Source organism: Mesorhizobium sp. RCAM 05099 (assembly GCF_059683685.1).
Window position 1 is genome coordinate 1010832 of the sequence record NZ_CM185035.1, and the last position, 54432, is coordinate 1065263.

Consider the following 54432-nt stretch of genomic DNA (forward strand, 5'->3'; position numbering starts at 1 on the left):
TACCAGAAGGTAAGGTTGAGGCACTGACGCCCTTGTCCGCGGCGAGCGGCGTGGAGAATGTGCTGCGCATCCTCGAGGGCCGCTGGAAGCTGGTGATCCTGTTTCATCTGTTCGGCGGCAAGGTGCTACGCTTCTCCGATCTTGAACGGTCGATCCCGGCGATCTCGCAGAAGATGCTGATCCAGCAGTTGAGGCAGATGGAGGGCGACGGCATCGTGCGCCGCATCGTGCACCATCAGGTGCCACCGAAGGTCGAATATTGCCTGACCGACTGGGGGCAGGCGCTATGCCCGGCCCTCGACGCCCTGCTGAAATGGGCGGCACTTCGCGAACCTGCCGAAACCTGACGCGGATCGTCGCCTTGCGGCACGCCGCAAGGGCCGAAATGAATCCAGGGAATGCGATAGAAATTCCCAGACGACAGACCGGAAACCAGAAGGAGTGACGTGATGAAGACGTCGGATCCGGCCTGGAACGCTCCGGCATATTGAGGCTGCCCATGTGCCTCCCTTGCCGGACCGTGAAGGCGAAGGAGGTGCCCAATGGCACACACATTTTCGTTTCGATGGATCAGGATAGCCGCGGTCGGCGCCGCGCTGGCGCTGCCGACGCTGCCCGCGCAGGCGCAATTCGTCTGCGGCGGCCACGGTGATCTTGTCGCGGGACTGGCGCAGACCTTTCAACAAAGGCAGATCGGCTACGGTGTGGTCGGGCCAACTGCGATTGTCGAAGTCTATGTCTCGGCAAGTGGGACATGGTCGATGCTGGTAACCGACGTGCAGGGCCGGAGCTGCATCTTCGCGACCGGTGACGGATGGGAAAATACCGTCACCGCAACCACACAAGGAATCTGAACCGCCCGATCAGCGTGTTGCAGCCACCTCGGCATGGCCGCGCAGCAGCGCCATCAGGCGCTTGGCATCCTTGGCGGCCGCCTCTTCGTCGCCGTCGAGGATCGAGCGGATCAACGCGACGTGGTGTTCGGCGGATTCGGCAAGGCCGGTGTCGGCTTTGTAGCGGAACCAGAAGCGGCGGCTGTGGGTCTGCAGAGGGGCGGCCAGCCGGGCGGCGAACGGGTTGTCGGCGGCGAGCGCCAGCGCCTCGTCGAGCGCCTTGTCGGCCTGGATGAAGGCAAGGACGTTGCCCGAGATCACCGCCTTCTGCATGGCAAGGGCGGCTTCATGAAACAGATCGGCGGCTTCGCGGGTGACGAAGCGGGCGGCCGAACGGGCCAGGACCACCTCGACGCCGCGGCGCGCGTCGAGCACGCGCAGCCAGTCGCCGGGATGGAGCGGCGCAATCGCGATGCCGGCGCGCGGCCGCACGTCAAGCAGACCTTCCCAGGCTAGCCGCTGGATCGCCTCGCGCACCGGCGTGCGGCCAAGCGCCAGCCTCTCGATCAGGGTGCCCTCGGTGACAAAGCTCGCCGGGGCCAGCTCCAGCGTGACGATCATGTGCTCCAGCACACGGTAGGCTTTGGCCGCTGCCGGCTCGGATGCGATGCTTGCTTCCATGGATATCAAACGCGCTCTATTGATATATTTTAGATATATCACAGGAGAATCCGCATTGACAGGCGGTTTCTTAACAGATATACGGCTGATATATCAGATGGAGCAATGACCATGTGGGCCGGAGTTTTCCCCGCCGTTACGACGAAATTCACCGCGGACGACCGCCTCGACCATGCCGAGATGGAGCGCTGCTTTGGCCTGCAGATGGAGGCCGGCTGCGACGGCATCATCGTCTGCGGATCGCTTGGCGAGGGGCCAATGCTTTCCCATGACGAGAAGATCGAGGTTCTGAAGACCGCGCAGAAGGTCGCCGGCAAGAAGCCGGTGCTGCTGACGGTCAACGAGGCCGGCACGCGTGAAGCCGCCAGCATCGCCCGGCGCGCCGCCAAAGAGGGCGCCAACGGCCTGATGGTGGTGCCGAGCCCGATCTACCACACCAATGCGGAAGAGACGGTGGCAGCGCTGCGCGCCGTCGCCGAGGCCGGCGACCTGCCGGTCATGATCTACTCCAACCGGCTCGCCTACCGCGTCGACGTCACCGTCGACCAGATGGAGGAGTTGGCATCGGACAAGCGCTTCGTCGCCATCAAGGAATCGTCCGACGACATCCGCCGCTCGACCGAGATCATCAATCGCCTCGGCACTCGCTACGATCTGTTCACCGGCGTCGACAATCTCGCCTTCGAGGCTTTGTCAGTCGGCGCCATCGGCTGGGTGGCCGGGCTGGTCACCGCCTTCCCGCGCGAGCCCGTCGCCATCTACCAGCTGATGCAGCAGGGCCGCCGCGAGGAGGCTCTCGCCATCTACCGCTGGTTCCGGCCCCTGCTCGATCTCGACGTCTCGACCTATCTGGTGCAGAACATCAAGCTTGCCGAAGTGTTCGCCATTCAAACCAACGATCGCGTGCGCATGCCGCGCCTGCCGCTGTCGGGCGAGCGCCGCAAGGCAGTCGAAAAGATCATCAAGGACGCGCTCGCGGTGCGGCCGACGCTGCCGAAGTTTTGAGAGTCCTGGCGTTCGCATAGGGTTCATTCATATGCTCCCTCACCACAAGATGGGTGGCCGCACGTGAGCGGCGAAAGCGGCACCCAACTCGACGTCGCCATCATCGGTGGCGGCATCATCGGCATCTGCGCCGCGGCCTTCCTCGCCGAGGCGGGGCGCAAGGTCACCATCTTCGATCGGACGGGCATCTGCGAGGAGACGAGTTCCGGCAACGCCGCTGCCTTTGCCTTCTCCGACGTGCTGCCGCTGGCGCACAAGGGCATGATCCGGCAGCTGCCGAAATGGCTGGCCGATCCGCTCGGACCACTCAGCATCCCGCCAGCCTATCTGCCCAGGCTTCTGCCCTGGCTGATCCGCTTCTGGCGCGCCGGTGCGCCGGAAAAATACGAGGCGGGCCTCGCCGCTCAGGCTGGCATGATGAAGCTCGCCGAGGCGGAATGGATGGGCCTGCTCGATCGCTCCGGCACGCGGCCGATGCTGCGCGAGGACGGCTCGCTCGAACTCTACGAAAGCGAAGCCGAATTCCGCGCCTCGCTGCCGGGCTGGGCGGCGCGCGCGCGCTTCGGCATCGACTTTCGCCATGTCGAGGGCGACGACATTGCGACCTTGCAGCCGGGACTTTCGCCGCGCTTCGTCAAGGGCACCTTCGTGCCGGGGTGGAAGACGGTCGCCGATCCGAAACTGCTCGGCAAGGCGGTGTGGGCCTATGCGCAGGCCAAGGGCGCCCGCTTTGAAATGGCTCGCATCTACCGCGTCGCGGCGAACGAGGACGGCGCCGCGCTGATACTGGCGGATGGCACGACCCGGCAAGCCAAGCACCTTGTCGTCGCCGCCGGCGCATGGTCGCATCTGCTGGCGAGGCAGCTCGGTAATCGCATTCCGCTCGAGACCGAACGCGGCTACAACACGACGCTGCCGAAGGGCGCCTTCGACGTGAAGCGGCAGCTGATCTTCTCCGGACATGGCTTCGTCATCACACCGCTTGAAACGGGCCTGCGTGTCGGCGGCGCCGTCGAACTGGGCGGCATAGAGCGGCCGCCCAACTATGCTCGCTCGAAGGCGCTGCTGCAGAAGGCGGAGAAGTTCCTGCCGGGGCTCGATCCCTCAGGCGGGCGCGAATGGATGGGGTTCCGTCCCTCGCTGCCGGATTCGGTACCCGTCATAGGTCGTGCGCCAGGAGGCCGATCGGTGGTCTATGCCTTCGGCCACGGCCATCTCGGCCTGACCCAGGCGGCGGCAACCGGGAGGTTGATCCGCGAACTCGTCCTGGGGCAGACTCCGGCGATCGATCTGACCCCCTTCAGTCCGCTACGGTTTTGATTTTTTCGAGGAGCGTCATGGCCAAGAAATCCTTCTTCTGCATAGACGGCCACACCTGCGGCAATCCGGTGCGGCTGGTAGCCGGCGGTGGCCCGCTGCTGCAGGGGTCGACGATGATGGAGAGGCGGGCGCATTTCCTGGCTAAATATGATTGGATCCGCACCGGGCTGATGTTCGAGCCGCGTGGCCATGACGTGATGTCCGGCTCGATCCTCTATCCGCCGACGCGCGACGATTGCGACATCGCCATCCTGTTCATCGAAACCTCGGGCTGCCTGCCGATGTGCGGCCACGGCACCATCGGCACGGTGACGATGGCCATCGAGCACGGCCTGATCAAGCCGAAGACACCGGGCGTGCTCAGGCTCGACACGCCGGCCGGTCTGGTGATCGCCGAATACAAGCAGGTCGGCGACTATGTCGAGGAGGTGCGCATCACCAACGTGCCGTCCTTCCTCTACGCCGAAGGGCTGACGGTCGAATGCCCCCAACTTGGTGAGATCACGGTCGACGTCGCCTATGGCGGCAATTTCTACGCCATTGTCGAGCCGCAGAAGAATTATCGCGACATGGCCGACTATTCGGCGGGCGACTTCATCGCCTGGAGCCCGGTGGTGAGGCAGCGGCTCAACGAAAAGTATTCCTTCGTGCATCCCGAAAACCCCGGCATCAACCGGCTGTCGCATATGCTGTGGACCGGGAAGCCCACGGTGGAGGGAGCCGACGCACGCAATGCCGTCTTTTACGGCGACAAGGCGATCGACCGCTCGCCTTGCGGCACCGGCACCTCGGCGCGCATGGCGCAGCTTCACGCCAAGGGCAAACTCAAGGCCGGCGACAGCTTCGTCCATGAATCGATCATCGGTTCGCTGTTCAAGGGCAAGGTCGAAAAGGACGCCACCGTTGCCGGCAAACCGGCCATCATTCCCTCGATCGGCGGCTGGGCGCGGGTGACCGGACTGAACACCATCTTCATCGACGACCGCGATCCGTTCGCGCATGGTTTTGTGGTCAAGTAAAGGGAATCCTGACCCAACGGAAAGCAGTGCAGCGAAAAAACAGATCGTGTCAGGAACGCAACGATTCCTCTCATCACCTAATTTTGACGGCGATTTCTTCGAAACGGAGCGCATGATGCGGTCGAATCGTCAAAGACATTGCGTTGGGCCAATGCTAGGGTCCGCGATAGTCCAGGGGCCGGATGGGAAAAAAGGGCAATCGGATGGGCGTGCCGCCAAAACACGCATGACGGTTGAAAAATCACGTTGCAATCCGGGCTCGAAACTTTACGACTAGGGGAAATACGAAAAGGAATGCGTCTGCATGGGCGACATTCCAGGGGAGCCATGTACACATGCAGTACTTTGTCCAGCAGCTTATCAATGGGCTGACGCTGGGATCGATCTATGGGCTGATCGCAATCGGCTACACGATGGTCTACGGCATCATCGGCATGATCAATTTCGCCCATGGCGATATCTTCATGGTCGGCGCCTTCACCGCCCTCATCGTTTTCCTCATCCTCGGCGCGTTGTTCTATTCGGTGCCGATCGTCGTCGCGCTGCTGATCATGATGGTCGTCGCGATGCTGCTCACCAGCCTCTACAACTGGACGATCGAAAAGGTGGCCTACCGGCCGCTGCGCGGGTCGTTCCGGCTGGCGCCGCTGATCACCGCCATCGGAATGTCGATCGCGCTGTCCAACTTCGTCCAGGTGACGCAGGGCCCGCGCAACAAGCCGGTCCCGCCGATGGTGTCCAAGGTCTACGAGATCGCTGGCGTCAGCGTGTCGCTGAAGCAGATCATCATCGTCGTGGTCACCGCTATCCTCCTGGCGATCTTCTGGTACCTGGTCAACAAGACCGCGCTCGGTCGAGCGCAGCGCGCTTGTGAACAGGACCGCAAGATGGCGGCGTTGCTCGGCATCGACGTCGACCGCACCATCTCGATCACCTTCATCATGGGCGCCGCGCTGGCCGCCGTCGCCGGTACGCTGTTCCTGATGTACTACGGCGTGGTGGTATTTTCCGACGGCTTCACGCCGGGTGTCAAAGCGTTCACCGCGGCCGTGCTCGGCGGCATCGGTTCGCTGCCGGGCGCCGTGCTCGGCGGACTGCTGATCGGCTTCATCGAGAGCATGTGGTCGGCCTATTTCTCGATCGACTACAAGGACGTCGCCGCCTTCTCCATCCTGGCGATCGTGCTGATCTTCCTGCCTTCCGGCATTCTGGGCCGGCCAGAAGTCGAAAAGGTCTGAGATCATGGCGGTTACCGTTACTCCGGAGCGCGACGTCGTCGCCACGCCCATTCAACGCGCCCTTCGCGAGGCGTTCTATGCCGGCGCCATTTCGCTTGGCCTGTTCGTGCTGTTCATCGGCCTGAAGACCGATCAGAACATTTCGAACGAACTGATCCTGGTGCAGCGCTGGGGTCTGCTTGCCGCGGTGGTCATCCTCACCGCCGTCGGCCGCTTCCTCTATGTCGGCTTCGCGCAGCCCGCGATGGAGCGGGCAAAGGCGGAAAAGGCTCAGGCTCCGGCCGCCGCCGCGACGGCGCCGGGCTTCCTGCGCCGGAACTTCAACAAGATCGGTGTCGCCGTGCTTTTGGTGTATCCGATCGTGATCGTTCTGCTGGTCGGCTTTCAAGGCTCGTTGAAATGGGTCGATAATTTCGGCATCCAGATCCTGATCTATGTGATGCTGGCCTGGGGCCTGAACATCGTCATCGGCCTCGCCGGCCTGCTCGATCTCGGCTACGTCGCGTTCTACGCGGTCGGCGCCTACGCCTATGCGCTGCTCGGCACGCATTTCGGGCTGTCGTTCTGGATCCTGCTGCCGGCCGCCGGCATGATGGCAGCGTTCTGGGGCGTGATGCTCGGCTTTCCGGTGCTGCGCCTGCGCGGTGACTATCTTGCGATAGTCACGCTGGCCTTCGGCGAGATCATCCGCCTGGTGCTGATCAACTGGCGCGAAGTGACCAACGGCTCCGCCGGCATTTCCGGCATCCCCAAGGTCACCTTTTTCGGCCTGATGTCGTTCAACGTCTCCGACCCGAACTACATCGCCAAGGTGCTCGGCATCGCCCAGTCGGGCGCCTACTACAAGATCTTCCTTTATTACCTAATCCTGGGGCTCTGCTTCCTCACCGCGTTCGTCACCATCAGGCTGCGCCGCCTTCCGGTCGGGCGCGCACGGGAGGCCCTGCGCGAGGACGAGATCGCCTGCCGCTCGCTCGGCATCAACACCACCACCACCAAGCTGACCGCCTTTGCCACCGGCGCCATGTTCGGCGGCTTTGCCGGCTCGTTCTTTGCCGCACGGCAAGGTTTCGTCAGCCCGGAATCCTTCGTCTTCCTAGAATCGGCGATCATCCTTGCCATCGTCGTGCTGGGCGGCATGGGCTCGCTGGGCGGCATCGCCGTGGCGGCGCTGGTGATGATCGGCGGCACCGAAATCCTGCGCGAGCTGGACTTCCTCAAGGCGATATTCGGCCCTGATTTCACCCCGGAGCTTTATCGCATGCTGTTGTTCGGCATAGCCATGGTCGTGGTCATGCTGTGGAAGCCGCGTGGCTTCGTCGGCAGCCGCGAGCCGACAGCCTTCCTCAAGGAGCGAAGGGCCGTATCGGGCTCCTTCACCAAGGAGGGACACGGCTGATGAATACGAACCCGATTCAGAAGGCCAACCCGGGCATGAACGATGCCATCCTGCAGGTCGAGCATCTGTCGATGAAGTTCGGCGGCCTGGTCGCCATTGGCGACCTGTCCTTCCAGGCCCGACGCGGCGAGATCACCGCCTTGATCGGGCCGAACGGCGCCGGCAAGACCACTGTGTTCAACTGCATCACCGGCTTCTACAAACCGTCGGAAGGCATGATCACGCTCAACCGGGCCGATGGTTCGACCTTCATGCTCGAGCGTTTGCCAAACCATGAGATTCCGGCGCGCGCCAAGGTGGCGCGCACCTTCCAGAACATCCGCCTGTTCTCGGGCATGACGCTGCTCGAGAACCTGCTGGTCGCCCAGCACAACAAGCTGATGAAGGCGTCGGGCTATACGCTGCTCGGCCTGTTCGGCTTCCCGAGCTACCGCAAGGCATCCGCCGAATCGATCGATCTGGCCAGGCATTGGCTGGAGAAGGCCAATCTCGTCGATCGTGCCGACGATCCGGCCGGCGACCTGCCCTATGGCGCGCAGCGGCGCCTGGAGATTGCGCGTGCCATGTGCACTGGGCCAGAACTCCTCTGCCTCGACGAGCCGGCCGCCGGTCTCAACCCGAAGGAATCGGCAGCACTCAACGAGCTGCTGATGGACATCAAGAACAACACCGGCACCTCGATCTTGCTGATCGAGCACGACATGTCGGTTGTCATGCAAATCTCCGACCATGTCGTGGTGCTCGAATATGGCCGCAAGATCTCCGACGGCAGTCCGCAATCGGTGCGGACCGATCCGCGCGTCATCGCCGCCTATCTCGGCGTCGACGACGAGGAGGTCGAGACGGTGCTGACCGAGGTCGGCGACGAAGATGTCATCGAACAGCTGGATACCGGCCCCGACTCCGCGCACGGCCCCGGCACCTCGGCTTCATATCTCGCCGGACCGGTGAGCGACACGATCGGCCACAGCGAGGGCGAACGCGTCACGGTGTCGAAGGGCGCTTCCAAGGCGGCGCAGATCGACGCGCGCGCGGCGAGCGTTGCCAGCAGACCCGCTGCTGCAAAGTCCGCTTCGCCGGCAAAACCGGCTGCGGCAAAGCCGGCGGCGAAGAAAGCGGCCGCCAAGGCGCCCGCGAAGGCCGAAGGCATTTCGAACCGCCTCGCCGCCCCTCGGGCGGGCAAGGCCGACAATCTGACCCGCATCAAGGGCATCGGCACGGTCAACGAAAAGAAGCTCAACGACCACGGCATTTTCCACTTCGACCAGATCGGCGCCTGGAAGAAGGCCGATGTCGAGGCCGCTGAAGCCTATCTCGCCTTTGACGGACGCATTGCACGTGAGGAATGGGTCAAGCAGGCCAAGCTTCTCAGCCAGGGCAAGGGCACGGAATTCTCGCGCCGCGTCGATGCGGGCAAGGTGGCGACCAGCCATGCTTCCGGAAAGACCGCCATTGCAGCTTCCGAGAAGACCGCAAGCGCGGCTTCGGGAAAGACTGCCAGTGCAGCTTCCGGGAAGACCGCTGGCGCGGCTTCCGGAAAGGCCGCGGCCAAGCCGACCGGGAAATCCTCGACAGCCAAGCCGCGCGGAGGGCGTAAGTAATGGCCGGCGCAACATTGCTCGATATCAAGGGCGTCCAGACCTATTACGGCAACATACGGGCGCTGAACGGCGTCGACGTCACCGTCAACGAAGGTGAGATCGTCGCGCTGATCGGCGCCAACGGCGCCGGCAAGTCGACGCTGATGATGACCATCTTTGGTGCCCCACGCGCTCGCGCGGGCACCATCACCTTCGCCGGCACCGACATCACCCAGATGCCGACGCACGAGATCGCGCGCATGCGCATCGCCCAGTCACCCGAGGGCCGGCGCATCTTCCCGCGCATGACGGTGATGGAAAACCTGCAGATGGGCGCCAGCCTCGACAACCTCAAGCATTATGACGAGGACGTCGAGAAGGTGTTCACGTTGTTTCCACGGCTCAAGGAGCGCATCGCCCAGCGCGGCGGCACGCTGTCCGGTGGCGAGCAGCAGATGCTGTCGATCGGACGCGCGCTGATGGCGCGGCCGAAGCTGCTTTTGCTCGACGAGCCGTCGCTGGGTCTGGCGCCACTGATCGTCAAGCAGATCTTCGATGCCATCCGCGAACTGAACCGCACGCAGGGTCTGACTGTGTTCCTGGTCGAGCAGAACGCCTTCGGCGCGCTCAAGCTCGCCACGCGCGCCTATGTCATGGTCAACGGCAACGTGACGATGAGCGGCACCGGCAAGGAACTGCTCGCCAATCCGGAAGTGCGCGCCGCCTATCTCGAAGGCGGACATCACTGAGCCTAGGAGACATCAATCATGCAGGGCATTCTCTACGAGGAACCCTCGATCTGGCAGTTCTTCTTCGTCACCTGTCTGCTTGGCGGCTGGGCGGCGTGGATGACGGGCAAGGCCAGCGCCCAGACATGGCGCAGCTTCCTGCAACTGTTCGCCTATATGCTGGGCCTCGGCATCGGCATACGTTTCATCCATCACGCGCTGTTCGGCGGCACGATGTTCTCACTGCATTACTACATCGTCGACACCATCGTGCTGCTGATACTTGGGTTCATCGGCTATCAATACACGCGCACGAACCAGATGGTTACGCAGTATAATTGGCTCTATGAAAGAGCATCGCTTTTGAGCTGGAAGCCGAAAGGCTAACGTTCATGATTAACGCCGTTTCGGGGATGAATCGGCGTGACAAGTGCCTGAAAATCGGCAAACTGTGCTTTCTGCGATAAGGGTGGGCATCGCATGAAAGTATCATCCACGCCCACTCCGTAAATGGGAGCGTTTATATGAAAAAGTCACTCTTGTCCGCCGTCGCACTGACCGCGCTTGTCGCGTTCAGCGGCAGCGCGTGGGCTGACATTCTGATCGGCGTTGCCGGTCCGATCACCGGCCCGAACGCAGCCTTCGGCGCGCAGCTGCAGAAGGGCGCCGAGCAGGCTGCCGCCGACATCAACGCGGCGGGCGGCATCAACGGCCAGCAGATCAAGCTCGAAGTCGGTGACGACGTCTCGGATCCGAAGCAGGGCATATCTGTCGCCAACAAGTTCGTCGCCGACGGCGTCAAGTATGTCATCGGCCACTTCAACTCGGGCGTCACCATTCCGGCGTCGGAAGTCTATGCCGAGAACGGCATTCTCGTCATCACGCCTTCGGCGACCAACCCGCAACTGACCGAGCGCGGCCTGTGGAACACGTTCCGCACCTGCGGACGCGACGACCAGCAGGGCAAGGTCGCCGGCGACTATCTCGCCAAGAACTTCAAGGATGGCAAGATCGCCGTCGTCCACGACAAGACGCCTTACGGCCAGGGCCTCGCCGACGAAACCAAGAAGGCGCTCAACGCCGACGGCGTGACCGAAGCCATGTATGAAGGCATCAATGTCGGCGACAAGGACTTCTCGGCCCTCATCGCCAAGATGAAGGAAGCCGGCGTCACCGTCGTCTACTATGGTGGCCTGCATACGGAAGCCGGCCTGATCATGCGCCAGCTGGCTGACCAGGGCCTCAAGGCTCAGTTCATGTCGGGCGACGGCATCGTGTCGAACGAGCTGGCCTCGATCGCCGGTGACGCTGTCAACGGCACGCTGATGACGTTCGCTCCCGATCCGCGCAAGAACCCGAACGCCAAGGAACTCGTCGAGAAGTTCCGTGCCGCCGGTTTCGAGCCTGAAGCCTATACGCTCTACTCCTACGCCGCCATGCAGATCGTCGCCGCCGCCGCCGCTAAGGTCGGCTCGGCCGACGACGCGCAGAAGGTTGCAGCAGAGATCAAGGCGAGTGGCCCCTGGAAGACCGCGATCGGCGACATCGGCTATGACGCGAAGGGCGACATCACCCGCCCCGACTACGTCCTCTACACCTGGAAGAAGGGTGACGACGGCAAGTACACCTACTTCGAACAATAAGCCGACAAACGCCTGAAATCGGAAAATGCCCGGCGCAACGCGTCGGGCATTTTCTTTTTTGGCGTGTTTCTCCGGGACGCCGCCGGCAGGCCGAGGGCGGCCGTTAGCCGGAAAATGATCTTGGCTTGAACGGCAATGCCGGCGCTTTCTTGCGCGTTTGCGTGAATGCGGCCGGCTTTGCTGCAAAGATTCGATTTAAATCGGTTTAAATACGCGTGGATTTTGTTTGCACTGCAGCATTTTCGCGCTAATCATGGCGCCGATTTCTCTTCCCTTCCGCTGCCGGAGCCCAGTCCTTGGCCATTACGAAGATCCTTGTCGCCAACCGGTCCGAAATCGCCATTCGCGTCTTTCGCGCGGCCAACGAGCTTGGCCTCAAAACCGTGGCGATCTGGGCCGAGGAGGACAAGTATTCGCTGCACCGCTTCAAGGCCGACGAAAGCTACCAGGTCGGGCGTGGGCCACATCTGACCAGGGATATGGGACCGATCGAAAGCTATCTGTCGATCGAGGAAGTCATCCGCGTCGCCAGGCTTTCGGGCGCCGATGCCATCCATCCAGGCTACGGGCTTCTGTCGGAAAGCCCGGAATTCGCCGAGGCCTGTGCCGAGGCCGGTATCACCTTCATCGGACCGAAGCCGGACACGATGCGCCGGCTCGGCAACAAGGTTGCCGCACGCAATCTCGCCATCGAGGTCGGCGTGCCGGTGATCCCCGCCACCGACCCGTTGCCGGACGACATGGACACGGTCAAGAAACTGGCCAAGGAGATCGGCTATCCGGTGATGCTGAAGGCATCGTGGGGCGGCGGCGGGCGCGGCATGCGCGCCATCCGCTCCGAAGCCGATCTTGCCCGCGAGGTCATGGAGGGCAAGCGCGAGGCGAAAGCCGCCTTCGGCAAGGATGAAGTCTATCTCGAAAAGCTGATCGAGCGCGCCCGCCATGTCGAGGTGCAGGTGCTTGGCGACACGCATGGCAATGCCGTGCACCTGTTCGAGCGCGACTGCTCGATCCAGCGCCGCAACCAGAAGGTCGTCGAGCGCGCGCCGGCGCCCTATCTCGAAATGTCGCAGCGCGAGGAGCTTTGCGGCCATGCGCTGAAGATCGCCCGCGAGACCAGCTATATCGGCGCCGGAACGGTCGAGTTCCTGCAGGATGCCGACAGCGGAAAATTCTATTTCATCGAGGTCAATCCGCGTATCCAGGTCGAGCATACCGTCACCGAGCAGGTGACCGGCATCGATATCGTCAAGGCGCAGATCCACATCCTCGATGGCTTCGCCATCGGTACGCCGGAATCTGGCGTGCCGGCGCAGAGGGACATCCGGCTGAATGGCCATGCCCTGCAGTGCCGCATCACCACCGAAGACCCCGAGCACAATTTCATCCCGGACTATGGCCGCATCACCGCCTATCGCGGCGCGACGGGCTTCGGCATCCGCCTCGATGGCGGCACCGCCTATTCGGGCGCGGTCATCACCCGCTTTTACGATCCGCTGCTGGAGAAGGTGACGGCCTGGGCGCCGACGCCGGCCGAAACCATCGCCCGCATGAACCGGGCGCTGCGCGAGTTCCGCATCCGCGGCGTCGCCACCAACCTGACCTTCCTCGAAGCGATCATCAACCACCCGAGCTTCGCCGACAATTCCTATACGACCAAGTTCATCGACACCACGCCGGAGCTGTTCCAGCAGGTCAAGCGCCAGGACCGCGCCACCAAGCTCATCAACTACCTGGCCGACGTGTCGGTCAACGGTCATCCGGAGACGCGTGGCCGGCCGCAACCGAAGGCCGATGCCGCGGCTCCGATCGTGCCCTACCTCAACGGAAATGTGCCAAGCGGCAGCAAGCAGAAGCTGGATGTGCTGGGACCGGAGAAATTCGCCGGCTGGATGCGCGAGCAAAGGCAAGTGCTCGTCACCGACACGACGATGCGCGACGGTCATCAGTCGCTGCTGGCGACGCGCGTGCGCACGCATGACATCGCCGGCATCGCCGGCACCTATGCGCGCGCCCTGCCGCAGCTGCTGTCGCTCGAATGCTGGGGCGGTGCGACGTTCGACGTAGCCATGCGCTTCCTCACCGAAGACCCGTGGGAGCGGCTGTCGCTGGTGCGCGAGGCAGCACCCAACCTGTTGCTGCAGATGCTGCTGCGCGGCGCCAATGGCGTCGGCTATACCAACTATCCCGACAATGTCGTGCAGCATTTCGTCCGCCAGGCCGCTGCCGGCGGCATCGACCTGTTCCGTGTCTTCGACTGCCTGAACTGGGTCGAGAACATGCGCGTCGCCATGGACGCGGTCGGCGCCGAGGGCAAGCTGATCGAAGCGGCGATCTGCTACACCGGGGATATTCTCGATCCGGCGCGGGCCAAGTACGACCTGAAATATTATGTCGGGCTGGCCAAGGAGTTGCAGGCTGCCGGCGCGCACATCATCGCGGTCAAGGACATGGCCGGCCTGTTGAAGCCGGCCGCGGCGCGGGTGCTGTTCAAGGCGCTGCGCGAGGCGACCGACCTGCCGATCCATTTCCACACCCACGACACGTCGGGCCTGTCGGCGGCGACGGTGCTGGCGGCGGTGGAAAGCGGCGTCGACGCCATCGACGCGGCGATGGATGCCTTCTCCGGCAACACATCGCAGCCTTGCCTCGGTTCGATCGTCGAGGCGCTGAAGGGCACCGAACGGGATCCGGGCCTCGACCCGCAATGGATCCGCAAAATCTCCTTCTACTGGGAAGCGGTGCGCAACCAGTACGCCGCCTTCGAAAGCGATCTCAAGGGGCCAGCCTCGGAAGTCTATCTGCACGAAATGCCAGGCGGGCAGTTCACCAACCTCAAGGAGCAGGCGCGCTCGCTTGGGCTGGAGACGCGCTGGCATGAGGTGGCGCAGACCTATCACGACGTCAATCTGATGTTCGGCGACATCGTCAAGGTGACGCCGTCGTCCAAGGTTGTCGGCGACATGGCGCTGATGATGGTCAGCCAGGACCTGACCGTTGCCGATGTCGAGAATCCGGCCGGGGACATCGCCTTCCCGGACTCGGTCGTCTCGATGCTGCGCGGCGATCTCGGCCAGTCGCCCGGCGGTTGGCCGGAAGCGCTGCAGAAGAAGGCGCTGAAGGGCGACAAGCCGATCACGGCGCGGCCGGGTTCGCTCCTGAAGGCAGCCGATCTCGAGGCCAGCCGCAAGGAGATCGAGGACAAGCTCGAACGCAAGCTCAGCGAATTCGAATTCGCCTCGTGGCTGATGTACCCGAAGGTGTTTTCTGACTTCGCCGGCGCGCAGGAAACCTATGGCCCGGTCAGCGTGCTGCCGACGCCGACCTATTTCTACGGCATGAAGCCGGAAGACGAGATCTTCGTAGACATCGAGAAGGGCAAGACGCTGGTGGTGCGGTGCCCGGCGATCGGCGATGTCGACGACAAGGGCATGGTCACCGTGTTCTTCGAGCTCAATGGCCAGCCGCGCCGCGTCAAGGTGCCGGACCGCGCGCATGGCGCCTCCGCCGCCAAGGCCCGCCGCAAGGCCGAGCCCGGCAACGAGGCGCATGTCGGCGCGCCGATGCCGGGCGTCGTCTCTACGCTTTCGGTTGCCGCCGGCCAGGTGGTGAAGGCCGGCGACGTGCTGCTTTCCATCGAAGCGATGAAGATGGAGACGGCCCTGCATGCCGAGCGCGACGGCACGGTCGCCGAGGTGCTGGTCAAGGCCGGCGACCAGATCGATGCCAAGGATCTGCTGATCGCTTTCGGGTGAAAGAAACGGCTGTCGAGCCAGGGTTGTCCGCACCTGGCGGCAACCTTTCATGCCGCGTCGATAACGGCTTGACCCGCCGCCCCCGGTCGGGCATCGAACCGCTGAAATCAGCCGCCGCATGCTTTCCGAGTCGCGGCGCAGAAACGATGTGGAGAAAAACATGGCCGACGATATCACCGAGACCAGCCAGACTGTTGCCGCCGGCCAGCTGCGTGCCTTCATCGAGCGCATAGAGCGGCTCGAGGAAGAGAAGAAGACCATTTCCGACGACATCAAGGAAGTGTTCGCCGAGGCCAAGGGCACCGGTTTCGACACCAAGGCGATGCGCACGATTATCCGGCTGCGCAAGAAGGATCAGGCCGAGCGCCAGGAGGAGGAAACCATCCTCGATCTGTACAAGGCCGCGCTCGGCATGGTGTAAGAGACTGTCTGGAAATTCTACTCCGGCGGCCATCTGATGGCGTTTTCCGCGCTTCCGGTGCTCACGGACCCGAAAGTCCGCTGCGCTCCGGTTCTCGAAACCACCACCATATGACTCGCCAGAGCGAATTTCGAAACAGTCTCTGAGAGGCCGGCAACAGCCAGCCTGGGCGTGATGCTGGAACGGGCATCGAACCATGAGCGAATTCGACTTCGGCGCCCGCCGCGCTTCTGAATTCCGCCATCGCGGCTTCTGGGTGCTGTTCGACGAACGGCATCCCGAGGAAAGGGCTCTGATGGCGAGGCGCGGACCCTGGTTCTGGCAGCGCGGGATGCCCGACTTCGCCTTGGTCCTTTCCATGTATGTCGCGCCGGCGCAGAACCATGTCGGCGTTTTCTTCGGCCGCAACGAGAAGTTCGGTGCCACGCAAACCTGGTCGCGGTTGAAGCCGTTCCAGCCGGCGATCGAAGACAGGCTGAAGCTCAGGCCGGAACAAAGCTGCGAGGGCCTCGGCATCAATTCGATGTGGCGGGTGAACTGTTTTGCCGAGGACAACTGGCCGGCGATGACCGACTGGCTGGTGACGGAATGTTCGCGAATCGAGCGCGCCGTCACCGAAGTCCTGGGACAGGGGTAGATATCAGGTGCTGGCGGGTTTCTTCCGTTCACGCTGGCTTGGCCAGGTGCCGCTCGACCGGCTGTTCTGGCGCGACGTGGTGCTCGTCGGCACGGCGATCAACATTGCATCGTCGGTGGCGGCGCTCATCCTGCTCGCACTGAAGCAGCCGCTCGAGGCCGTTCTGGCGGTGCATTTCGCGCCGGTACCCTACACCATCTTCCTGATGTTGGCCGTCTGGCGGACAGCCGAGAAAACTGGCGGCGCCAAGGCGTCAATGATGATGCTCTGTGCCGCGCTGTGGCTGATCCTGACGATCGTAATCTGACCAGGGCTCTCAATTGTTCGGCCAATGAAAAAGGCGGCCGAAGCCGCCTTTCCAAAAACCTGCCAATCGGGCCTGCCAATCGGGCCTGCCGCTCAGGCGGCCGGCTCGAATTTCAAAGCCACGCCGTTGATGCAATAGCGCAGGCCGGTCGGCGGCGGGCCGTCCTCGAAGACATGGCCGAGATGGCTGCCGCAGCGGGCGCAGTGGCATTCGGTACGCACCATGCCGTAGCTGCGGTCGACGGTGTTTTCGACCGAGCCGGGCACCGGATCGTTGAAGCTCGGCCAGCCGGTGCCGCTTTCGAACTTCAGCTTGGATTCGAACAGCGGCTGGTCACAGCCGACGCAGGAAAAGGTGCCGGCGCGCTTCTCGTAGAGCAAGGCGCAGCTTCCCGGCCGCTCGGTGCCGTGGCCGCGCATGACCGCATATTGCTCCGGCGTCAGCCGGGCGCGCCATTCGGCGTCGGTGCGGGTTACGGGGTAGGTGTGGGTGTCCATCTGATCTCCTCAGCCTTGCCGGCTCGTTGTTGATTGCAACCTCATATTCGCACCAAGATAGGCATTTGTTACGCGTCTGCCCAGCGGCGGGCTTTTGCAAGGGTCAATGCTTTCTCGACAGCTGCTTCGTCGCGCCTTCGAGCCCTGCCAGCGTCAGCGGGAACATGCGGCCGCCGAAGATGTCGCGGATGATAGTGATAGAATGGGTAAAGCCCCAGTTCTTCTGGTTTTCCGGGTTGAGCCACACCGCGTTCGGCCATTGCTGCAGCAGGCGGCCGAGCCAGACGGCTCCGGCCTCCGGATTCCAGTGCTCGACCGAGCCGCCGGGGTGGGCAATCTCGTAAGGGCTCATCGAGGCGTCGCCGACGACGATCACCTTGTAGTCCGGGCCGTATTTGTGGAGGAGGTCGAAGGTCGGAATTACCTCGGCATGGCGGCGGCGATTGTCCTTCCACACGCTCTCGTAGAGGCAGTTGTGGAAGTAGAAATATTCGAGCTGGCGGAATTCGGCGCGGGCGGCCGAAAACAGCTCCTCGACGCTCTTGATATGGTCATCCATCGAGCCGCCGACATCGAAGAACATCAGAAGCTTCACCGCGTTGCGCCGTTCGGGCCGCGTGCGGACGTCGAGGTAGCCGTGCTCGGCGGTGGCGTGGATGGTGCCGGGCAGGTCGAATTCTTCCTCGGCGCCCTCGCGTACCCAGCGGCGCAGGCGTTTCAGCGCGATCTTGATGTTGCGGGTGCCAAGCTCGACGGCATCATCGAAATTCCTGAACTCGCGCTTGTCCCAGACCTTCACCGCGCGGCGATTGCGGCTTTCATGCTGGCCGATGCGCACGCCTTCAGGATTGTAGCCATAGGCGCCGAAGGGCGAGGTGCCGCCGGTGCCGATCCATTTCGAGCCGCCCTGATGGCGGCCTTTCTGTTCCTCGAGCCGCTGCCTCAGCGTCTCCATCAGCTTTTCGAAGCCGCCGAGCGCCTCGACCAGCTTTTTCTCCTCGTCGGTCAGGTGCTTTTCGGCGAGGCGGCGCAGCCACTCTTCCGGGAGGTTCGCGACGTCGATGGCATCGGGTCCGCCCAGCGCCTCAACGCCCTTGAAGACATGCGCGAACACCTGGTCGAAGCGATCGATATGGCGCTCGTCCTTCACCAGTGCCGTGCGGGCGAGGTAATAAAAACCCTCGACGTCGTAGTCGACCAGCCCGGCTTCCAGTCCCTCCAACAGCGACAGATATTCCCGCAGCGAAACGGGAACGCGCGCGGCCTTCAACTCGAGGAAGAACGGGATGAACATGGCCTATCTACAACAGATCATACTCGATGAAGCCGGTCCGCCGCGCGACATAATCGTAGAGCTTGCGCGCCGTCGCGTTGGTCTCGTGCGTCATCCAGTAGACGTTCTTCACGCCGGTTTTTGCCGCTTCCTGTTTCACGGCCTCGATCAGCGCCGCACCGATGCCCTTGCCGCGCACGTCGGGGTCGGCGAACAGGTCCTGCAGATAGCAGTTGTTCTGCTCCGCCCAGCAGGAGCGGTGGTAGAGATAGTGGGTGAGGCCGACCGCCTTGCCGTCGAGGATGGCGATGAAGCCCTTCGGCTCGAACTCGCCCGCCGTGAACAGCCGCTTCCAGGTGACGGCGTACACCTCGTCCGGCAGCTTGGTTTCGTAGAAGGTGAGGTAGTCGGTCCACAAGCGGCGCCAGTCGGCATGGTCGGACTGCGCAAGCGGGCGGACGATGATCTCGGTCATTTCATTTCCTCCGGGGGTTCTGGCCGAAGCTGCCCCCCTGTTCGACTGCCGGCAACGGTCCACAGCAGGGAAAAGCGCTACCCCTGCCTTCGCGCCATGAAGGCCAGCCGCTCGAACAGATGCACGTCCTGTTCGTTCTTCAGAAGCGCGCCATGCAGCTTCGGCAACGCGTTCTTCGGATCGGCGCGCAGGTCCTCCGGCGCGATGTCGTCGGCGACCAGCAGCCTTATCCAGTCGAGCGCTTCGGAGGTCGACGGCTTCTTCTTCAGGCCGGGCACGTCGCGAATCTCGTAGAACTGGGTAAGGGCCGCGCGCACTAGGCTCTGCTTGATGCCGGGATAGTGCACGTCGACGATCCTGTGCAGCGTGTCGACGTCGGGAAAGCGGATGTAGTGGAAGAAGCAGCGGCGCAGGAAGGCGTCCGGCAGCTCCTTCTCGTTGTTGGAGGTGATGATGACGATCGGCCGGACGGCCGCGCGGATGGTCTCGCCGGTCTCGTAGACGAAGAACTCCATCCGATCGAGTTCCTGCAACAGGTCGTTGGGGAACTCGATGTCGGCCTTGTCGATCTCGTCAATCAGAAGCACGACCTTCTTGCCGGCGGCGAACGCCTCCCACAATTTACCGCGCTTGATGTAGTTCCTGATGTCGTTGAACCTGATATCGCCGAGCTGGCTGTCGCGCAGCCGCGAGACGGCGTCATACTCGTAAAGACCCTGCTGCGCCCTGGTGGTCGACTTGACGTGCCATTCGATGAGGTCGAGGCCAAGGGCCGCCGCCACTTGCCTGGCAAGTTCCGTCTTGCCGGTGCCGGGCTCGCCCTTGACCAGCAAGGGCCGCTCCAGCGCGATCGCCGCGTTGACCGCAACCATCAGATCCTTGTCGGCGACATAGGCCGCCGTGCCTTCGAAACGCATTTTCGCTCCCTGGTTCACTCCTGGCGACCGTAAGGAGACGGCCCGGTCCGCGCAAGGGTGGGGTTGGCTGCGGCGACTGCGGGAACCAGCACGGAAAGAATGCCATCTCTCTGGCGCTCGGGCTGCCATCGGCCTATATTGGGGATGACGGTCTGTGCTTCCCGGCAGGAGAACATTTTCCCCGGGGCCTTAACGATCCTTAGGGAGCTGTCCCTGGGAAGACCCGTGGGTTTTCTCACACGGCGCCCACCTACTTTGTAGGCACCCGGGATCGCTCTCTCCACCGGTTGTGTGGATCGTCACTTATTCCAATGCATCCACGCATTTCGGTGGATGACGCGGTGGAAAACGTCGCTCCCGAGACTCCATCCAGATCTGACCTTTTCTATCCTGGCCGCATGACCTCTCCCAAAGAATTGAAAAAGCAGCTGCGTCGCGAGGCACTCGGGCGCCGTGACGCGCTCGATGCGTTGTGGAGGGTGGAGATCGCGCTTGAAATGGCCGAAACGGCGCGCGATCACCTCGATGTCGAGCCGGGCCAGATCGTCTCCGGCTTCTGGCCGATGCGATCGGAAGTGGACGTCCGGCCGCTGATGTTTGCCTTGCGCGAGAAGGGGGCGAGGCTTTGCCTGCCTGCCATCCTCGACAAGACTACCATCGTCTTTCGCGAACTGGTGCGCGGTGCGCCGATGGTCGAGATGGGCTTCGGCACGGTCGGCCCGCACGAAGAAGCCGAGGTGCTCGACCCCTCGGTGATGCTGGTGCCGCTCGCCGCCTTCGACGCGCGCGGCCATCGCATCGGCTATGGCGCCGGCTACTATGACCGCGCAATCGCCAAGCTGGTCGACAAGGGAAAACCACCGCGATTGATCGGCATCGCCTTCGACTGCCAGGAAGTGGCGCTGGTGCCGGATGAGAACCACGACGTCATCATCACGGAAATACTCACCGAGAGCGGGTTGCGCCGCTTCGCGCCAAAATTGTAGATAAATGGACGCATGATCTTTTCGCAGACGTCATGCAGCTTTTGCTTCGTTGACCTTCGGTGCGGGATCATATGAGACTTCTCTTCCTCGGTGACATGGTGGGAAAAACGGGACGCACGGCGGTGTGGGAACAATTGCCTGGACTGATTTCGGACTTCAGGCTCGATTTCGTCATCGTCAACGGCGAGAATGCCGCCGGCGGCTTCGGCATCACCGAAGAGATCTTTCGCGAGACGATCGCGGCCGGTGCCGATGTCGTCACCACCGGCAACCACGTCTGGGACCAGCGCGATGCGCTCGCCTTTGCGCCGCGCGAAGAGCGGTTCCTGCGGCCGTCCAACTTTCCCAAGGGCACGCCCGGGCGCGGCTCCGGCGTCTACATCGCCGGGAGCGGCGCGCGCGTGCTGGTCGCCAACATCATGGGCCGGGTATTCATGCATCCCGAGCTCGACGATCCCTTCCAGGCCGGAGAGCGCGAGCTTGCCGCCTGTCCGCTCGGCGAGCAGGCGGATGCCGTGGTCATCGACTTCCACGCCGAGGCAACGTCTGAAAAGATGTGCTTCGCGCATTTCGTCGATGGCCGCGCCAGTCTTGTCGTCGGCACCCACACGCACCAGCCGACCGGCGATCACCAGATCCTCAACGGCGGTACCGGTTACATGTCCGACGCCGGCATGTGCGGCGATTACGATTCATCGCTTGGCATGGACAAGGAGGAACCACTCAACCGGTTCCTGTCGAAGGTGCCGAAGGGGCGTTTCGAGGCAGCGACCGGACCGGCGACATTGTGCGGCGTCGGCGTCGATATTTCCGACCGCACCGGGCTGGCCGAGAAGATCGCGCCGTTTCGTCGCGGCCCGCGGCTGGAGGAAACCGCGCCGTCCTTCTGGTCGTGACATTGATATAGGCGTGTGCAGTACCTAACTGCCGGCGACACTGCTCTAGATCGTTACAAGAGGGGACGACGACCTCCATGCAGCTTATCGAATTTTTCGCGCCGCATTTTCAATTCGTTTCCGACCCGACGGCCTGGGTCGCGCTGCTGACGCTGGTGGTGCTGGAGATCGTGCTCGGCATCGACAATCTGATCTTCATCTCGATCCTGACCAACAAACTGCCGGAGGCGCAACGCGCTCGAGCCCGCCGGCTCGGCATCTCGGCGGCGCTGGTCATGCGGCTGGTGCTGCTCGCCACCATCTCGGTCATCGTCCAACTGACGATGCCGGTATTCACTGCGTTCGGCCATGGTTTCTCGTGGCGCGACCTGATCCTGATCGCCGGCGGCTTGTTCCTGGTCTGGAAGGCGACCAAGGAAATCCATCACACGGTCGATCCCGACGACCACAAGGACACGATGCTGGGCGAGACGCTGCAGATCAGCCTTGCCGGCGCGATCTTCCAGATCCTGCTGCTCGACCTCGTCTTCTCGATCGATTCGATCATCACCGCCGTCGGCATGACCGACGAGATCGCCATCATGTATATCGCGGTGATCGTCGCGGTCAGCGTGATGATGCTGGCGGCGGGGCCCCTGGCGGACTTCATTGCCAAGAACCCGAGCATCGTCATGCTGGCGTTGGGCTTCCTGCTGATGATCGGCATGACGCTGATCGCAGACGGCATGGGCTATCACGTGCCCAAGGGCTACATATACGCGGCCATGGGTTTCTCGGCGCTGGTCGAGGGGCTCAACATGTTGGCGCGACGGCGCAGGAAGGCGAAGTCCGGCGACGGACATTGAGGTTGGTCCGCAAGGGCGAACCTAATGCCCCGGCACACCCTTCGGATGGCGGTCGCCGATCAGGCCCAGCGTCAGACCCTGCTCCAGCCAGGCCTTGGCGCCGGCCAGCACGAGCGAGAAGCCGCCGGTTGAACCAATGGCCTCTTTCACCTGCTCGTCGCCATTGCCGGCGAAGCCGAAGTTGCGGACCTCGAGAAAGGTCGCTTCGCCTGGCATTTTGGTGAAGGTCCAGAGCACAGTGGTCGGCGGATCGCTCCATTGCATGACGATCCTTTCGTTCGCGACGATGTCGCTGACAACGACCGTCGTCGAGACGTCGTACATGCGCCATTCCCAGCGAACATCCTTGCCGCTGTCCAGCCGGCCGCTGCCGTGGGTGAACCAGAATTTCGTGGTGACGGCCGGATCGACGATGGCCTCGAACACGTCGGCGACGGGCCGCCGGATCAGCATGCCGGCTTCGGCGGTCGGCGTTTCGTGGATTTCCATGGCAACTTTCCTTCGATAGACAGTCCCTGGTTTGTCTGCCGGTCAGCCCTCGTGCCTACCGGCCTCCTGCTGTCCAGCTTTCTATGCCAGATTGACCTGCCAGGAGACGCCGAACCTGTCGTTCAGCCATGCGAAGCGGCGGCTGAAGCCGTAATTGTCGGGCGGCATCAGGAACCCGCCATCCTTTGCCAGCGTCTCGACAATGCGGTTCAGTTCGTCCTCGGCGGAACAATCCACATACAGCGAGACCGACGGCGTGAACGTGAAGGCGTGGTGTACGGGGCTGTTGTAGACCATGACTTCCAGGCCAGCGATGGAGACGCGCGCCAGCTTGACCGTTCCTTCGGGGCCGTCCTCGCCGGGACCGTAACGCGTGACGTCAAGGACGCCGCTGTCGGGAATGGTCTCGCAATAGAGGGTCATTGCCTCCTCGGCCTTGCCCTCGAACATCAGGAATGGCGTCACTTTCTTCATCGCTTTACCTCCGTCACTCAGATGTTGGTCTCGTTGGCGGGTTCTCCCTTCATCTCGCTGCGGTAATAGCCTTCGCGCAGGTTGATGCCGTATTCGACATAGGCCTTCATGCAGGCCAGCATCTGCGACCAGCCCTCGCAATTGAGGTAGGATTTCTTCAGCCCGACCGCGCCTTCCTGCCACCCGCTCTCGGCGATGGTGACGAAGGTGCCGCCATCGTCGAGCGGCTCGAAATTCATCTCGATGCGGGTCTTGTAGGCCGGCTTGCCGTCGGCGTCGGTGGCATCCCAGCGCAAGACGATGCGGCTGTCCTTGACCACCTCATCGACCTCGACCGGCACTTTGCCCCACCAGACGACACCGGCGCCGGCCTCCAGTGGCGCGCTGGCGCCGCCAATGGTGGTGAAATAGCCGCTGAGCTTCTTCGGATTGACGACCGCGTCGAAGACTTCGGCGACCGGCCTGCCGATGCGTCCGGAAACCCTGAATCCGAGGGACATATCCACAGCTCCTTCCTTGATCGACCGAACGATATGTTATAGAAACATAACATGTCAAGCCGATCGCAAGACGACAATATTTTCAAGGCGCTGGCCCATCCACGCCGGCGCGAAATGCTGGATCAGCTGAAGGACACGCCGAAGACCACCGGCATGTTGTGCGACGCCTTTCCCGACATCGATCGCTGCACCGTCATGCTGCATCTCAAGGTGCTGGAAGATGCCGATCTGATTGTTGCGCGCCGCGACGGGCGCGAGCGCTGGAACCATCTCAACGCGCTGCCGATCAAGCAGATTCACGACCGCTGGATCAGTCAGTATGCCGGCCATGCGCTCAGCATCATCGACCGGCTGAAGTCCGATCTGGAGGGGTGAGCGCTTGCGGCAGCCGCTGTCATGCGTCCTGTGCGCGGTGCGGCTGGACGAATTGAGCCGATTTATCTATAAGCCGGCCATTCCGACAGAGAGCGCCATACGTCCTCGGGACGCATCAAGGACGTTCTGAAATTTTGAATTCGAGCATTTTGCAAAAGGCGAGGTGATCTGCCTGGCTGCGGGATGCTCTAGCCGAACACGACAGGGGTGCCATGGCTGGCCATTCACAGTTCAAGAACATCATGCACCGCAAGGGCCGTCAGGACGCGGTGCGGTCGAAAATGTTTTCCAAGCTGGCGCGCGAAATCACCGTTGCCGCCAAGAGCGGCACGCCCGATCCATCGATGAACCCGCGCCTGCGCCTTGCCGTGCAGAACGCCAAGGCGGTGTCGATGCCGAAGGACAACATCCAGCGCGCCATCAACAAGGCCTCGATGGGCGATGCCGAGAATTACGAAGCCGTGCGCTACGAGGGCTACGGTCCAGGCGGCGTCGCCGTTATCGTCGAGGCCCTGACCGACAACCGCAACCGTTCGGCGTCGAATGTGCGCGCCGCCTTCACCAAGGCCGGCGGCGCGCTCGGCGAAACCGGTTCGGTGTCGTTCATGTGGGACCGCGCCGGCGAGATCTATTATCCGGCATCGGCCGGCAGCGCCGACAAGGTGATGGACGCGGCGATCGAAGCCGGCGCCGACGATGTGGAGTCGGATGAAGAAGGCCACACGATCTATTGCGCCTTCGAAAATCTCGGCGAGGTCTCGAAGGCGCTTGAGGGCGCGCTCGGCGAGGCCGAATCGGTGAAGCCGATCTGGAGGCCGCAGAACAATGTTCCGGTCGACGAGGAACGGGCACAATCGCTGATGAAGTTGGTCGCCACGCTCGAGGACGACGACGACGTCCAGAGCGTCTACGCCAACTTCGAAGTCGACGACGAGACAATGGCCAAGCTCAGCGCGGCATGAGCGAAGCTCAGCCAGGCATGGGCGACGTTCAGTCCGGCGCAGTCGAGAAGCGGTTGCCCGCCATCCGCATCACCTATTGCACGCAGTGCCAGTGGTTGTTGCGTGCTGGCTGGATGGCGCAGGAACTGCTCTCCACCTTCGGCACGGATCTCGGCGAAGTGACGCTGGTGCCCGGCACCGGCGGCATTTTCACCATCTCCTGCAATGACGTGCTGGTCTGGGACCGCAAGCGCGACGGCGGTTTCCCGGATGCGGCCAAGCTCAAGCAGCTGGTCCGCGATGTCATCGACCCGGATCGCGATCTCGGCCATTCGGACCGCAAGGGTCATAAGTCAAAAGACCCCGCCTAAGGTATTGATATTCAGGTGAGGCCGGTCTGCAAACGGTGCTTTCCTGCGCTTCCGGTGCTCACGTACTTTAAGTACGCTCCGCCCTGGTTCTCGGAAATCGCCGCTTTCGACTCGGCCTGGCCTGAATCTCAACACACCTTTCAAGCGTGAGAGAACGGGGTTTTGGCCTCGATGGTGATGCTCACCGCCATGCGAAGATGAAGCAGCCAAGAGCCACGATGGCGGTGACGGCTCGGACGTGGTTCCACATGACCCAATCCCTGAGATAAGTGGTCCAGACAGTGGCGCCATTGCTGCTGGCCGGATCGACGGCGGCCAGCGCGTCGTTGAGCGGCACGTTGAAGACCATGGTCACGATCAGGTTGCCGACGAGGTAGATCAGGGCGCCGGCGAGCAGCCAGAACGAACCCGGCTGGCTCCAGCCGATGATCGCGCCGGCGATGAGCACGAGGCAGATCAGCCCGGTGCCGAACAATGCGGTCATGAAGGCCGGCGTGATGACGGTGATGTTGATCGAATTCATCGCGGCGATGCCGCCCGCCGCCGGCAGGCGGGCGAGCGCCGGCATGACAAAGTTGGAAAAGGCGAAGAACACGCCGCCGACGACGCCCGCGCCGATCGCGGCGAAGAAGGTCAGGGTGGGGAGAAGTTTCGTGATCATGTCCCTTGCTCCAGGTTCAGGTTCCCGCGCTTTAAAACATGAGAAATCCTCACATTTGCAAAACGTGATAAACCCTCGTATTTTGTCCGTCAAGCCCCTTTCTGGATGATGAGCGCGTTTGTTGGAGACAATGATGGAAGGCGCACCGGCGAACGAGCAGATCGCTTCACCGCGCCGGGCGCCGAGCCAGCAGCGCAGCCGTGAACGGGTCGAGCGCATGCTGGCCGCGGCTTCGGCTTTGATCGCCGAGCAGGGCAGCGATGCCATGCGCATGGGGGAAGTGGCGGAACGGGCAGGAGTGTCGATCGGTTCGCTCTACCAGTTCTTTCCCGACAAGCGGTCAATCATCTGGGCGCTGGCTGAACGCTACACCACCGAGGGCCAGGCCTGTATCTCAGCGGCACTTGCTGATGTCCGCGACGCCGAAGGCCTGGGCCAAGCGTTTTCGGAGCTGGTCGATATCTACTACCGGCTGTTCCTGGCCGAGCCTGTGATGCGCGACATCTGGTCCGGCACACAGGCCGACAAGGCGCTGCGCCAGCTCGAGCTTGCCGACAGCCGGACCAATGCCGAGTTCCTCACCGCAGTGCTGAAGCGGCTGCGGCCGGCGGCCGATCCAGCCGCTCTGGAAACCACGGCGTTTCTCATCTGGCAAATGGGCGAGGCCGCCATGCGGCTGGCGATCTCGGTCGAACGGCAGGAGGGCGACAGGCTGGTCGCCGCCTACAAGCGCATGGCGCTGCGGGAATTGCTGGCCGAGTAGGGAAAGCCGAGCCTTCGGCGGCAACAAAAAACCCGCCTCGAGGGCGGGTTTTTGATCTGCGACAAGGTCGGAGCGGGCTTAGGTTCTTACTAAGTCGTTATGCCAAAACCGCTTCGCACTTTTGGGCGACATGCACTTAGAGGCCGAAACCTTCGAAGCGCTTCTTGAACTTGGAGAGGCGGCCGCCGCGGTCGAGCAGGGTCTGCTGGCCGCCGGTCCAGGCCGGATGGGTGGTCGGGTCGATATCGAGGTTCATCGTATCGCCTTCCTTGCCCCAGGTCGAACGGGTCATGTATTCGGTGCCATCGGTCATGACGACCTTGATGGTGTGGTAGTCGGGATGGATGTCGGTCTTCATGGCTCTGTTCCTGGCTGCCGGCGCTGCTGACGGGCAAAAGCCTGCGTCGATGCGCCACTTTTTAAAAATCGAAGCCGCAGCTATTGAGGAGCCACGGCTTCTAAAACGGTCGGCGAGCCTATACATCAGCCGGAATTGAATCACAAGGCCGCGGCAGGCGCATATTGGTGGCGCAATGCAAAGGGGGCCAGAGGAAACGGTCATGGCGGATATCAGTGGCGATGCAGACGAGCGCCGACGCTCGCTCAAGCCGCTCAGGCGCCTGTTCCCCTATCTCACCCGCTACCGGAAAATGGTCATCGGCGCGGTCATCTCGCTGGCCGTTGCGGCGGCGACGACGCTGGCCTTGCCGCTGGCGGTACGGCGGATGATCGACCACGGCTTTTCGGCGTCGGATTCCAGCTTCATCGCCGAATATTTCGGCATGTTGGTGGTGATGGCCGCTGTGCTGGCGGCTGCGTCGGCCTGCCGTTACTATTTTGTCATTACGCTCGGCGAGCGCGTTGTCGCCGACATCCGCAGCGACGTGTTCAGCCATGTGACGACCCTGTCGCCATCCTTCTTCGACACAGCGCAGTCGGGAGAGATCGTGTCGCGGCTCGCCGCCGACACGACGCAGATCAAGTCGGCCGTGGGGGCGACCGCCTCGGTGGCGCTGCGCAATGTCATCCTCGGTCTTGGCGCCGTGGCGATGATGGTCTTCACCAGCCCGAAGCTGTCGGGCCTGGTCATCGCGGCGATCCCGGTCATCGTGTTGCCGCTGGTCGCCTTCGGCCGCTCGGTGCGGCGCAAATCACGGCTGGCGCAGGACACTCTGGCCAATGCGACAGCCTATGCCAGCGAGCAGATCGGCGCGGTGCGCACGCTGCAGGCATTCACCAATGAAAGACTGGTCACCGGCCGCTTTTCGTCCGCCGTGGAGGCCGCATTCGAGGCGGCGCGGGCCTCGATCTTTGCCCGCTCGTTCCTCACCTTCTTCGCCATCTTCATGATCTTTTCCTCGGTCGTGGCGGTGCTGTGGTTCGGCTCGCGCGACGTGCTCGACGGCACGCTGTCGCCGGGCACGCTCGGCCAGTTCCTGCTCTATTCGGTGTTCGCCGCCGGCGCGCTCGGCGCGCTGTCGGAAGTGTGGGGCGAACTTGCCCGGGCAGCGGGTGCCGCCGAGCGGTTGACCGAGATCCTGGCCGAGAAGCCGGCGATCCAGTCGCTCGCCGTTCCGGTCCTGCTGCCAGCGAAAGCGAGAGGCGCGATCAGTTTCGACGACGTGTCGTTCTCGTATCCGGCCAGACCCGACCGTGCCGCCGTCCGCGGCCTGAGCTTTCAGGTCAAGCCCGGCGAGACGGTGGCGATCGTCGGGCCTTCGGGCGCCGGCAAGAGCACCGTGTTCTCGCTGATCCTGCGCTTCTACGATCCCGAGACCGGCAGGATCGTGATCGACGGCGTCGACGTGCGCGAGGCCGATCCCATCGCCATCAGGCAACGCATCGCCATCGTGCCGCAGGATGTCACCATCTTCGCGGCCAGCGCTCGCGACAATATCGGCTTCGGCCGGCCGGGGGCTAGCGAGGCCGAGATCGAGGCGGCGGCCAAGGATGCGCTGGCCGACGAGTTCATTCTCAAGCTTGAAAAAGGCTACGACAGCCAGGTCGGCGAGCGTGGCGTGACGCTGTCCGGCGGCCAGCGCCAGCGGGTGGCGATCGCCCGCGCCATCCTGCGCGACGCACCGATCCTGCTGCTCGACGAGGCGACTTCGGCGCTCGACGCCGAAAGCGAGACGCTGGTGCAGATGGCGCTGGAGCGGCTGATGCAGGGCCGCACCACCATCGTCATCGCGCATCGCCTGGCAACCGTGCTGAAAGCCGACAGGATCCTGGTCATGGACGGCGGCAGCATTGTCGAGGAAGGCACGCACAAGAGCCTCGTCGCCAAGGGCGGCATCTATGCACGGCTGGCAAAGCTGCAGTTCGAAACCGGTGCAAGCGCCTTCAGGGGTGCCGCGGAGTAGGCAGGCGCTGGTGGCCTGGCGATTCCACCCATAGCCTCACGCGTTTCCATACCGTTTGCGCAGATGATCGGTGAAATACGTGGCGTTGAGCTTCTCACCGGTGGCGCGCTCGAGCAGATCCGGTGTCGACCAGCGCGAGCCTTGCGACCAGATCCTGTCGCGCCGCCAGGCGTTGATCGCCTCGAAATCGCCCCCGGCGAGGTCGCCATCAGCGGACGGATGGTCCCTTGTCAGCGCCGCCCATTGCTGGGCCGCCATCATCGCGCCCAGCGTATAGGAGGGGAAGTAGCCGAAGGCGGCGCCCGGCCAGTGCACGTCCTGCATCGGTCCGTCGGCGGGATTGTCGATGGTGGAAAGCCCGAGATAGTCGCGCATCTTGGCGTCCCAGGCTTCAGGCAGGTCAGCCACCTCCAGCCTGCCCGAGACGAGCTCCTGCTCCAGCTCGTAGCGCAGGATGACATGCAGCGGATAGGTCACCTCGTCGGCGTCGACACGGATCAGGCCGCGTTCGACGCGATGCACATGCGGCAGGATGTCGTCGAGCGACCAGGCTTCGCCGAGATGCCTTTCGACCACTGGCAGCGCCCAGCGCCAGAAGGCAGGGTTGCGGCCGATCTGCTTTTCGACGAACAGGCTCTGGCTTTCATGCACGGCCATGCCGCGCGCCTTGCCGAGCGGCCAGTGCGACCATGTCTTCGGCAGGTTTTGTTCGTATAGCGCATGGCCGGTCTCGTGCAGCACGCCCATCAGCGCCGAGAGGAAGTCGGAGGTCTTGTAGCGGGTGGTGATGCGCACGTCGCTCGGCACGCCGCCGCAGAATGGGTGGTGCGATACCGACAGCGACCCGTGCGTCAGATCGAAGCCGACCGCCGCCATCATGGCAAGGCCGAGCTCGCGCTGGCGGTCGATCGCATAGGTCCCCGAAAGCGGCTTCAGCGGGTGCTTGCGCAACCGCGCTTCCTGTATCGCCAGCGCCTCGGGCACGAAACCTCTGAGGAAAGCTTTCAGGTCGGTGAAGACAGGAGTGATGTCGGCGGCGCGGTTACCGGGGTCGTATTGCTCCATCAGCGCGTCATAGGGGGCGAGACCGAGGACGTCGGCGCGCAAGGCGGCCTCCTCGCGCACCAGCGCCACCACGCCCTCGAGCGCCGGCTGGAAGCCGGCCCAATCGTTCTTGGCGCGCAGGTCGCGCCACAATTGCTCGCAACGCATGCGCGCCGTCGTCTGCCGTTCTACGAACTCGACCGGCAGGCAGGTCAGGTTGGTGTATTGCCGCCGCAATTCGGCGAGAGCCGCCCGTTGCTCTTCGCCGAGCGTCTCGCCTTCGGCGACGGCTATCCAGTCGGCGATTTCCGGCGCCGTCGCCCTGGTGTGATACATGCCGGCCAGTGCCGCCATAGCCTCGGCGCGCTTCTCGCCGCCGCCGACGGCCATATGGGTCGCTTCATCGGCGCCGAGGATGGCCAGCGCATGCTCGAGCGCTTCGAGTTTGTGGCCGAGGTCATCGAGTTTTTGAAAGGACATGGCGGCTTCCGTGATTGGGGACGGCGCGAAAAGATACCAACGCAAAGACGTTTGCAACCCTGCGGCTGTGTGCGGCGGATGCATCTTGCGCAGGTGAGGCCACGCGTGAAATGCTGCCGGCGACGCATGAAGGGGGAACAAGATGATCGGCAACATCCTGGTCGGGCTGGTGGCCTTGATCCATGTCTACATCGTCTATCTCGAGATGGTGCTGTGGGACACGCCGAGCGGACACAAGGCATTCAATCTGACGCCGGAATTCGCCAGCGCTTCGAAGGTGCTCGCCGCCAATCAGGGGCTCTACAACGGCTTCCTTGCCGCCGGCCTGATCTGGGGGCTCACCCTTGGCGCGGGTGGTTTCCAGGTCAAGGTTTTCTTCCTGTTGTGCGTGGCCATTGCCGGCCTCTATGGCGCGGTGACGGTTGGTCGCAAGATCCTGTTCATCCAGACCGTGCCGGCAGTGCTTGCCCTGATCGCGGTCTGGCTTGGCTGGTAGGGAAAAAGGACGCCCGCGGGATTGGGGTCCCGAAGGCGCCAGGTGGTCCCTTCCTGGTGCATGGACCGAAATCGGAACCGATTTCGGTCGGATCATGCGCAATATCGAAGTGCCGCAGGCCCGCGCTGCGATAGCCGGTCTCAGCCGTTCGGGTAGTTTCCGCCGTCGGAACCATCGCCGATCATGAAGCCGCTGCCTGTGTCGACCATCAGCCGTTGGTCGACATTGTCGAGCCGGCGCAGCAGGTCATGGTATTGCGCGGCCGGTATCCTGCCGTGATCCGACGCCGCGATCTTCTCGGCCGCCTGACTGATGCGGGCCGTGCGCATTTCCAGGCGTTGCGCCACTGCCGGCGTGATGGTGTTGGCCTGCCTGGCGTCGACTATGCCCTGTTGGACGCCTTGGACCTGTTCGATGAGACCTTCGACGCGCGGGCCGGTAAAGTCGGTCGGCGCAGTTTCGTCGAGAGCGCCTTTATGATGGCCCGCCGCATAGGCGCCGGCAAGCGGAACGGCGATGAGGAACGCCGTCAATGTTGCAGTTCTGAGCGAGGTCCTGGGAGTAAAAGAGCGCATCGTCGCGTCTCCTCTTGAAGAGGAAGGTGGCGGTTGTTCCGACAGCCTTCCGGCCGCGGGCCGTCCGGTTCCGTCGCGTCACGATGGGAGGATTCATCGCCGGCGGTTCTCGGCCCAGGCGGGAAGCTAGGACCGCACCGGCACGATGTGTAATTAAAAAAAGATAATCTTTTCAGGCCTTGCCGGTCCACGGCTACGCCCTAGCGTTGAGCCGGCGAACAAATTCGCGTGATGCGGGATCACCGTTCAGTGAGCTTCAGCTCAATACGGCGGTTCTTGTTGCGCGCCTCTTCAGTGTCGGCCGGGTCGAGGGGCTGAAACTCGCCGAAGCCGGCGGCGACCAACCGGTTGGCCGGTACGCCATTCTCGATCAGGAACTTCACCACCGAGGTCGAACGCGCCGTCGACAGCTCCCAGTTGTCGCGGTAGCGGCCGGTGCCCGAAAGCGGCTTGTTGTCGGTATGGCCGTCGACGCGCAGCACCCAGTTGATCTCCGGGGGAATTTCCTTCTGCAACTCGATGATGGCGTCGGCGAGTTTCTTCATCTCGACCTTGCCGGCATCGTTGATCTCTTCGGAGCCGGTCGGGAACAGCACTTCCGATTGGAAGACGAAGCGGTCGCCGACGATGCGGATGTTCTCGCGGTCGGCGAGGATTTCGCGCAAGCGCCCGAAGAAGTCGGAGCGGTAGCGGTTCAGTTCCTGCACGCGCTGCGCAAGTGCCACGTTCAAGCGGCGGCCCAGATCGGCGATCTTGGTGTTGGAATCGCGGTCGCGCGTTTCGGACACGTTGAGCGCATCCTCGAGCGCGCCGATCTGCTTGCGCAGTGCCGCGATCTGCTGGTTGAGGATCTCGACCTGGCTCAGCGCCTGCTGACTGATCCGGCGCTGGTTGTCGAGTTCGCCGCCCAGCTCTGCTGCACGCTGGTTGGCGGCGTCGCCGGCGCCCGCACCTTGCGCCAGCAATTGTTCAAGCCGGCTCTTCTCGGCTTCCGCCGCCGACAGCGACGCCTGCAGGTTGGCCAGCGAATCATCCTTGTCCTGCGCCGTCGAGCGCTCCAGCGCCAGAAGCTGGGTCAGTTCGTTGATCTGCGAGTTGAGGCGCGTGAGCGCGGTATCCTTGCCGGACAGTTCGCGGCCGAGCAGGAATTGTGCCAGCACGAAGACCGTGAGCAGGAACATGATGGCCAGAAGCAGCGTCGACAGCGCGTCGACGAAGCCCGGCCAATAGTCGATGCGGCGATCGGTGCGCCGGCCCTCGGCGAGCGCCACGTCAGTGCACCCCGGGCTTCTTCAGGGCGTCGGCGATCTTTTCCAGCGTGTTGCGCATCGCCTTCTGCTCGTCGGATTGGGCCTCGACCCAGTCGCGCATGATCTGCTGTTCCGAGCGCATGTTCTTGACCAGGCCGGAAATACCGTCAGCGAGATTGGCCATGGCGGTGGCGACGCGCGGGTTGGAGCCGCCGCCATTCTCCTGCATGCTGCGCAGCCGTTCGGACAGCACGCGGATCTCATCCGAGGATTCGGTCTTGGCCGGATCGGAAACGACGATGTCGGAGGACAGGTCGGTGACCGAGGACAGCCAGTTTTCAAGCTCGGTGTAGAAACGTGTCTGGGCGCGGCCGGCCTGCAGGTCGAGGAAACCGAGCACCAGCGAGCCGGACAGGCCGAATAGCGAGGACGAGAAGGCGGTGCCCATGCCGGCCAGCGGCGCGGAAAGCCCCTGCTTGAGCGAATCGAGCACCGCGGCCGCGTCACCCGTGCCCGGGTCGAGCGATTCGATGGTCTCGCGGATCGAGCCGATGGTGTTCAAGAGGCCCCAGAAGGTGCCGAGCAGGCCGAGGAACACCAGCAGGCCGACGAGATAGCGCGAGGTGTCGCGGCTTTCATCCAGGCGCGTGGCGATGGAATCGAGCATGGTGCGCATCGAACTGGTCGAAAAAGCCATCGACGAGGAGCGGCTGAGCATCGCCTTCATCGGCGCCAGCAGCACCGGTTCGGTGGTTTCCGAGCCAGCGCGGAAGGAGTTGACCCAGCGCACTTCGCGAAACAGCCGCCCGACCTGGGCGAAGGCCAGCAGGATGCCCACCGCCAGCACGCCGACGATCAGGCCGTTGAGGCCGGGATTGCTGCCGAAGGCCGTCGAGATCTGGCGGGTCAGGATCGCGGCAATGAACGCCACGATGGCCAGGAAGATCACCATGGTCAGCAGGAAGACCTGCGGACTCGACAGCTTATGCGGGTCGTAGATCAGGACATCAGAACGTCTGCCCACGCCGAAGGATTTGAGAAAAGCCATCCGTGCCCCGTTTCCGATGCCGCCGCCGATCAGGTTGAACGCGACTCTAAACGGAATTGTGACCAAATTGAATGGCGCTTGGCAATATTGCCGGCCGCTCGATGCGACGCGCGTTCGATCGGACGCGGAAACCGAAGTCGGTTTCCAGGGCCGTGCGCCGAGTCAGAGGCGGTTGATGACCAGACAATCGACCATGGCGGCCAGATGCAAGCCGGCGCCGGTGACGACGAAGCCGTGCCACAGCGCATTGTGGAAGCGCAGACCCTTCCAGGCGAAGAAGATGACGCCGCAGGAATAGACGATGCCGCCAGCGACGATGAGCGCGATCGATGTCGTCGGCAGCGTCTGGACAAGCGGCTTTGCCAGGATGATGCCGCTCCAGCCGATAGCGAGATAGAAGACGATGGCCAGCCGGTCGAACCGGCCGGGAAAGAACACCTTGATGGTGATGCCCAGCGCCGCGGCGCTCCAGACGAGGACAATCATCCAGCCCGCCAGCGGCGAGCCGCCGAGCTGGGCCAGGAAAGGCGTGTAGGTTCCGGCGATCAGCAGATAGATCGCGGCGTGATCGAAGCGCCGCAGGACCCATTTCTTCGGCGATGACACCGGCCACAGATTGTAGGTCAGCGACACCGACAGCACGGTGAGCAGCGAAACCACATAGAAGGCGGCGGCGATGTATTCGCCCGGGCCGACACGAAAGGCCGCCAGTGCCAGCAATGCCGAACCGGCCGCTATCGCCAGCACGATGCCGACGGCATGGACGATACCGTCGGCGATCATCTCGGCGCGCGAATAGTGCCAGCGTCCGATGAACGGGATGTCGGGGTGGGGCTTGACGTCTTTCACACTGCCGGGTTCCTGCGCCGTACCCCAATCTGAGGTCGGCAGGCAGTATTTCAAGTCTTGTTGGCGGTTTTACGACTGCGGCGCTTCAGCGCGGCGGGCCTGTCAGCGCGGCGTGAACGGCTTCTTCACGACCTTGAGCAAAGCGCGCTGGATGACCTCGTTGCCGGCGACCACCGAGCCATTGTCGAGCATGTCCTGTCCGCCATCCATGTCCGAAACGAAACCGCCCGCCTCGCGGATCAGCAGAAGGCCGGCGGCGATGTCCCAGGCCGACAGGCCGGTTTCCCAGAAGCCATCCATGCGGCCGGCGGCAACATAGGCAAGATCGAGCGAGGCGGAGCCGAGGCGGCGGACGCCGGAGACCTCGGCCATGATGTTGCGCAATTCGACAAGGAAATTGCCGTGGTGGCCGCGTCCCAGATGCGGCATGCCGCAGCCGATGACCGTGTCGACCAGCTTGATGCGGCCGGCGACCCGCAGGCGGCGATCGTTCATGAAGGCGCCGCCGCCGCGTTCGGCGGTGTAGAGTTCGTCCATCGCCGGATTGTAGATGACGCCGGCAACGATCTGCCCTTGGCGTTCCAAGGCGATCGAAACGGCAAAGAGCGGAATGCCGTGCAGGAAATTGGTGGTGCCGTCGAGCGGGTCGACGATCCAGCGGTGCTGGCCGTCATCGCCTTCCACCGTGCCGCGTTCCTCCATCAGGAAGGAATAGCCCGGCCGCGCCTTCGACAGCTCGGCAAAGACGATATCCTCGGCCTTGCGGTCGGCCTGGCTGACATAGTCGCCAGGGCCCTTCATCGAGACCTGCAGGTTCTGCACCTCGCCAAAGTCGCGCGACAGCGAGCGGCCGGCCTTCATGGCGGCCTGAACCATGACGTTGAGAAGTGCGGAGCGTGCCATCGTGCCTCTTCCTGCTGCTGCGCTTTAAACTCTGTCTCGATGCATGTCGGTGACCCAAAACCGGGGCCGCTCTTGGGCGACACGCATCAGTCGGCGCGGCGCACGTAAGTGATTTCGTTGGTGTCGACGATGATGCGCTCGCCGGCGCCGATGAATGGCGGGACGAGCACGCGGATGCCGTTCTCCAACACCGCCGGCTTGTAGGATGAAGCCGCCGTCTGGCCCTTCACTACCGGGTCCGCCTCGGTGATGGTCAGCGTCACATAGTCAGGCAAGGAGATGCCGATCGGCCGGTCCTCGTAGAGCTGGACCGTCACCATCATACCGTCCTGCAGGAAGGCGGCGCGGTCGCCGACGAAGTCCTTGTTCAGTTCGAGCTGCTCGTAGCTCTGGGTGTCCATGAACACCAGCGCGTCTTCCTGCGCGTAGAGGAAGGAAAAATCCTTCAAGTCGAGCCTGATCTGCTCGACTGTTTCGGCCGAGCGGAAGCGCTCGTTGAGCTTGGTGCCGTTGATCAGGTTCTTCAGCTCGACCTGGTTGTAGGCGCCGCCCTTTCCAGGCTTGACGGTGTTGGTCCTGACCGCCACCCAGAGGCCGCCATCGTGTTCGATGACGAAGCCGGGACGGATTTCGTTGCCGTTGATCTTGGCCATGATGCGGTGATCCGGGATGCTACCAACGGCCAAGCCGTTGGTATGGGATGTTCGCTGGGAAAGCGATTTCGGGCTCCCAAGACCACAAATTGCCAGAAGAGGCAAGGGAGCGCCGGGTTGGCGCCAAGCTGGAGGGGGCAGGCTTTAGGATCAGTCGGAGCCTTTCGACAGGGCTGTCCTGATCACACAAAGTGGCAGTGAGACGCGCCGTCAGGGCAGGCGGTTCGCCTTCTGCAATGCCTGCTTGGTCTCGTCGTCGCTCAGCCCCTGCAGGAAATCGTCCATTTGCGGATCGATGAGACCGGCGCGGCGAGCGACGATGTACCAGGCGCCGGCAAGGACAAGGTCCGGATCGGTGCCGATGCCTTGCATATAGAGTTTGGCAAGGCGATTCTGGGCTGCGATATTGCCGCCCTCCGCCGCTTGCTTCATCCAGCCGAAGGCGGATTTCAGGTCGCGCGCACCACCGCGTCCCTCGATCATCCAGGCGGAGAGATCGATCTGCGCGGTGTCGTAGTTCTGTCGCGCGGCCTGCGCCAGCAGGCGCCTGGCCTGTGTATCGTCGCGCGGCTTGCCGCCGACGCCATTGGCATAGATCTGCGACATCGCATATTGCGCGTCGGCGAGGCCGGTCGCGGCGGCGCGCTCATAGTAGGAAACCGCCTTGGCGATGCCGGCGTCGCCGGGGTCCTGCTGGACCAGCATCTGCGCGAAATTGAACTGTGCCAGCCGGTTGCCGGCTTCGGCGGCGGCCTGCATCAGCGCATAGGCGCCCTTCTCGTCCTTCTTGACGTAGCGGCCGTCGAGCAGCATCAGCGCATACTGGAACTGCGCTTCCGGCACGCCCTGTTCGGCGGCAAGCGCATACCATTTGGCCGCTTCCGCGCTATTCAGCGGCACACCCAGCCCGCGCGACAGGATCTCGGCCACCAGCGTCTGCGCAGCCGGGTCGCCGTTTTGGGCGCGGATCAGCGCGAGGTTGTAGGCCGTCTTGTAAAGCCCGCGCTGGAAGGCGCCGTAGGCGGCGTCGGCCGGCTTGGCCCCGAAGCGGTCAGGATTGATGGCGTCGGCCGACGGCAGCGGAGCCGGCTCGGTCGTGGTGGCGGGCTGCGGCAGCGGCCTGTCGATCGGTTTGTCGGTGTGCACACCGACTTCCGGCTTGGGCTGCGGCAAGGGAATCGTTTCGGCGGCGGCGGCCTGGATCATGACCGCCGCAAGCAGGGCCTGAAAGGGAAGCCTCGCCAGAGCCACGTCAATCCTCGAAACGCGGCGCGGTTTCGTCGAGCAGCGCATTGGCTTGAGCGACCGCTGTTTTCGGGTCGACGCCGTCGGCGAACACCGCGCTCGACAGCGCGACGAACTCGGCGCCGGTGGCGGCCACGGTTTCGACAGAAGCAAGATCGGATCCTGCCATGACGATGCAAGGGATCTGGATCATCTGCGCCCACCATTCACCCAGCGACAGGTTGCGCGGATGCGGGTCCGGCTTGTTGTCGTAGCCGAAGCGGCCGAAGAAGATGTAGTCAGGCCGTGTCTCGCCGAGTTCCAGTGCGTCGTCGCGCTTCTTGGCGCCGCCGGCACCGACCATCATCTTTTCCTGGAAATGCTCGATCGTCTCGGCGAGTTCGGCCTTGGAAACCTCGACATGGATGCCGTCGGCCTGGACACGCCCCGCGATGCGGGTGTCGCCGGCGATGATGACGGCCACGCCCGCGGCCTGCGCGGCCGGCACGACCTGTTCGGCAAAGGCCTGGAAGGAGGCTTCGTCCATGCCGTTCTCGGGCAGGATCAGCGAGGCGACGTCGCCACCGTCGAATGCGGCCGCGATACGGGCCGCCGGCACACCGGGCGGCGCGATCAGCACGATGCGGCAGCGATTGGGGGGCGTGGCGTCATTCATGGTTCTTTGATCCCGGGTTTCGCCTATGCCGGGCGAAGATGGTTGGATTGCGGCATAGAGCAAAGTGCCGGGATTGAACAGGCGCTAGCTGTCAGGCGACGACCGGCGATCGGATCGAAGGGCGTTGCTGGCTTTCGTTACGATGTCGAAGACTTTCGACGGATCCTCGATGCCCAGAAATTGCGGAACCGGGTCAAGAGCCGGAGCCCAGCCGCCAAAACCTTGATAGCGAGACTGGGACCAACCACCCATCCCGGGGTTTCCGAAGAGGGATGACGCTGCCCCGAAACGCAGATTGCCACGCTTTGCTCCCTCGCCGCTCAGTTGGATATCGGGGAGACGCTCCAGATCGATCGATGTGAAACTGGAGAAAGGGGCGGTGCGCATGATGAGAATGCGCTTGTCCGTGACCGCATAAGAGATACGTCGTCTCAACCATGCGTCGAGCGCAAACCTGCCAAAGACAAAGAACAGCCCGATGCAGATGAACATCCCGCCCCACGCATCGAAGAAAAGCGGCGCACCTTGCCTTGTCGCCATATAAGTCCAGAAAATTGCAAACCCGCACCAGAGCAGACTGAACGGGATGAGAAACATGTCGCGACCGGTGAACAATACGCCCTGCGCGGGAAGACCGCTCCACAAGATGCGTTCGCGAGGCAACAGCCGTTTCTGAAAGGTCCCGACGTCCACGCCACACCCATCGCATGCGCCTGGACTTTCATTGCATGAGTCCTGCTTGCCTTGCAAATCGGCAGCGCTCTATCTGCTGGCTTGAGGATTTTGCACCGGCGTTTTTGACGTCCACAGCGTCCAGCCGAGATTCATGCCGGCGGCGGCGATCAGGATGGCGGCGGCGCCGGCGATCTGGCTCAGATGCAGCCGATGGCCGAAGGCGGTGACATCGACCAGGATGGCGACGACGGGATAGATGAAGGACAGCGAGCCCTGCAGATGCGTTGGCAGCTTCTGGATGGCGCCATACATCAGGATGTACATCAGCCCGGTGTGCACAACGCCGAGCGTCGCCAGCATGGCCCAGCTCCAAGGGTCGGCGGGAAGATGCGAAAGATTGGCGAAGGGCGCCAGCATGACGACGCCGACACAGACCTGGATGAGCGCGATCAGGTGCGGCGGCGTGCCCTTGAGCTTCTTGGTGACGATGGCGGCGACGGCCCAGAAGAAGGCCGCGCCCAGCGCCATGACGATACCGGCGAAATAGTTCGAGCCGACATCGCCGGCGTCAGGAGCGGCCTGCACGATCAGCACCATGCCGGCGAAGGCGATGGCGAGCCAGGTCAGCTTCGTCAGGGTCAGCCGCTCGGCGAAGAAGAGCGCGCCGAAGCCGACCAGCATGAAGGGCTGCGTGTTGTAGACAGCGGTGGCGATCGAGATCGACGCGCGCGAAAACGCACTGAAAAGCAGGAGCCAGTTGACGACGATGGCGACGCCGCCGAGCGCGGCAAGGCCGATGGCGCGCAGCGATAGCCGGTCGCGCAGCAAGCCGAGGCCGGCGCAGATGATGAGCAGCGTCAGCGCGCCGAAAGCGCAACGCCAGAACACCACATCCATGATCGGCTGGCCGGACAGGACGACGAACCATCCGATCGTTCCCAGGATCGCCATTGCGGCCGACATTTCGACCGTGTCGCGCACCGTATCGTTCCCAACAAACCTCCGAACCCGTTGAGCCGGCATGATCTCATGCAATGCCGAGGCTTTCTATCCGATTGGAGAGGTGGTATGGCCATATGACCTTATTATATTAGGCCATGGCTCCGAAACTATGAGAAATGTGAAATGCTGGACGATCTCGACCGACATCTGCTCGAAATCCTGGTCAAGGATGCGCGAACCTCGTTAAAGGAACTGGCTGCCCAAGTCGGGCTGTCGTCGCCAAGCGTTTCGGAACGGCTTCGCCGGCTCGAGGAGCGCGGCGTCATCCGGGCATTCACCGTCGAGATCGATCCGCTGGCGCTCGGCTATACCTTGCAGGCGATCGTGCGCATCCGGCCCCTGCCGGGCAAGCTGCATATCGTCCAGAAGCTGATCGAGGAGATCCCGGAGTTCGGCGAATGCGACAAGGTGACGGGCGATGACTGCTTTGTCGCACGGCTGTTCGTGCGCTCGATTGGTGACCTCGACGGGATCCTTGACCGCATCGCCGACAAGGCCGAGACAAGCACCGCCATCATCAAGGCGCAGCCGATCCGGCGGCGGCCGCCACCGCTCGATGCAGCTTCACCGCGTGACCGGGCAGGGCTTTTGCCGGCATCCTGAGCCGGCAGAACGCTGTCCCCGGCTGCCGGGGGAGCCTTCGCACCCACGACGCCGCGGCCACGCTCATATTTGCTGTCGCTCCGCTCAAGATTCTGGGTTATTCAAGCGTCGACGCGCCTTCCCTCCAGCCCAGCCCCTCCCCATGTCAGGCCTGTTTCTCGATCCGTGGTTCTACGCGGCCGCCATACCGGCGGTGATTCTGGTCGGCCTGTCCAAGGGTGGTTTTGGCGGCGCCGTGGGTTTTGTCGGCGTGCCGCTGATGGCGCTGACCATGCCGCCGGTGCAGGCGGCGGCCATCCTGCTGCCGATCCTGTGCCTGATGGACATCGTGTCGGTATGGACATGGTGGGGCGTCTACGATCGCAAGATGCTGGTCGACATGATGCCGGGCGCCGTCATCGGCATCGGCCTCGGCTGGCTGACAGCCGCACTCGTCACCGAAGAGGCGGTGCGGCTGATCGTCGGCGCCGTCGCCATCATCTTCGTCCTGCGCTGGCTCTATCTGCAGTTTCGTCATGGCGCCGACCATGCGGTCGCTCCCAACCGCGCGGCCGCCGCCGTCTGGGGTATCGTGGCCGGCTTCACCAGCTTCGTCGCCCATGTCGGCGGCCCGCCCTTCCAGGTCTATGCCTTGCCGATCCGGCTCGACCCCAAGGTGCTGTCGGGCACCGCCGCGATCTTCTTTGCCGCCACCAATGCGCTGAAGCTGGTGCCCTATTTCGCGCTCGGCCAGTTCGACACCGCCAATCTGACGGCGTCTGCGGTGCTGATGCCGCTGGCGCCATTGTCGACCATCGCAGGGGCGTGGCTGGTGCGGCGAATGCGGCCGGAAACCTTCTATCCCTTCACCTACGCTACCGTGGCGGTCGTGGCGGTGAAGCTGTTGTGGGACGGCATCGCCGGTCTGATGTAAAAGGTGAGGCGGCTGCACAGCCGCCCCTACCATCACGGCGCCGTCAGGCGGCGCTCGGCACGAGGCGACGGTTGCCGCCGAAGGCCAGCATGGCGCCCACCACGACGACCAGGACCATGCCGGCGAGGATGCCGATGTCATGCGCGGTCGGCTTGAGCACCATGTCGGCGATAATCACCAGCATCACCGCATAGTCGAAGCGCGCCGCGCTCATCATGCGCTGGCCGATGGCAAGGACCGCGGGCGTGATGCCCTCCTTGGCGATCATCGCCCCCATGCGTTCGCCGGTCGGCTTGAAGATGAACATGCCGATCGAAAAGGTTGTCGCGTAGCCGACGAGACCGATGACGATCCACAGATCGGAGAAGCCGACCCAGAAGCCGCACATGATGAGGCCGAAGATCAGGGTCAGCATCGACATCGGCGCGAAGAACCTGCCGCCCAGCTGCCCGCTGGCGCGCATCGCCTGCAACTTGTCCTCGATGTTGCCCGCGCGCTCGGCAAGCACGCCGAGGAGGAACAGCACGAAACCGCCCCCGACCCACAGAATGGCCGAGACGACGTGGAGGAATTTGACGATGGAATACCAATCCATGGGTTGCTCCTGGGGTGTTCTGGTGGGTTGCGGCGGGGCACGATTTGCACCTGCCGTCAGAGGAGCGGGCGTTTAGCGCCGCCGCTGTTTCGGAACGATGTCGCGAAAAAGCCGGCTCTGTTTCAGCCTCCTGCCCGGCGAACGAAGCCGCCGAGATAGCGAGCACGCAACCTGGTTTTCTGCTAGCACATGAAGTGTCGGGAGGGGTTGGCGCGACATCGTCCGGAAACATTGCCGATGCTAGTGCGCCGATGCCGGGAGCCCGGTGGCGAAAACAATCGCCTGACGATCAACCCATTCCCGCTGACGGGAAAAGGCAATTCGGGGGAACATTATGCAAGGGGTAGCACGAAATTTCTTCACGCTGGCCGTCATCTATGCGCTGTGCGGAATGGCGCTCGGCCTGCACATGGCGATCAGCCATGATCATGGCCAGATGCCGACCCACGCTCACACGATGGTCGCCGGATGGCTGATGTCGGCGGTGTTCGCCTTCTTCTACCATCTGTTTCCGGCGGTCGGGCAAAAGACGGTCGCCGTCGTCCATTTCTGGCTGACCGCAATCAGCGGCATCGGCCTGCTGATCGGCCTGTATTTCCTGCTTTCCGGCAATGCCGCGATCGAACCGCTGGTGGCGGCCTCTTCGATGGGCTTCTACGCTGCCATGCTGCTGTTTGCCTTCATCGCCTTGCCGGCGGTCTGGAAGACGGCCTGAACCGAGAGCCTGTTTGAAACTCTACCCTGGCGGCCATCTGATGGCGTTTTCTGTGTTTCCGGGGGCTCACGGACTCAAATGTCTGCTGCGCTCCGGCTCTCGAAACCCCATCCTATGACTCGCCGGAGCGACTTTCGAAACAGGCTCCGGACCTGAACCGAAGTCCGTTTCTGTGCTGTTACGGCACAGAACGGCGGGGTTCGGTCAAAAAACAATCGCGCGGTTAAGGCTGCATTAAGCTTTACAGGTGTTTACTATGTTCATCCAGTGATCTGGATTCTTACCGAGTGGTTGGAGCCACTTTGTTTGACGCCTCCCTGTTAAACTCCTGAGAGCCGCCTTATCCGCGGCTCTTTTTTTGTCCGCGTTCCAGGGGCGTCCGACATCGGATCGCCGTTAACCTTCTGTTAAACATGTGCTTGCCTTCACCGGTGACGAAGCGCATTTTCAAGCTTCACTCATCAGGGTGCCGGGGGTATCGGCAATAAGCCGAATGGCCGGTTGCAAGTGCAGGGGCGTAGCAATGAACGAGCCTTCGAAGGGCAGTGCGAAAACCGTCAAGCTGGCGGAGCGCCGGGTTTTTTCGCAATCCTTCAAGCCGCTCTACCAGGAAGGCATGGGCCTGGTCGAGCAAGCGGCCGAATATCTCGACGGCAAGGGCCGGGCCGAAGCGAAGAAACTTTCCAGGCTGGGCGCCACGCTCTATGCGGCCGAATCGATGCGGCTGACCACCAGGCTGATGCAGGTTGCGTCCTGGCTGCTTTTGCAGCGTGCGGCCAATTCCGGCGAGATGACCCGCGATCAGGTTGCTTCCGAAAAGTCCAAGGTTCGTCTCGACACCGCTTCAGCCAATGACGAAGCCGCCGGATGGGCCGAACTGCCCAAGGATTTCCTCGACCTCGTCAACCGCTCGCTTCGCCTGCAGGCACTGGTGCGTCGCATGGATGAAGAGATCTATGGCGATGGCGCCGTGGTCGACATGCAACCGATGGGCCGCCGCCCCAACCCGGTTTCCGACCAGATCAGCCTGCTGAACACGGCTTTCGCCCGCGGCTGATAGCCGGCATCACGACTCTACTCTGACGGACGCTTGACGCGGGTTTCCGCGCATCCGGTGCCCGCGGACTTCAGTACGCTTCGCTCCGGTTCTCGAAACCACCCCATCTGCCTCGCCAGAGCGCGTTCTCAAACAGCCTGTGCGGCTGTTACGAGCATTGTTGTTTCTGGTTTGTTCACATTTCGCTGGCATCGCTATCCGCCGGAGGTAAAGTTGGCGGATGGGGGAAGCGATTCGCATCATCGGTATTGATCCGGGGCTCAGGCGCACCGGCTGGGGCATCGTCGAGAGCCTCGGCAATTCATTGCGCTTCGTCGCCTCGGGCACCGTGCGCTCCGACGACAAGGCGGCGCTGGCGACGCGGCTTTGCCAGCTGCATGACGGGCTCGCCGAAATCCTGCACAGCGCGATGCCGCACGAAGCGGCGGTCGAACAGACCTTCGTCAACAAGGACGCTGTGGCGACGCTGAAGCTCGGCCAGGCGCGCGGCATAGCCATGCTGGTACCTGCGCGTGCCGGCCTTGTTGTTGCCGAATATGCTCCCAACGCCGTCAAGAAGGCGGTGATTGGCGTCGGCCATGGCGACAAGAAGCAGATCCACATGATGGTGAAAGTGCTGTTGCCGAAGGCCACTTTCGATACCGAACATGCCGCAGACGCGCTGGCCATCGCCATCTGCCATGCGCATCACCGGCAGAGCGTGGCCTACCGGATGGCGATGCTGGCGTGAGGGGTCATCAGGCATGATCGGCAAGCTCAAGGGCACGCTGGACGAGATCGACGAGGACCATTGCCTCGTTGATATCCATGGCGTCGGCTACGTCGCCTATTGCTCGGCACGCACGCTGGCGGCGCTGCCGGCGCCCGGCGAAGCGGTGGTGCTGTTCATCGAGACCTATGTGCGCGAGGACATGCTGCGCCTCTACGGATTCCAGTCGCAGCTGGAGCGCGAGTGGTTCCGGTTGCTGATGAGCAATGTGCAAGGTGTCGGCGCCAAGGTGGCGCTGGCCATCCTGTCGACGCTGGCGCCGGCGGATCTCGCCAATGCCATTGCACTGCGCGATATCGCCATGGTTTCGCGTGCGCCCGGCGTCGGCAAGAAGGTGGCCGAGCGCATCGTCACCGAGTTGAAGAACAAGGCGCCTGCCTATGCTGGCTCTGCCTCGGGCACCATCGGCCTGAAGCAGGAGCTCGGCGAAGGCGTCGCATCGGCGCCGATCACCGATGCCGTGTCGGCCCTGGTCAATCTCGGCTATTCGCGCGACACCGCGGCCAATGCGGTGGCGGCGGCACTGAAGACCGCGGGCGAGGATGCCGATGCGCCGAAGCTGATCCGCTTCGGGCTGAAGGAACTGGCGCGGTGAGAGCTGGCTTGTCCGGCTCCCTGCCATGTGCAAGGAAGGCAGCATGAGCCTGTCGCCCCGCCTGATTGCGCCCGAAAAACGCGGCGAGGATGCCGAGCAGACCTTGCGGCCGCAGACGCTCGACGATTTTGTCGGCCAGGCGGCGGTGCGGGCCAATCTCAAAGTGTTCATCGAGGCCGCCAAGGGCCGAAACGAGGCGCTCGACCATGTGCTGTTCGTCGGGCCACCCGGTCTCGGCAAGACGACGCTGGCGCAGATCATGGCGCGCGAGCTCGGCGTCAATTTCCGATCGACCTCCGGCCCGGTCATTGCCAAGGCAGGCGATCTCGCCGCACTGCTCACCAATCTCGAAGAAGGCGATGTGCTGTTCATCGACGAGATCCATCGGCTGAGCCCGGCGGTGGAGGAAATCCTCTATCCGGCGATGGAGGATTTCCAGCTCGACCTGATCATCGGCGAGGGACCGGCGGCGCGTTCGGTCAAGATCGACCTGGCCCGCTTCACCCTGGTCGCCGCCACCACGCGTCTCGGCCTGCTGACCAATCCGCTGCGCGACCGTTTCGGCATTCCGGTGCGGCTCAACTTCTATTCGGTCGAGGAACTGGAGCAGATCGTGCGGCGCGGTGCCCGCATCCTGCAAATGCCGCTCGGCGACGACGGCGCGCTGGAGATCGCGCGGCGCGCGCGCGGCACGCCACGCATCGCCGGCCGGCTGCTGCGCCGCGTGCGCGATTTCGCGTCCGTCGCCGGGGATGGCCATGTCAACCGCCAGATCGCCGACGAGGCCTTGACCCGCTTGGAGGTCGATGCGCTCGGCCTCGACGCACTCGACCGTCGCTACCTTTCGATGATCGCCCGCAATTTCGGCGGCGGGCCGGTCGGCATCGAGACGATCGCCGCCGGTCTGTCCGAGCCGCGCGACGCCATCGAGGACATCATCGAGCCCTATCTGATCCAGCAGGGTTTCATCCAACGCACGCCGCGCGGTCGCATGCTGACCGCCAATGCCTGGCGGCATCTCGGCCTCGACGCGCCGAAGGATCTGGCGCAGCAGCAGATCAACCTGTTCCAGGAAGAATAGTGCCCGAGCGATCGGGCACAGGTTCACTCTTCGCTTTGTGCATGCCGTTACCTCGAAACCGAGGTCCCTTTTGAGCGGCCCGCTTCAGGGCGGCGATCAAGCATCCGTGACCGTCCTGCGCAAAATCTCCTCAGCCTCGTCGACTTGCCGGCGCAATCATGGATTTTATCGGAGGCTTGCGGCACGCCGCCGAGATCCTTAGTGCCGGAGCCATGCAATGATAACCAGGCGCGGGTTCCTGCGCTTCCTCGGCGGGTCCTTCCTGACCGCCGCCGCGTTCGGCGCCTATGCGGTCGGCATCGAGCCGATGCTGTTGACGCATGTGAAGCGCTATGCGTTGACGCCACCGCATTGGCCGGCAGGGTCGAAGCTGCGGATCGTTGCGCTTGCCGACATCCATGCCTGCCGGCCATGGATGACGCCGGAGCGGATCGCTTCGCTTGTTGACGATACGAACGCGTTGCAGCCCGACCTGATCGTGCTGCTTGGCGATTACATTGCCGGCATGCGCCTGGTGACGGGTCGGGTGACGCCGTCGCAATGGGCGGCCGCGCTGTCGGGCCTCAAGGCGCCGCTCGGCGTGCTGTCGATCCTTGGCAACCACGACTGGTGGAACGATGGCTTCGCGCAGCGGGCGGGAGCCGGCCCGACCATAGCGCGCAAGGCCTTGGAGAAGGTCGGCATCCCAGTCCTGGAAAACGATGTCGTGCGGCTGGAAAAGGACGGACATGGTTTCTGGATCGCCGGCCTTGCCGACCAGTTGGCCCTGCGGCCGACCAAGGACCGCACCGGCTTCAGGGGGCTCGATGATCTCGACGGCACGCTGGCCAAGGTCAGCGATACCTCGCCTGTCATCCTGCTCGCCCACGAGCCCGATATTTTTCCCAAAGTGCCGTGGCGGGTTTCGTTGACCCTGTCGGGTCATACCCATGGCGGGCAGGTGCGGCTGTTCGGCTATTCGCCCGTGGTGCCGTCGCGTTTCGGAAATCGCTATGCTTACGGCCATGTCGTCGAGAATGACCGCAACCTGATCGTTTCGGGCGGGCTTGGCTTCAGCATATTGCCGGTGCGTTTCGGCGCTCGCCCTGAAATCCTGTCGATCGACCTTGGTTCGGCCTGAAGGTCAATGCAGCGCGCGGATCACGTCCACCACGTCCGGCTCGGCCTTATCGCCGTTGAAGGCGTCGACGATGCCGAACGCGCCGCCATAGCTCCACACCGACCATGAGAAGCCGTGCGCTTCGGCGCGCGCGATCATATCCCTGACATAGGCGGCCCGGTACTCGGCGGGCATCACATAGGCATTGCCATATTCCTGGCGGATCATGCCGAACTCGCCCAGCGTGATATTTTCCGGCCTGATGCCGTTGAGCTTCGCCCACGCCTCAACCTTCTTGAACGGCGCGTCCATCAGGCCAAGCAGCTTGTCGGGGCTGTCCATGCTGGCGACCTGTTCGTCGAGATAGGCAAGCAGGCCGCTCTGCCGTGTCCATGGCGCCTCCGCCTTGATCCTGGCGCGGATGGTGTCGAGCGTCACGTCAAGCTGTGCCCGCGGTACCGCGGTCAGTGGATAGGGCAGGCCGGTCACATAGGGAATGAAGTCGCCGGCCCAGGTGGCGCCCTGATGGGTGAGCAGGAACGGATCGTAGGAATGGAAGGTCCAGATGACATTGTCGTCCGGGATTGCCTTCGGGTCGATCTTTTCCAGGGAACTCGCGGCGGAGTAGCAGGCGCCGGTCAGCACCAGGGTCAGTTTCGTCGCCGAGGAGCGCGCCGCCGCGAACAGTTTGCGCTGACGGTCCGGCCACAGGCTGGTGCCGTCGCTGTCGCAGTCGACGATCGGTTCGTTCATCGGTTCGAAGGCGACCTGGCTGGGATCTTCGCCGGCCAGCGTGTGTGCCATCCTGCGCACCATGTCGACATAGACGTCGAAGGCTTGCGGGTCGTCCATCACCTGCGCCATGCCGATCTTGCGGCTGCCGCCGGCCGGAATCAGATGCATGTCGACGATCACCTTCAAGCCGGCGCGGTTGATCATGCGCACCGAGTCCAGCACGCTGGCATAGAGGTCGTCACGCAAGGCCACGGTCTGGGCGGAGAGGAAAGGCGACGGGTCGACCGGCATGCGCAGGAAATCGAAGCCCGCGTCCTTCAGCGCCTTGAGGTCATCGTCCTTGAGGAATTTGCGCCACTCCGGATAGGGCAGGATGGCCTTCGCATCGCCCCATCGATCCTCGCCCGGCCAAGTCGTCCACTGGTCGAGGTTGAGGCCGCGCTTCATCGAGAAAGTTGCCGCCTGGCCCGGCAGCGCCAGAGCCACCAGCACGGACAGCGCCGCCATCAAGGTCTTGATCATCGCCGTCAACAGTGCCATCCGATGCGGTGTCTCGCGGGGAACAGGTGCCTCGTCGGGACTGAAAAAGGAAGCGCAATGGGCGATCATGGTGAATCGGCGACATTGCTGGCAGGGCTTTCCGGCGCGCTGACGGCGTTCGGCCACCGGCTGATGGCGCGGGTCTACTACGCCGACACCGATTTCTCCGGCGTCGTCTACCACGCACGCTACCTCGAATTCTTCGAACGCGGCCGCTCCGACTATCTCAGGCTGACCGGCGTGCATCATACCGAGCTTGCCGACGGCAAGCATGGCGAGAAGATCGTCTGGGTGGTGCGTCGCATGGAGATAGATTTCCGCAGCCCCGCCCGCATCGACGACATCCTGACCATCGATACCCGCACCGAGGACATTTCCGGCGCGCGCATCTTCATGGCGCAGCAGCTCAAACGCGGCGACGAGGTGCTGGTCGAGGCAAGGGTTGAAGCGGCGATCATCGGCGAGAATGGCCGGCCAAGGCGCTTTCCCAAGGAATGGATGGCAGCGTTCATGCCCAAGGTGGGCTGATATTCAGGTGGCGCCGGTCTGACCTGAATCCCAACCCCCTTTGAACGGCGGATGAGTTGACGCAGGCCGGTTCGGTGGCTGACAGGCGCGGCAATGCGCCGCGCCTTATTCACTAACCCATCCTTAACCATAACGGTTCATGAAGAGATTGGTGAAGATTGGCGGGATTCAGCGCCTTCCTTTCACCAATATTTGCCCCGAAAAGGCCGCGGACGGCGCAGTTTGGGGTTGTTCCGGTAGCTTCGTGCGAACCGACCACAAGGGATGCCCATGGGCCAGCCGCCAGCTTTGCCCGGAAAATCTTAAGGACGTTACCATGGAAAATATCGCACTCGCCGAACCGGGCGCGCAATTGTCGATTTGGGCGCTGTTCATGCAGGCCAGCTGGGTGGTCAAGCTGGTCATGATCGGCTTGCTGTGCGCCTCGGTCTGGACCTGGGCGATCATTGTCGACAAGCTCGTTTCCTATGCCCGCATGCGGCTGGCGCTCAACCGTTTCGAGCAGGTGTTCTGGTCGGGGCAGTCGCTGGAGGAGCTTTATCGGACGCTTGCCGACCGCAAGACCACCGGCATGGGCGCCATTTTCGTGGCTGCGATGCGCGAATGGAAGAAGAGCTTCGAGAAGGGCGCGAAAACGCCGCTCGGGCTGCAGACCCGCATCGACAAGGCGATGGACCTGGCGCTGACCCGCGAAATGGAGAAGCTGGAGGGGCGCCTCGGCTTCCTCGCCACCACCGGCTCGGCGGCACCCTTCATCGGCCTGTTCGGCACCGTCATCGGTATCATGACCTCGTTCCAGGCGATCGCAGGGTCCAAGAACACCAGCCTCGCGGTGGTCGCGCCCGGCATCGCCGAAGCGTTGCTGGCGACGGCCATCGGCCTGCTCGCCGCCATCCCGGCCGTCATTGCCTACAACAAGCTGTCGTCCGACGCGAGCAAGATCGCGGTGCGTATGGAAGGGTTCTCCGACGAGTTCTCCGCCATACTCTCGCGCCAAATCGATGAAAAAGTCGCGCCTAAGGCCTGAGGAGCACGAAAGATGGGTATGTCCGTAGGCATGGGAGGACGCGGCGGGCGCGGCCACAGGCGGCGTGGCCGTCACCATGCACTGATGTCGGAAATCAACGTCACGCCGATGGTCGACGTGATGCTGGTTCTGCTGATCATCTTCATGGTCGCGGCACCAATGCTGACGGTCGGCGTACCGATCGACCTGCCGGACACGCAGGCCAAGGCAATGAATGCGGACACGCAGCCGATCACCGTTTCGATCAACGCCGCTGGCCAGATCTATCTCCAGGAAACCGAAATTCCGATCGAGGAGCTGGTGGCGAAGCTGCAGGCCATCTCGAAGACTGGCTATGAGGAGCGCATCTTTATCCGTGGCGACAAGTCCACCGACTATGGCACGGCGATGAAGGTGATGGCCCGCATTTCGGCCGCTGGCTACAAGAATATCGGCTTGGTTTCACTGCAGGAACAGGATCAGTAGACGAAAAATGAGGACCGGCCTCACCACATCGGTGATCTTGCATGCGGCGGTGCTGGCCTTCGGCCTGTTAACGCTGTCGGCACCGGCTGCGCTTCCGACCGCCGACGTCGAGTCGGTCTCGGTCGACATCGTGCCGATGGAGGCCGTCGCGCAGACGTTGCAGGGCGACAAGAAGGCCGTGATGCATGAAAAGCCGGCCCCTATGCCGACCAAGCGCCCGGACGTCGTGCCGGACGCCCAGAAGATCGGTGAGAACACGGTCGACACCGACAAGCCGGTAACGCCCGAGGCCAAGCCGAAACCGGTCGACATGACGTCGGCTCCGCCGCCGGCGCCGACCCCGGTCGAGAAGCCGAAGCCCGAGGACGTGCCGAAGCCGCAGGAAAAGCCCAAGCCCATTCCGGCGACGGAAGTGGCGCCGACGCCGACGCCCAAGGAAGAGGTGAAGCCCGAGCCGGTCAAGCAGGCGGACCCCAAGCCGACGCCGGCCAAGCCGGCGCCGACCCCGCCGCCGCAGGACAAGACCGCCGCGATCGACCCGACGCCCGAGGTCAAGCCGGATGCCGTCGCCGAAGCGATAGCGAAGGATCCGCCCACCGAAGAGACACAACTGCCGAACTCGGCGCCCGCGCCGGAAGCGCGGCCGAAGCCGCAGCCGGCACAGGCCGAAAGCGCCAAGGCGCCGGAGCGCAAGGATGCCGACAAGCCGGTCAAGGATGCGTCATCCAAGCCCAAATCGGACGACAAGCAGTTCAACGCCGACGAGATTTCGGCTCTGCTGGACAAGCAGAAGCCGTCCGGCGGCGGCGCCAAGCGCTCGACCCAGCAGTCTTCGCTCGGCGGGGACAAGGATCAGGGCCAGAAGCTTTCGAAATCGGAGCAGGGCGCCTTGGAAAGTCAATTGGGTGGTTGCTGGACCTTGCCGGCCGGTTTGGAAGGCTCGGAGAATTTCATCGTCGTGGTCCGCTTCAATTTGAACACCTCCGGCAAGCTTGACGGTCGCCCCTCCGTTGAAAAATCGAGCGGCAACCGGCAGTTCGATGAAAGCGCGGTGCGCGCGGTTCAGAAATGCGACATGGCCGGCCTGCAGGTTCCCGCCGGTAAACAAGACATCTGGTCCGACATCCGGGTCACGTTCGATCCAAGGGAAATGCTCGGCCTCTAGGCCTGGCGTCCAAACAGTCAATGAAGAGAAGCGAGAAGATATGAGATCTTTCCTCAAGCCGCTCCTGACGATTGCAGCGATGGCGCTGGGCATGACGGCAGTGGTTCCCATGCCGGCATGGGCGCTCGTCGAACTCAACGTCAACAAGGGCAATGTCGAGCCGCTACCGATTGCCATCACGGATTTCCAGGGTGGCGATGCGCTTGGCGCCCAGATTTCCCAGATCGTCACCGCTGACCTCAAACGCTCGGGTCTGTTCGCGCCGATCGACAAGAGCGCCTTCATCGAAAAGATCACCAATCCGGATGCGGCGCCGCGTTTCGAAGACTGGAAGGTCATCAACGCGCAGGCGCTGGTCACCGGCAGCGTCAGCAAGGAAGCGGACGGCCGCATCCGCGCCCAGTACCGGCTGTGGGACACCTTTGCCGGCCAGCAGATGGCCGGCGAACAGTTCTTCGCCAACGACGCCAACCAGCGACGGGTCGCCCATATCATCGCCGACGCCATCTACGAACGGCTGACCGGTGAAAAGGGCTATTTCGACACCCGCGTCGTCTTTATCGACGAATCCGGCGCCAAGAACGCGCGCAAGAAGCGCCTTGCCATCATGGACCAGGACGGCGCCAATGTCCGCTATCTCTCGGACGGCAAGTCGATCGTGCTGACGCCGCGCTTCTCGCCGAACCGGCAGGAAATCACCTACATGTCCTATGAGAGCGGCCAGCCGCGGGTCTACCTGCTGCAGATCGAGACCGGCCAGCGCGAACTGGTCGGCAATTTTCCGGGCATGACCTTTGCGCCGCGCTTCTCGCCCGACGGCCAGAAGGTGATCATGAGCCTGCTGCGCGACGACGGCAATTCCAACATCTTCGCCATGGATCTCAGAAGCCGCTCGACGACGCGACTGACCAACTCGATCGCCATCGACACGTCGCCGTCCTATTCGCCCGACGGCAGCAAGGTGGTGTTCACATCCGACCGTGGCGGCCGCGCGCAGATCTACGTGATGGGCGCCGATGGTTCGGGCCAGACCCGCATCTCCTTCGGCGACGGCGTCTATTCGACGCCGGTGTGGTCGCCGCGCGGCGACCTCATCGCCTTCACCAAGCAGACTGGCGGCGAATTCCAGATCGGCGTCATGAAGACCGATGGCTCGGGCGAGCGTATCCTGTCCTCGGGCTTCCAGCAGGAAGGGCCGACCTGGGCGCCGAACGGCCGGGTGCTGATGTTCTTCCGTGATTCCGCCGGTGGCCCCAAACTGGTTTCGGTCGATCTCACCGGCCGCAACGAGCAATCGATCCCGACGGCGAATTTCGCTTCGGACCCGGCATGGTCGCCGTTGCTGGAATAGGTTCGGCTGAATTGCCACACATGCTGAAAAGGGGCCGTTTCCGGCCCCTTTTCCATGCATTGGTCGCGTTTTGGCCGCATTTCCGCCTAGGGTCCGCGCCAACTGTGGCCCCGGGACCGAGAGGTTGCGGACGGGCAGCCTAACCAGCCTAAACCAAAATTTAACCGTGTTTCTTGAATGCCGGTTAACCCAAACGTGGTTACTGGGTGATCAACGAAATCACTCGAATATGAAGGAGAGGCGGCATGGGCCGTATCGCAGCACTTACCAGAAACCCGGTCATGATCGCACTGGTGGCGATGCTCGCCATCACCGGTTGCGCCTCGAAGAAGACGCCGAACAGCGCTGCGGATCTTGGCCTCAACGGCGCTGGCGCGGCAACGCCCGGATCGGCGCAGGACTTCACCGTCAACATCGGCGACCGCATCTTCTTCGATACGGACTCGACCTCGATCCGTGCCGACGCACAGACGACGCTTTCGCGCCAGGCGCAGTGGCTGAACCAGTACAAGCAGTATGCCATCGTCATCGAAGGCCATGCCGACGAACGCGGCACGCGCGAATACAATCTGGCGCTTGGCGCCCGCCGCGCCGCCGCCACCCGCGACTTCCTCGTCGCCAAGGGAGTCTCGGCCAGCCGCCTCAAGACCATTTCCTACGGCAAGGAGCGTCCGGTCGCGGTCTGCGACGACATCTCCTGCTGGTCGCAGAACCGCCGCGCGGTCACCACGCTCAGCGGCGCCGGTTCCTAAGGCATCGCAAAGCCTGCCCCCACGGCAAGAGAACGGCGCGGTGGCGTAGCGGCAAAAATGCAACATATCCATGCGAAAGGCGGCCCAAGGGCCGCCTTTTTCGTATCTGGCCGCCCGAAACAAAATTTGGCCGAAGTCTCGGGTCCTGCTATGAGCCGAGGGCGCTTGGCCGGTC

Annotated in this window: 60 protein-coding genes, 1 other RNA gene and 1 pseudogene; 39 read left to right on the forward strand and 23 right to left on the reverse strand. The window is 63.2% G+C overall.

Features of this window, described 5'->3' with window-relative positions; all coding sequences use genetic code 11:
• Positions 1-23 precede the first annotated feature (23 nt).
• Positions 24-347: a winged helix-turn-helix transcriptional regulator gene (locus AC56QQ_RS04920; RefSeq protein WP_489863552.1), complete on the forward strand. Its 324-nt coding sequence runs from the start codon at positions 24-26 to the stop codon at positions 345-347.
• A 195-nt stretch (positions 348-542) separates the two neighbouring features.
• Positions 543-854 (forward strand): hypothetical protein, encoded by a 312-nt coding sequence (locus AC56QQ_RS04925; protein WP_497125786.1) that lies wholly within the window; start codon positions 543-545, stop codon positions 852-854.
• Between the two features lie 9 nt (positions 855-863).
• On the opposite strand, the gene AC56QQ_RS04930 is transcribed toward AC56QQ_RS04925, so the two are convergent.
• The gene (locus tag AC56QQ_RS04930) at positions 864-1514 is read right to left on the reverse strand and encodes a GntR family transcriptional regulator (RefSeq protein WP_167365090.1); all 651 of its coding nucleotides are present in this window, start codon (positions 1512-1514) and stop codon (positions 864-866) included.
• Positions 1515-1625: 111 nt separating this feature from the next.
• On the opposite strand from AC56QQ_RS04930, the gene AC56QQ_RS04935 reads away from it, so the two are divergent.
• From AC56QQ_RS04935 to AC56QQ_RS04995, 13 genes and pseudogenes are all read left to right on the forward strand, one after another.
• Positions 1626-2519, forward strand: a complete 894-nt coding sequence (locus AC56QQ_RS04935; RefSeq protein WP_497125787.1) for a dihydrodipicolinate synthase family protein — start codon at positions 1626-1628, stop codon at positions 2517-2519.
• Between the two features lie 63 nt (positions 2520-2582).
• Entirely contained in the window at positions 2583-3839 is a 1257-nt protein-coding gene (locus AC56QQ_RS04940) for an NAD(P)/FAD-dependent oxidoreductase (RefSeq protein WP_497125788.1), read from the forward strand.
• A gap of 17 nt (positions 3840-3856) precedes the next feature.
• Positions 3857-4858: a 4-hydroxyproline epimerase gene (locus tag AC56QQ_RS04945; protein WP_497125789.1), complete on the forward strand. Its 1002-nt coding sequence runs from the start codon at positions 3857-3859 to the stop codon at positions 4856-4858.
• A gap of 335 nt (positions 4859-5193) precedes the next feature.
• Complete coding sequence (locus AC56QQ_RS04950) at positions 5194-6096, forward strand: branched-chain amino acid ABC transporter permease (protein ID WP_489858276.1); 903 nt, start codon at positions 5194-5196, stop codon at positions 6094-6096.
• 4 nt (positions 6097-6100) lie between these two features.
• The gene (gene livM, locus AC56QQ_RS04955) at positions 6101-7495 is read left to right on the forward strand and encodes a high-affinity branched-chain amino acid ABC transporter permease LivM (RefSeq protein WP_497125790.1); all 1395 of its coding nucleotides are present in this window, start codon (positions 6101-6103) and stop codon (positions 7493-7495) included.
• Positions 7495-8823 (forward strand): annotated as a pseudogene (locus AC56QQ_RS04960) (ATP-binding cassette domain-containing protein); the annotation flags it as partial. The gene livM and the pseudogene AC56QQ_RS04960, both read left to right, overlap by 1 nt.
• 272 nt (positions 8824-9095) lie before the next feature.
• Positions 9096-9824 (forward strand): ABC transporter ATP-binding protein, encoded by a 729-nt coding sequence (locus AC56QQ_RS04965; RefSeq protein ID WP_269907580.1) that lies wholly within the window; start codon positions 9096-9098, stop codon positions 9822-9824.
• Between the two features lie 18 nt (positions 9825-9842).
• Complete coding sequence (locus AC56QQ_RS04970; protein WP_497125791.1) at positions 9843-10190, forward strand: DUF6867 family protein; 348 nt, start codon at positions 9843-9845, stop codon at positions 10188-10190.
• Between the two features lie 137 nt (positions 10191-10327).
• Entirely contained in the window at positions 10328-11446 is a 1119-nt protein-coding gene (locus AC56QQ_RS04975; protein WP_489858273.1) for a branched-chain amino acid ABC transporter substrate-binding protein, read from the forward strand.
• Positions 11447-11742: 296 nt separating this feature from the next.
• The gene (pyc, locus tag AC56QQ_RS04980; protein ID WP_497125792.1) at positions 11743-15201 is read left to right on the forward strand and encodes a pyruvate carboxylase; all 3459 of its coding nucleotides are present in this window, start codon (positions 11743-11745) and stop codon (positions 15199-15201) included.
• Between the two features lie 160 nt (positions 15202-15361).
• Positions 15362-15622 (forward strand): DUF2312 domain-containing protein, encoded by a 261-nt coding sequence (locus tag AC56QQ_RS04985; protein ID WP_027027312.1) that lies wholly within the window; start codon positions 15362-15364, stop codon positions 15620-15622.
• A gap of 196 nt (positions 15623-15818) precedes the next feature.
• Complete coding sequence (locus AC56QQ_RS04990; RefSeq protein WP_497125793.1) at positions 15819-16259, forward strand: hypothetical protein; 441 nt, start codon at positions 15819-15821, stop codon at positions 16257-16259.
• A gap of 7 nt (positions 16260-16266) precedes the next feature.
• Positions 16267-16566 (forward strand): hypothetical protein, encoded by a 300-nt coding sequence (locus AC56QQ_RS04995; protein ID WP_497125794.1) that lies wholly within the window; start codon positions 16267-16269, stop codon positions 16564-16566.
• A 92-nt stretch (positions 16567-16658) separates the two neighbouring features.
• Here AC56QQ_RS04995 and msrB read toward each other — a convergent pair whose 3' ends face one another.
• The 4 genes from msrB to AC56QQ_RS05015 form a co-directional block, all read right to left on the reverse strand.
• On the reverse strand, positions 16659-17063 hold the full coding sequence (gene msrB / locus AC56QQ_RS05000; protein WP_013529102.1) for a peptide-methionine (R)-S-oxide reductase MsrB: 405 nt from the start codon (positions 17061-17063) through the stop codon (positions 16659-16661).
• 103 nt (positions 17064-17166) lie between these two features.
• Entirely contained in the window at positions 17167-18357 is a 1191-nt protein-coding gene (locus tag AC56QQ_RS05005; protein ID WP_497125795.1) for a vWA domain-containing protein, read from the reverse strand.
• A gap of 7 nt (positions 18358-18364) precedes the next feature.
• On the reverse strand, positions 18365-18811 hold the full coding sequence (locus AC56QQ_RS05010) for a GNAT family N-acetyltransferase (protein ID WP_497125796.1): 447 nt from the start codon (positions 18809-18811) through the stop codon (positions 18365-18367).
• A 77-nt stretch (positions 18812-18888) separates the two neighbouring features.
• Positions 18889-19728: an AAA family ATPase gene (locus AC56QQ_RS05015; protein ID WP_489858267.1), complete on the reverse strand. Its 840-nt coding sequence runs from the start codon at positions 19726-19728 to the stop codon at positions 18889-18891.
• 146 nt (positions 19729-19874) lie between these two features.
• Here AC56QQ_RS05015 and ssrS point away from each other — a divergent pair.
• The 4 genes from ssrS (at position 19875) to AC56QQ_RS05035 (ending at position 22455) form a co-directional block, all read left to right on the forward strand.
• Positions 19875-20030: non-coding RNA, 6S RNA (ssrS, locus tag AC56QQ_RS05020), on the forward strand.
• Positions 20031-20126: 96 nt separating this feature from the next.
• Positions 20127-20714 (forward strand): 5-formyltetrahydrofolate cyclo-ligase, encoded by a 588-nt coding sequence (locus tag AC56QQ_RS05025; RefSeq protein WP_489858266.1) that lies wholly within the window; start codon positions 20127-20129, stop codon positions 20712-20714.
• A 71-nt stretch (positions 20715-20785) separates the two neighbouring features.
• Positions 20786-21610, forward strand: coding sequence for a TIGR00282 family metallophosphoesterase (locus tag AC56QQ_RS05030; protein WP_497125797.1), 825 nt, complete (start codon positions 20786-20788; stop codon positions 21608-21610).
• A gap of 77 nt (positions 21611-21687) precedes the next feature.
• On the forward strand, positions 21688-22455 hold the full coding sequence (locus AC56QQ_RS05035; RefSeq protein WP_497125798.1) for a TerC family protein: 768 nt from the start codon (positions 21688-21690) through the stop codon (positions 22453-22455).
• A 21-nt stretch (positions 22456-22476) separates the two neighbouring features.
• On the opposite strand, the gene AC56QQ_RS05040 is transcribed toward AC56QQ_RS05035, so the two are convergent.
• From AC56QQ_RS05040 to AC56QQ_RS05050, 3 genes are all read right to left on the reverse strand, one after another.
• Positions 22477-22944: an SRPBCC family protein gene (locus AC56QQ_RS05040; RefSeq protein ID WP_497125799.1), complete on the reverse strand. Its 468-nt coding sequence runs from the start codon at positions 22942-22944 to the stop codon at positions 22477-22479.
• An 81-nt stretch (positions 22945-23025) separates the two neighbouring features.
• Complete coding sequence (locus AC56QQ_RS05045; RefSeq protein ID WP_497125800.1) at positions 23026-23418, reverse strand: VOC family protein; 393 nt, start codon at positions 23416-23418, stop codon at positions 23026-23028.
• A gap of 17 nt (positions 23419-23435) precedes the next feature.
• Positions 23436-23918, reverse strand: coding sequence for an SRPBCC domain-containing protein (locus AC56QQ_RS05050; RefSeq protein WP_497125801.1), 483 nt, complete (start codon positions 23916-23918; stop codon positions 23436-23438).
• A gap of 51 nt (positions 23919-23969) precedes the next feature.
• Between AC56QQ_RS05050 and AC56QQ_RS05055 the strand changes: the two genes are divergently transcribed.
• The 3 genes from AC56QQ_RS05055 to AC56QQ_RS05065 all read left to right on the forward strand — a co-directional run bounded on the left by AC56QQ_RS05055 (position 23970) and on the right by AC56QQ_RS05065 (position 25605).
• Positions 23970-24293 carry an ArsR/SmtB family transcription factor gene (locus AC56QQ_RS05055; RefSeq protein ID WP_497125802.1) on the forward strand — a complete coding sequence of 108 codons (324 nt, stop codon included), beginning with the start codon at positions 23970-23972 and terminating at the stop codon, positions 24291-24293.
• 212 nt (positions 24294-24505) lie between these two features.
• Entirely contained in the window at positions 24506-25255 is a 750-nt protein-coding gene (locus tag AC56QQ_RS05060) for a YebC/PmpR family DNA-binding transcriptional regulator (RefSeq protein WP_091578823.1), read from the forward strand.
• Positions 25256-25272: 17 nt separating this feature from the next.
• Complete coding sequence (locus AC56QQ_RS05065; RefSeq protein WP_091578950.1) at positions 25273-25605, forward strand: Rdx family protein; 333 nt, start codon at positions 25273-25275, stop codon at positions 25603-25605.
• Positions 25606-25786: 181 nt separating this feature from the next.
• On the opposite strand, the gene AC56QQ_RS05070 is transcribed toward AC56QQ_RS05065, so the two are convergent.
• Positions 25787-26266: an anthrone oxygenase family protein gene (locus tag AC56QQ_RS05070; RefSeq protein ID WP_497125803.1), complete on the reverse strand. Its 480-nt coding sequence runs from the start codon at positions 26264-26266 to the stop codon at positions 25787-25789.
• A gap of 133 nt (positions 26267-26399) precedes the next feature.
• Between AC56QQ_RS05070 and AC56QQ_RS05075 the strand changes: the two genes are divergently transcribed.
• Positions 26400-27029: a TetR family transcriptional regulator gene (locus AC56QQ_RS05075; RefSeq protein ID WP_497125804.1), complete on the forward strand. Its 630-nt coding sequence runs from the start codon at positions 26400-26402 to the stop codon at positions 27027-27029.
• Between the two features lie 136 nt (positions 27030-27165).
• Here the strand turns inward: AC56QQ_RS05075 and rpmE are convergent, their stop codons facing one another.
• Positions 27166-27387, reverse strand: a complete 222-nt coding sequence (gene rpmE, locus AC56QQ_RS05080; RefSeq protein ID WP_006327661.1) for a 50S ribosomal protein L31 — start codon at positions 27385-27387, stop codon at positions 27166-27168.
• Positions 27388-27589: 202 nt separating this feature from the next.
• Here rpmE and AC56QQ_RS05085 point away from each other — a divergent pair, with 202 nt between their 5' ends.
• On the forward strand, positions 27590-29392 hold the full coding sequence (locus AC56QQ_RS05085) for an ABC transporter transmembrane domain-containing protein (RefSeq protein WP_497125805.1): 1803 nt from the start codon (positions 27590-27592) through the stop codon (positions 29390-29392).
• Between the two features lie 36 nt (positions 29393-29428).
• On the opposite strand, the gene AC56QQ_RS05090 is transcribed toward AC56QQ_RS05085, so the two are convergent.
• Positions 29429-30916: a carboxypeptidase M32 gene (locus AC56QQ_RS05090; RefSeq protein WP_497125806.1), complete on the reverse strand. Its 1488-nt coding sequence runs from the start codon at positions 30914-30916 to the stop codon at positions 29429-29431.
• 142 nt (positions 30917-31058) lie between these two features.
• On the opposite strand from AC56QQ_RS05090, the gene AC56QQ_RS05095 reads away from it, so the two are divergent.
• Positions 31059-31412 carry a DUF1304 domain-containing protein gene (locus AC56QQ_RS05095; protein ID WP_497125807.1) on the forward strand — a complete coding sequence of 118 codons (354 nt, stop codon included), beginning with the start codon at positions 31059-31061 and terminating at the stop codon, positions 31410-31412.
• Positions 31413-31552: 140 nt separating this feature from the next.
• Here AC56QQ_RS05095 and AC56QQ_RS05100 read toward each other — a convergent pair whose 3' ends face one another.
• From AC56QQ_RS05100 to AC56QQ_RS05145, 10 genes are all read right to left on the reverse strand, one after another.
• Complete coding sequence (locus AC56QQ_RS05100) at positions 31553-31987, reverse strand: hypothetical protein (protein WP_497125808.1); 435 nt, start codon at positions 31985-31987, stop codon at positions 31553-31555.
• Positions 31988-32226: 239 nt separating this feature from the next.
• Positions 32227-33258: a peptidoglycan -binding protein gene (locus AC56QQ_RS05105; protein WP_497125809.1), complete on the reverse strand. Its 1032-nt coding sequence runs from the start codon at positions 33256-33258 to the stop codon at positions 32227-32229.
• Position 33259: 1 nt separating this feature from the next.
• Positions 33260-34285, reverse strand: a complete 1026-nt coding sequence (locus tag AC56QQ_RS05110) for a MotA/TolQ/ExbB proton channel family protein (protein ID WP_489863550.1) — start codon at positions 34283-34285, stop codon at positions 33260-33262.
• Between the two features lie 162 nt (positions 34286-34447).
• A complete protein-coding gene (gene trhA, locus AC56QQ_RS05115) occupies positions 34448-35134 on the reverse strand; it encodes a PAQR family membrane homeostasis protein TrhA (RefSeq protein ID WP_489858254.1) in 687 nt (228 codons plus the stop codon).
• Positions 35135-35236: 102 nt separating this feature from the next.
• A complete protein-coding gene (locus tag AC56QQ_RS05120) occupies positions 35237-36037 on the reverse strand; it encodes an inositol monophosphatase family protein (RefSeq protein WP_497125810.1) in 801 nt (266 codons plus the stop codon).
• Positions 36038-36123: 86 nt separating this feature from the next.
• Positions 36124-36690, reverse strand: coding sequence for an elongation factor P (gene efp / locus AC56QQ_RS05125; protein WP_091578946.1), 567 nt, complete (start codon positions 36688-36690; stop codon positions 36124-36126).
• A gap of 210 nt (positions 36691-36900) precedes the next feature.
• Positions 36901-37983 carry a tetratricopeptide repeat protein gene (locus tag AC56QQ_RS05130; protein ID WP_497125811.1) on the reverse strand — a complete coding sequence of 361 codons (1083 nt, stop codon included), beginning with the start codon at positions 37981-37983 and terminating at the stop codon, positions 36901-36903.
• Positions 37943-38590: a thiamine phosphate synthase gene (locus AC56QQ_RS05135; protein WP_091578798.1), complete on the reverse strand. Its 648-nt coding sequence runs from the start codon at positions 38588-38590 to the stop codon at positions 37943-37945. The genes AC56QQ_RS05130 and AC56QQ_RS05135 overlap by 41 nt, the downstream gene beginning before the upstream one ends.
• Before the next feature lie 84 nt (positions 38591-38674).
• Positions 38675-39283: a PH domain-containing protein gene (locus tag AC56QQ_RS05140; protein ID WP_489858249.1), complete on the reverse strand. Its 609-nt coding sequence runs from the start codon at positions 39281-39283 to the stop codon at positions 38675-38677.
• A gap of 69 nt (positions 39284-39352) precedes the next feature.
• The gene (locus AC56QQ_RS05145) at positions 39353-40288 is read right to left on the reverse strand and encodes a DMT family transporter (protein ID WP_497125812.1); all 936 of its coding nucleotides are present in this window, start codon (positions 40286-40288) and stop codon (positions 39353-39355) included.
• A gap of 102 nt (positions 40289-40390) precedes the next feature.
• On the opposite strand from AC56QQ_RS05145, the gene AC56QQ_RS05150 reads away from it, so the two are divergent.
• Both AC56QQ_RS05150 and AC56QQ_RS05155 read left to right on the forward strand, forming a co-directional pair.
• Positions 40391-40870, forward strand: a complete 480-nt coding sequence (locus AC56QQ_RS05150; RefSeq protein ID WP_497125813.1) for an Lrp/AsnC family transcriptional regulator — start codon at positions 40391-40393, stop codon at positions 40868-40870.
• 142 nt (positions 40871-41012) lie between these two features.
• Positions 41013-41783, forward strand: coding sequence for a sulfite exporter TauE/SafE family protein (locus AC56QQ_RS05155; protein WP_497125814.1), 771 nt, complete (start codon positions 41013-41015; stop codon positions 41781-41783).
• Positions 41784-41826: 43 nt separating this feature from the next.
• Here AC56QQ_RS05155 and AC56QQ_RS05160 read toward each other — a convergent pair whose 3' ends face one another.
• On the reverse strand, positions 41827-42378 hold the full coding sequence (locus AC56QQ_RS05160; protein ID WP_497125815.1) for a DUF2269 family protein: 552 nt from the start codon (positions 42376-42378) through the stop codon (positions 41827-41829).
• A gap of 334 nt (positions 42379-42712) precedes the next feature.
• Between AC56QQ_RS05160 and AC56QQ_RS05165 the strand changes: the two genes are divergently transcribed.
• From AC56QQ_RS05165 to AC56QQ_RS05190, 6 genes are all read left to right on the forward strand, one after another.
• Positions 42713-43093: a hypothetical protein gene (locus AC56QQ_RS05165; protein ID WP_497125816.1), complete on the forward strand. Its 381-nt coding sequence runs from the start codon at positions 42713-42715 to the stop codon at positions 43091-43093.
• Between the two features lie 523 nt (positions 43094-43616).
• On the forward strand, positions 43617-44150 hold the full coding sequence (gene rcdA, locus AC56QQ_RS05170) for a protease adaptor protein RcdA (RefSeq protein WP_497125817.1): 534 nt from the start codon (positions 43617-43619) through the stop codon (positions 44148-44150).
• Between the two features lie 220 nt (positions 44151-44370).
• The gene (gene ruvC, locus AC56QQ_RS05175) at positions 44371-44880 is read left to right on the forward strand and encodes a crossover junction endodeoxyribonuclease RuvC (protein WP_256752740.1); all 510 of its coding nucleotides are present in this window, start codon (positions 44371-44373) and stop codon (positions 44878-44880) included.
• A 13-nt stretch (positions 44881-44893) separates the two neighbouring features.
• A complete protein-coding gene (gene ruvA / locus AC56QQ_RS05180; RefSeq protein ID WP_091578785.1) occupies positions 44894-45514 on the forward strand; it encodes a Holliday junction branch migration protein RuvA in 621 nt (206 codons plus the stop codon).
• 43 nt (positions 45515-45557) lie between these two features.
• Positions 45558-46595 (forward strand): Holliday junction branch migration DNA helicase RuvB, encoded by a 1038-nt coding sequence (gene ruvB / locus AC56QQ_RS05185; protein WP_256752738.1) that lies wholly within the window; start codon positions 45558-45560, stop codon positions 46593-46595.
• A 217-nt stretch (positions 46596-46812) separates the two neighbouring features.
• Complete coding sequence (locus AC56QQ_RS05190) at positions 46813-47715, forward strand: metallophosphoesterase (protein WP_489858242.1); 903 nt, start codon at positions 46813-46815, stop codon at positions 47713-47715.
• A gap of 3 nt (positions 47716-47718) precedes the next feature.
• On the opposite strand, the gene AC56QQ_RS05195 is transcribed toward AC56QQ_RS05190, so the two are convergent.
• Positions 47719-48969 carry a glycoside hydrolase family 5 protein gene (locus AC56QQ_RS05195; RefSeq protein WP_497125818.1) on the reverse strand — a complete coding sequence of 417 codons (1251 nt, stop codon included), beginning with the start codon at positions 48967-48969 and terminating at the stop codon, positions 47719-47721.
• Between the two features lie 57 nt (positions 48970-49026).
• Between AC56QQ_RS05195 and ybgC the strand changes: the two genes are divergently transcribed.
• From ybgC to pal, 6 genes are all read left to right on the forward strand, one after another.
• Positions 49027-49497: a tol-pal system-associated acyl-CoA thioesterase gene (gene ybgC, locus AC56QQ_RS05200; protein ID WP_489858240.1), complete on the forward strand. Its 471-nt coding sequence runs from the start codon at positions 49027-49029 to the stop codon at positions 49495-49497.
• Positions 49498-49813: 316 nt separating this feature from the next.
• Positions 49814-50524 (forward strand): protein TolQ, encoded by a 711-nt coding sequence (gene tolQ / locus AC56QQ_RS05205; protein WP_091578781.1) that lies wholly within the window; start codon positions 49814-49816, stop codon positions 50522-50524.
• Positions 50525-50536: 12 nt separating this feature from the next.
• The gene (tolR, locus tag AC56QQ_RS05210) at positions 50537-50989 is read left to right on the forward strand and encodes a protein TolR (RefSeq protein WP_095089517.1); all 453 of its coding nucleotides are present in this window, start codon (positions 50537-50539) and stop codon (positions 50987-50989) included.
• A gap of 7 nt (positions 50990-50996) precedes the next feature.
• Positions 50997-52154: a cell envelope integrity protein TolA gene (gene tolA, locus AC56QQ_RS05215; protein WP_497125819.1), complete on the forward strand. Its 1158-nt coding sequence runs from the start codon at positions 50997-50999 to the stop codon at positions 52152-52154.
• A gap of 40 nt (positions 52155-52194) precedes the next feature.
• Positions 52195-53505, forward strand: a complete 1311-nt coding sequence (gene tolB, locus AC56QQ_RS05220) for a Tol-Pal system beta propeller repeat protein TolB (RefSeq protein ID WP_489858238.1) — start codon at positions 52195-52197, stop codon at positions 53503-53505.
• A gap of 245 nt (positions 53506-53750) precedes the next feature.
• Entirely contained in the window at positions 53751-54257 is a 507-nt protein-coding gene (gene pal, locus AC56QQ_RS05225; protein ID WP_256752731.1) for a peptidoglycan-associated lipoprotein Pal, read from the forward strand.
• Positions 54258-54432: the final 175 nt, after the last annotated feature.

Excerpts from the sequence above, each read along its gene's own strand:
- AC56QQ_RS04935 (WP_497125787.1), top strand. The coding sequence starts at position 1,626 with ATGTGGGCCGGAGTTTTCCCCGCCGTTACGACGAAATTCACCGCGGAC.
- AC56QQ_RS05155 (WP_497125814.1), top strand. The coding sequence starts at position 41,013 with ATGTCAGGCCTGTTTCTCGATCCGTGGTTCTACGCGGCCGCCATACCG.
- tolR (WP_095089517.1), top strand. The coding sequence starts at position 50,537 with ATGGGTATGTCCGTAGGCATGGGAGGACGCGGCGGGCGCGGCCACAGG.
- AC56QQ_RS05075 (WP_497125804.1), top strand. The coding sequence starts at position 26,400 with ATGGAAGGCGCACCGGCGAACGAGCAGATCGCTTCACCGCGCCGGGCG.
- AC56QQ_RS05195 (WP_497125818.1), bottom strand. The coding sequence starts at position 48,969 with ATGGCACTGTTGACGGCGATGATCAAGACCTTGATGGCGGCGCTGTCC.
- AC56QQ_RS05040 (WP_497125799.1), bottom strand. The coding sequence starts at position 22,944 with ATGGAAATCCACGAAACGCCGACCGCCGAAGCCGGCATGCTGATCCGG.
- livM (WP_497125790.1), top strand. The coding sequence starts at position 6,101 with ATGGCGGTTACCGTTACTCCGGAGCGCGACGTCGTCGCCACGCCCATT.
- AC56QQ_RS05035 (WP_497125798.1), top strand. The coding sequence starts at position 21,688 with ATGCAGCTTATCGAATTTTTCGCGCCGCATTTTCAATTCGTTTCCGAC.
- AC56QQ_RS04925 (WP_497125786.1), top strand. The coding sequence starts at position 543 with ATGGCACACACATTTTCGTTTCGATGGATCAGGATAGCCGCGGTCGGC.
- AC56QQ_RS05070 (WP_497125803.1), bottom strand. The coding sequence starts at position 26,266 with ATGATCACGAAACTTCTCCCCACCCTGACCTTCTTCGCCGCGATCGGC.
- efp (WP_091578946.1), bottom strand. The coding sequence starts at position 36,690 with ATGGCCAAGATCAACGGCAACGAAATCCGTCCCGGCTTCGTCATCGAA.
- AC56QQ_RS05190 (WP_489858242.1), top strand. The coding sequence starts at position 46,813 with ATGATAACCAGGCGCGGGTTCCTGCGCTTCCTCGGCGGGTCCTTCCTG.
- AC56QQ_RS05095 (WP_497125807.1), top strand. The coding sequence starts at position 31,059 with ATGATCGGCAACATCCTGGTCGGGCTGGTGGCCTTGATCCATGTCTAC.
- AC56QQ_RS05150 (WP_497125813.1), top strand. The coding sequence starts at position 40,391 with ATGCTGGACGATCTCGACCGACATCTGCTCGAAATCCTGGTCAAGGAT.
- rcdA (WP_497125817.1), top strand. The coding sequence starts at position 43,617 with ATGAACGAGCCTTCGAAGGGCAGTGCGAAAACCGTCAAGCTGGCGGAG.
- AC56QQ_RS04930 (WP_167365090.1), bottom strand. The coding sequence starts at position 1,514 with ATGGAAGCAAGCATCGCATCCGAGCCGGCAGCGGCCAAAGCCTACCGT.
- ruvC (WP_256752740.1), top strand. The coding sequence starts at position 44,371 with ATGGGGGAAGCGATTCGCATCATCGGTATTGATCCGGGGCTCAGGCGC.
- AC56QQ_RS05060 (WP_091578823.1), top strand. The coding sequence starts at position 24,506 with ATGGCTGGCCATTCACAGTTCAAGAACATCATGCACCGCAAGGGCCGT.
- AC56QQ_RS05165 (WP_497125816.1), top strand. The coding sequence starts at position 42,713 with ATGCAAGGGGTAGCACGAAATTTCTTCACGCTGGCCGTCATCTATGCG.
- AC56QQ_RS05055 (WP_497125802.1), top strand. The coding sequence starts at position 23,970 with ATGTCAAGCCGATCGCAAGACGACAATATTTTCAAGGCGCTGGCCCAT.
- AC56QQ_RS05065 (WP_091578950.1), top strand. The coding sequence starts at position 25,273 with ATGGGCGACGTTCAGTCCGGCGCAGTCGAGAAGCGGTTGCCCGCCATC.
- AC56QQ_RS05120 (WP_497125810.1), bottom strand. The coding sequence starts at position 36,037 with ATGGCACGCTCCGCACTTCTCAACGTCATGGTTCAGGCCGCCATGAAG.
- AC56QQ_RS05045 (WP_497125800.1), bottom strand. The coding sequence starts at position 23,418 with ATGAAGAAAGTGACGCCATTCCTGATGTTCGAGGGCAAGGCCGAGGAG.
- AC56QQ_RS04945 (WP_497125789.1), top strand. The coding sequence starts at position 3,857 with ATGGCCAAGAAATCCTTCTTCTGCATAGACGGCCACACCTGCGGCAAT.
- AC56QQ_RS05160 (WP_497125815.1), bottom strand. The coding sequence starts at position 42,378 with ATGGATTGGTATTCCATCGTCAAATTCCTCCACGTCGTCTCGGCCATT.
- AC56QQ_RS04970 (WP_497125791.1), top strand. The coding sequence starts at position 9,843 with ATGCAGGGCATTCTCTACGAGGAACCCTCGATCTGGCAGTTCTTCTTC.
- AC56QQ_RS05005 (WP_497125795.1), bottom strand. The coding sequence starts at position 18,357 with ATGTTCATCCCGTTCTTCCTCGAGTTGAAGGCCGCGCGCGTTCCCGTT.
- AC56QQ_RS04965 (WP_269907580.1), top strand. The coding sequence starts at position 9,096 with ATGGCCGGCGCAACATTGCTCGATATCAAGGGCGTCCAGACCTATTAC.
- AC56QQ_RS05145 (WP_497125812.1), bottom strand. The coding sequence starts at position 40,288 with ATGCCGGCTCAACGGGTTCGGAGGTTTGTTGGGAACGATACGGTGCGC.
- AC56QQ_RS05130 (WP_497125811.1), bottom strand. The coding sequence starts at position 37,983 with ATGCGCTGCTCGACGAAACCGCGCCGCGTTTCGAGGATTGACGTGGCT.
- AC56QQ_RS05030 (WP_497125797.1), top strand. The coding sequence starts at position 20,786 with ATGAGACTTCTCTTCCTCGGTGACATGGTGGGAAAAACGGGACGCACG.
- tolQ (WP_091578781.1), top strand. The coding sequence starts at position 49,814 with ATGGAAAATATCGCACTCGCCGAACCGGGCGCGCAATTGTCGATTTGG.
- AC56QQ_RS05100 (WP_497125808.1), bottom strand. The coding sequence starts at position 31,987 with ATGCGCTCTTTTACTCCCAGGACCTCGCTCAGAACTGCAACATTGACG.
- AC56QQ_RS04990 (WP_497125793.1), top strand. The coding sequence starts at position 15,819 with ATGAGCGAATTCGACTTCGGCGCCCGCCGCGCTTCTGAATTCCGCCAT.
- AC56QQ_RS05110 (WP_489863550.1), bottom strand. The coding sequence starts at position 34,285 with ATGGCTTTTCTCAAATCCTTCGGCGTGGGCAGACGTTCTGATGTCCTG.
- AC56QQ_RS05025 (WP_489858266.1), top strand. The coding sequence starts at position 20,127 with ATGACCTCTCCCAAAGAATTGAAAAAGCAGCTGCGTCGCGAGGCACTC.
- msrB (WP_013529102.1), bottom strand. The coding sequence starts at position 17,063 with ATGGACACCCACACCTACCCCGTAACCCGCACCGACGCCGAATGGCGC.
- AC56QQ_RS04950 (WP_489858276.1), top strand. The coding sequence starts at position 5,194 with ATGCAGTACTTTGTCCAGCAGCTTATCAATGGGCTGACGCTGGGATCG.
- AC56QQ_RS05135 (WP_091578798.1), bottom strand. The coding sequence starts at position 38,590 with ATGAATGACGCCACGCCCCCCAATCGCTGCCGCATCGTGCTGATCGCG.
- pal (WP_256752731.1), top strand. The coding sequence starts at position 53,751 with ATGGGCCGTATCGCAGCACTTACCAGAAACCCGGTCATGATCGCACTG.
- AC56QQ_RS05015 (WP_489858267.1), bottom strand. The coding sequence starts at position 19,728 with ATGCGTTTCGAAGGCACGGCGGCCTATGTCGCCGACAAGGATCTGATG.
- AC56QQ_RS05010 (WP_497125796.1), bottom strand. The coding sequence starts at position 18,811 with ATGACCGAGATCATCGTCCGCCCGCTTGCGCAGTCCGACCATGCCGAC.
- tolA (WP_497125819.1), top strand. The coding sequence starts at position 50,997 with ATGAGGACCGGCCTCACCACATCGGTGATCTTGCATGCGGCGGTGCTG.
- AC56QQ_RS05050 (WP_497125801.1), bottom strand. The coding sequence starts at position 23,918 with ATGTCCCTCGGATTCAGGGTTTCCGGACGCATCGGCAGGCCGGTCGCC.
- AC56QQ_RS05090 (WP_497125806.1), bottom strand. The coding sequence starts at position 30,916 with ATGTCCTTTCAAAAACTCGATGACCTCGGCCACAAACTCGAAGCGCTC.
- ybgC (WP_489858240.1), top strand. The coding sequence starts at position 49,027 with ATGGGCGATCATGGTGAATCGGCGACATTGCTGGCAGGGCTTTCCGGC.
- AC56QQ_RS04975 (WP_489858273.1), top strand. The coding sequence starts at position 10,328 with ATGAAAAAGTCACTCTTGTCCGCCGTCGCACTGACCGCGCTTGTCGCG.
- AC56QQ_RS05085 (WP_497125805.1), top strand. The coding sequence starts at position 27,590 with ATGGCGGATATCAGTGGCGATGCAGACGAGCGCCGACGCTCGCTCAAG.
- ruvB (WP_256752738.1), top strand. The coding sequence starts at position 45,558 with ATGAGCCTGTCGCCCCGCCTGATTGCGCCCGAAAAACGCGGCGAGGAT.
- ruvA (WP_091578785.1), top strand. The coding sequence starts at position 44,894 with ATGATCGGCAAGCTCAAGGGCACGCTGGACGAGATCGACGAGGACCAT.
- tolB (WP_489858238.1), top strand. The coding sequence starts at position 52,195 with ATGAGATCTTTCCTCAAGCCGCTCCTGACGATTGCAGCGATGGCGCTG.
- AC56QQ_RS04985 (WP_027027312.1), top strand. The coding sequence starts at position 15,362 with ATGGCCGACGATATCACCGAGACCAGCCAGACTGTTGCCGCCGGCCAG.
- rpmE (WP_006327661.1), bottom strand. The coding sequence starts at position 27,387 with ATGAAGACCGACATCCATCCCGACTACCACACCATCAAGGTCGTCATG.